Below are 55186 nucleotides of genomic sequence, written 5' to 3'. Positions count from 1 at the left end.
CGGCTTCATCCGAAGCCGCATCCAAAAGGCGTTCCTGAAGAGCCTGCTGCGGCGGCAGGGCTCGATGCTCCTGGGCCGCGCCCTGCCCTTCGGCGTGGGCGCGGTGGTCGGCGGGGCCGGCAACCTCGCCATGGGCAAGGTGGTGGTGGCCAACGCCAAGGAGGCGTTCGGGTCGATGCCGGACACCATCCCCGGAGAGGTAGCGGCGGGATCAGAGGCTTCGCTGGAAGGCGGCACCGGTGGATCTGAACGCTGATCTCGGCGAATCCTTCGGCTCGTGGAACATGGGTGACGATGCCGCCATGTTCCAGCTCGTCACCAGCGCCAATGTGGCGTGCGGCTTCCACGCAGGGGACCCCGTCACCATGTTGGACAGTTGCCGGGCAGCCTTCGAACTAGACGTCACCGTGGGCGCCCACGTCGGCTACCGCGACCTTGCGGGATTTGGGCGGCGCTTCCTCGACATGTCCTTTGACGAGCTGTTCGGCGACGTCCTGTACCAGCTGGGCGCCCTGGACGGAGTAGCGCACGCTGTAGGTGCCTCGGTGGACTACGTGAAACCACACGGTGCGCTCTACAACCGGATTTTCCACGACGCCGAGCAGGCAGCTGCCGTGGTTGCCGCGATCCACGCCTACGACGAGGGCCTGCCGGTTCTCGGCCTGCCGGGCTCCGAGCTGGTGAAACAGGCCGAGGAAGCGGGTCACCCCGTCTTCCGTGAAGCCTTCGTTGACCGGGCCTATCTGCCGGACGGCACATTGGTGCCGCGCTCCCGGGAAGGAGCCGTCCTGCACGACGTCGGTCCCATCGTTGAGCGCGCCGTCCGCCTGGCACTGAAAGGCGAGGTAGTGGCCGTGGACGGCACAGTGGTCCGGGTTGAACCGGACTCGCTGTGCATTCACGGCGACACCGCTGGCGCGGTGGGCATGGCTGCCGCCGTCCGCGCCGGCCTTGAGGAGGCCGGCGTGGAGCTTCAGCCCTTCGCTTGACCGGCGGGAACAAGCCCCGGTAGAGGGCCTGGTCCCGCTGCCCTGGACTAGCCCTGCTACCGGGGCTTGAGCCCGGACTCCAGCCGCTGCTCGAGCAGCCGGGCCACCTCCGGGACCCCTGCCTGCTGCGGAAGGTCCTGGCGCTCCACCGGGCCGATGGCGCCCGGCTTTGAGGGCGTGTACAGCCAGCTGGTAAAGAAGGCCGTTAGGTCCTGGCCCGACAACCGCTCGGAAAGTTCGATGAAGTCGGCGGTAGACACATTGCCTCCCGCATTGGACCCTGTCCATTCCCTGATGGTCGCGAAAAAGACCTCGTCCCCTACGAGCGTGCGAAGCGCGTGCAGCGTCATGGCGCCGCGCACGTAGACGGCGATGTCGAAGAGGGCGCCGGCTCCCGGGTCCCCGATGGTTACTTTCCAGAAAGGGTCCCCAGCGGGAATGACATTGGCGTAGAAGTCGAAGATCTGCTGCGGTGTTTCCCGCCCTTCATGCTCGTTCCACAGCCACTCCATGTACACCGCGAAGCCCTCATTCAGCCAGATGTCGCGCCAGCGTTCCACTGCAAGGTCGTCTCCGACCCACTGGTGTGCCAGTTCATGGACCACGACCGAGTCGCCGGCCTGCTCGTCAACAAAGAAGTACTTTGAGTAAATGGGCCGGGTCTGGTTCTCGAGCGCGAATCCGAGGTTTGCGAGGTCATCCACAATCCCGCCGGCAGCCTTGAACGGATACGGTCCGAAGTATCCCGCGAGGAAGTCGATAATTTCCGGCTGCCTCTCGAAGGAGGCCTCGACCCGGTCGCCAAGTGACGGAGGACCGTCCACACCGGCAGTCCATCCCGCTTGGCTTGGCGGGCTCCCTTCAGGTGGCCCCGAAGCATGCCAGCCATCAAGGGTGTTTCCGTCCTCTTCGAAGGATGTGCTGCCTTCCCCGGTGGAGACCGTGATGTCATCGACGGATACGCCGTCGAAGCGCCCCACGCCGTCACTCACGTAAGTTATGGCAATCTCCACGTCCTTCCCCGCGAAGCGGCTGAGATTCACGCCCCACGATTCCCAGCCGGCACTCGGCCCGGTGGCGGCCCACCAGTGTCCGGTGCTGCCGGTTGGCCTGCACGTCCCGTTGCCCGCGTCAGTCAGGTAATGCGCCAGGAAGGGGTGTACCCCCAGCAGGTCAGTGCAGGCAGGCCCCGGATTGCCGCTGGTGTGCCCCGTATCGTCCTTCAGGGTTGTCCAGCTGCCCGAGCCTGCGGGGCGTGCTTCCACGAAGGTGAAGTCGAAGTTGGTCTCGATGTTCCGTTGGAGCCAGAAGGAAAGGGCGGCACCTTCCTTCGGGACGCTGATTGTCCTCTCGAGCCGGGTGTAGGAGTTCAGGCTGTTGTGGGACCAGGCGAAGTTCTTACCTGATTTTGCCTGCACCACCGGGGTAAAGAGGTCGGGGTCGAGAGCGTCGACGTAGCTGATCCCATTCTTTTTGTACTTGTTCAGTTCGAACTGGCCCACACTCGCCGTGGCCAGATAGGTGGCCATCGGTTCGTCTGCCCGCCACGTCCAGGTGGCCTTCCCGTCCTCTGAGCCGTGTTTCACGAGCACCCCGTTCGCAAGGACCTCGAGGCCCTCCGGCACGGTGATCCGGAACGTGAATGCAGCCTTGTCCAGCGGGTGGTCATTCGCGGGGAACCAGGTGGCGGCGACGTGCGGCTGCCCGATCACCAGCGAGCCGTCGTCTGTATGGAAGAAGCCCGACGGCCCGAATTGGTCGCTCAGAAGGCGTGGCACGCCGTCGTACTTCACCTTCGTCTCGAAGTCCGCTCCATTTCTGATGCCGTCCTCCGGCGTTACCGTGAGCTCCTTGCCACTGCGGATGTAGGAAGCCTCCTCGCCGTCGACGGTGACGGAACGTACGTTCAGGCCGTCCAGGTCCAGGTTGAAGGACGAAAGATTGTGGGTTGCCCGGGCACGGATGGTGGCAGTGCCGGCCAGGACATCGGTTGCCGGGTCATAACTGAGGTCCAGCAGGTAGCGCGCCACGTTGTAGCCGCCGTTGCCGTCGAGCGGATAGTACGGATCGCCCAGGCCCGGGGCGCCGGGCTGGTAGTTATCTCCTGCCGCGGCCGAATTCACGGGGCTGGCGGTCGTGGCAGGAGCAGAGAGGGCGGCAACCGCAAGCAGGCAGACAAGCAAAAGGCCGGTGCGTGGGATCGCCCGGCCCAGGCGGACCTGCCGGCCCGCCGCAGAGGTGAAGGGTAAGGAATCCATAGCTCCTCATTCGGGAACTTCTCGCAGGACATACGGTGCCGGCACCGGACGTGCCAGTGCCGGTGATCGCCGGCTCGAGGCCGGGGCGGACGGTAGGCTAAAAATGCGCCTGCCGGCGGGCCCTGTCAAGGGAAAAATACTGCCAAGGGAAAACTACCGGCAGTATTCCGGGGCGGTATTCGAGCGCAACCCGAAGGAGACTACTGCGCAGCCCCGGGTGCCAAATCGGGTATCAGCCGAAAACCAGATGCGCCACAGTGAAGATCGCCAGGCCGGCCATCGACCCCACTACGGTGCCGTTGATCCGGATGAACTGAAGGTCCTTGCCCACCTGCAGTTCGATCTTCCGGGAGGTTTCTTCGGCATCCCAGCGGGCTACGGTGTCGGTGATGACGCCGGCAATATCTGAGCGGTACGTCCGGACGAGATAGCCCGCGGCGTCGCCGATCCAGGTGTTGACCTTGCCCGCCAGCTCTTCGTCGTTGACGAGCCGCGCGCCGAAATCGCGCACGGCTGCCTTGAACCTCACGGTCAGTTCGCTGTTGGGGTCGTCGACGGCTGTCAGCAGCGCATTCTTGATGGTCGCCCAGGTCCGCGAGGCGAGTTCGCGGACTTCGGGGTCGCCCAGGACCTGGGCCTTGATGCCTTCTGCGCGGGCAATCATCGCGGGATCGTACTGCAGATCGTGGGCAAGGTCTGTGAGGTACTTGTCGATCGACTGGCGCACCTGGTGGTTCGGATCTGCCTGGACTGCCCTCGTGAACCTGAGGATTTCCAGGTAGACCTTGTCTCCTACGAGGCCGTCCACGATTCTGGGCACCCACTGCGGAGAGCGGTCCGTAACCAGCCGGCTGACCGTCTCATGATTGGCCGCCACCCAGTCGGCGGCGCGGTCCACCAGAAGGTCAACGAGCTTGTGGTGGTGGCCTTCGGCGAAGATACGTTCGGCCATCCGGCCCACGGGCGGTCCCCACGGGGGAGCCAGCAGATGCCGGCGGACCATGCCCTCGATCACCGCCTGGACGTCGTCGTCATTGAGGACCTTGAAGGCGCCGCGGATGGCGGCCCCGCCCTCCTTCGCCACGCGCTCGGCGCCGCCCGGGGCGGACAGCCACTGGCCCACCTTGCCGGAGATGTTGATGCTGGCCAGCTTGTCCTGCACCACCTGCTCGGAGAGGAAGTTGGTCTCAACGAACTCTCCGAGGGACGCCCCGATCTGGTCCTTGCGGCGGGGAATGATGGCGGTGTGCGGGATTTTCACGCCCATGGGGTACTTGAACAGGGCTGTCACTGCGAACCAGTCAGCAAGTGCACCTACCATCCCGCCTTCTGCCGCAGCCCGGACGTATTCCATCCAGGGGTACTGCCTTTGCAGGGCAAAGGCGATGGTGAACACAACAGCCATGGCGATCAGCAGGGAGAGCGCCAGGAGCTTCATTTTCCGCAGCGCAGCGGCCTTCTCAGCGTCACCGTCGCTGAGCTGGTTTGGTGCGGCGGCTGGCCGCGTCTGGCGGGGCGGGCCGGCTTGGGGAGCGGCGGGCTTGGTGGTTGTCTCAGAGTTCACCTGCATGTGCCCAGCCTAGTCCCGCTTTCACCGGTGCCGTCGGCTAACGTGTCAGCATGACCTCCGACGAGTCCGCTGCAGCCCGCCCCTTGGTGTATGCCCACCGGGGCGCCAGCGCGGATTTCGCGGAGCACACCAGGGCGGCCTATCTTCGGGCGCTAGCCGACGGGGCTGACGGTGTGGAGTGCGATGTGCAGCTGAGCCGGGACCAGCATGTAGTGCTGCTGCACGACGCCAACCTCGACCGCACCTCCGACGGTACAGGTCCCGTGGCCGAGCGGACCCTCAAGGAGTTGCGCCAGCTCGATTTCTCGTCATGGAAGGGCGTCCGGATTCCGGAAGCCTACGGGCCGCGCTCCGACCAGTTTCTGACCCTGCCCGATCTGCTGAATCTGCTCCGCGGCGCAGGACGGGACATCGGCTTGGCCATCGAACTGAAACACCCCAGCCCCTACCAGCTCAAACTCGAAGACCGGGTGCTGGATGTCCTCCGGGCGGAGGGATGGAACCCGCGGACGTCCCGGCTGGACAACATCAGTGTCACTTTCATGAGCTTCAGCCCCGACGCCGTGCGGCACCTGCGTAAATTCGTCCCCGGTGAGTTCATCTGTCAGCTTGTGGACGACATCAATGTGGTGGGAATCCGCCGGGAACTCGGCCTTGGTCCGCTGACCGGCGGGGCGGTGGCCAACGTCATGAAGGCTGCCCAGCTTGAGGGCGAGCGGATCCTCAACGCCTGCGAAGTGGGCATGGCGGGGCCCGGCATCACCTATCTGAGAGAACACGCCGGCACAGTCAGCCGCTGGCTGGGTTCCGGCCGCAGGTTCAGGGTGTGGACGGTGGACACGGCGGAGGACGTGGCGTTGTGCCTGGGGCTGGGAATCCAGGAAATCACCACCAACCGGCCGGCGCAGGTGTTGGCCCAGCTGCAGCCTGTATAGCCTCCGCGAACAGCTGTGGTTGAGTGGTGCCATGCCCCTCACGTTTCCTTCCCACCTCCTGCAGTTCCCGGCGGTGCGGGTGGGCCTGTCCATCAGCGTGGCCACCGGACTGTACGGCGTTTCCTTTGGCGCCCTCGCCGTGACATCCGGCCTGGACTTTTGGCAGACCATGGCACTGAGCCTGCTGCTTTTCAGCGGCGGCTCGCAGTTCGCCTTCATCGGCGTGATCGCAGGAGGAGGATCGGGACTTGCCGCGATGGGGGCCGCGACTCTGCTGGGGATGCGCAACGGAATCTACGGCATGCAGCTGAATGTGCTGCTGCATCCGAAAGGCTGGCGGAAGTACGCCGCCGCACAGTTGACCATTGACGAATCCACCGCGACGAGCACGGGGCAGTCGGACCCTGCGGAACAGCAGCGCGGATTCTGGACCGCGGGGCTCGGCATCTTTATCCTGTGGAACGTTTTTACGGCGGTGGGAGCGCTGGCGGGAAGCGCCCTGGGCGATCCTAAGCAGTGGGGCCTCGACGGCGCGGCCGTGGCAGCGTTCCTGGCCCTGCTGTGGCCAAGGCTCAAGGGCAAAGAGCCGGTGGCCATTGCCATTGTGTGCGCCCTTGCCACCGTACTGGCGGTACCGTTCGTTCCGGCGGGTGTGCCGATCCTCGTCGCTGCGGCTGTTGCGGCTCTCATCGGCTGGTTCAGCCACGGGCCCAGGGATGAAGGGCTGGAGCCTGACATCGATCCGTACGATGAGCGCAGGCAGCACGGCTCCCATCCGGGCGGCGGAAGTTCAGCAGGTGATGCCGTATGAGTCTCTGGATGTGGTTGCTGCTGTCCTGCCTGCTTGCCTACGCGTGGAAGCTCGTGGGCTACCTCGTACCGGCCACGCTGCTGAAAAACCCAAGGACATCACGCATAGCCGGAACAATGACCATCGGACTGCTTGCCTCCCTGACAGTTGTCAACGCCGCAGCGTCGGGCCAGGCGCTCCTTCTGGATGCCCGACTCGGAGCGCTCGCGGCGGCCGCCGTCGCCCTGCTGTTCCGTGCTCCCTTCCTGGTGGTTGTCCTGGCGGGCGCTGGAACCGCGGCCCTGCTCCGGCTGGCGGGCTGGAACTGACCCCGCATTGACGTGCGGCGCAGGGTGTGAATGAGTAGAACGTGAGATGGCTCGCCACCGCCGATCGGACTTGCTGCCGCTGATCGAGCTTGTAGAGATCAAGGTGCGGTCTTGTTGAACGCGGTGTTGTCGGAAAACAGAGAGGGTGCACTCGAAGTGAATGACAAACCAGCCGCGGAGGAATCAGGACCGCCCAAAAAGTCTTCAAGGGATACAGCTTCACGCGATGCCGCGACAGGGGAGACCCAAGAGAGAACAGGAACTCCCTACATTGAGGGCGGCGGATCGCAAGCCACGAGGGAGCTTCGCGACACATCCCGCCGCCGCCGGGAAGCCGAGGAGAAGCTGCAGCAGCACCTCATGGAAGCGAAGGAGCACGCCCAGGAAGCAGAGCATGCCCACGACTCGAAGCATTCGGCACACGCGGAGGAAGAGTCCGGCAAGGCAAAGGGACGCTCTGGCAAGGCGAAGGAGCATTCTGAAAAAACGGAGACCGAGGAATAGAGACCGAGAGCGGCAGGGCCGCAGCCGCGCGGTGTATCAGCGGCATCCGGCGTTCAACGCATCCGGCGGTCAGGCCGCCCCATAGGCGTCCGGCGAGGACGGTGCCGTGCGCCTGGCCAGTTCCTCGGTGGCGAGGTCATACCAGTCCTGGGCTCCGAACACAGGCTTGGGAGTATCCAGGTTTCGGTAGAGCGCGTCCACGATAATTCCCAGCTCATCCGTTGTGGCCGCAGTGAGGGTCTCTTCCGGATCACCGGAACTTTTCATGAAGTGTGCGAGCTGGGAGCGGTTCATGCTAACCCAACCGGCCGGACTTATTCACACGTGAAAGTGCCATGGTTCGCTCCGTGCAATGGAAATTTACCCGAGGCTGGCTGCCTAACCACTGGTCTGCCCAGCTTACTGTGGAGTTCAGTTCAGCGGAATATCCCGCGCTGGCACGAACTTTGCTGGTCGAACTGCATTCCTGGCATCGGCACCTGCGGCGGCAGCGACCGCTCCGGCCGCTCGGAACGGATGGCGTCCTCAACGAGAGCAGCCGGCCGGCGCCAGGCATCGGAGCCCGGCTCCATCGTGTCCACCACCCCAATCAGCATGGCAAGCAGCCGCACCATATCCGTCAGTGAGATATCTGTGCGCAGCGTGCCCTGCCCTTGGCCCCGGCCAAGGAGGATGCCTACGGATTCGATCAGGCTGCCGGTGATCCCGGTCAGGAGATCACGGCGTCCGGCCACGGCGCCAAGGAGGTTGGCATTATCGCTCGCCGCCGCCATCACGGAATCGATCACGCGGAAAAGGCCGTCGGCGGCGTCCTGGCTGGCCAGGGCGATGTCGATGACCGGGTCGACGGTCAGTCGGAGCTGGCGGTTCAGCGCAGCCAGAACCAGCTGCTCCTTGTCCGAGAAGTTGCGGAAAAGCGTTGCGGGGCCCACTCCTGCAGTGGCGGCAATGGTCTGCAGGGGAACATCCGGGCCATATTCCCTGAAGCACTCGCGGGCGGCATTGATGATCTTGTCCACGTTGCGCGCAGCGTCGGCACGAAGGGGCTTGCGCTCTACTGCGAGGTTCATGCCTACAGGTTAGCAACGCACTGTTCTGCCTTCTTCGTTACCGATTGGTAGCTCAAGAATATGACGCAGCACACGTTCGGCTGCCTTTTCCTGTCGTGCCAGACTGAACCCACAGTGCTTGCATCTTCAGGCGGCCCCCGGGCAGTTCTGTCGATGCGGGCCACGCCCGTGAGCATGAATAAATGCCCAAAGAGTAATAGGAGTTTCCAGTGATCGTAGCGTTTTCAGTAGCTCCCTCCGGTACGGTCGGCGACTCGGTCCACGACGCCGTGGCGGCCGCCGTCAAGGTCGTGAGGGAGTCCGGTCTGCCGAACCGGACCAGCTCCATGTTTACCGAGGTGGAAGGCGACTGGGACGAGGTGATGGAGGTCGTCAAACGGGCAACAGAGGCCGTGAGCGAGTACGGGCCCCGCGTGTCCCTCGTGCTGAAGGCAGACATCCGGCCCGGCCATGAGCGTGAGCTGACGGGGAAGGTCGAGCGCCTGGAGCGGGCGCTCGAAGGAGCGGGAGTCAGGCTGGACGAGGAGGCATGAGCAGGCCATGATCGAGCACAAGTCCCGGCCAGAGTGGGTGGCCGTAGAACAGTATCTGGACGACGCCGTCGTGCATCAGGAGCCCGCCCTGCGGCGGGCCGTGCAGTCCGCCGCCGACGCCGGAATGCCGGCCATCGAGGTGACTCCCAACGCGGGAAAGCTGCTGAAGCTGCTGGTCATGACATCCCGCGCCAAACGCGTGCTGGAGATCGGTACACTGGCCGGATTCAGCACCATTTGGATGGCCCAGGGGCTTCCCGACGACGGCCGCCTCGTAACGTGCGAATACCTCACCAAGCATGCCGAGGTTGCGCGGAAGAATGTGGACGCCGCCGGAGTCGGCCACAAAGTGGACATCCGGGTGGGCGCAGCACTCGACACGCTGCCCGCAATGGAAAATGAGGACCAAGATCCCTTCGACTTTGTCTTCATTGATGCGGACAAGGAGAACGATCCGCAATACCTGGAGTGGGCCATTCGCCTGGGCCGGCCGGGTACCACCATCGTGATGGACAACGTGGTGTGGGAGGGGGCGGTGCTGGACCCTGCCCTTGACGAGGTCAACGCGCCGGGGATTATCAGTGCCCTGAAGATGATGGGGGAGGACAGCCGGCTGGACGCCACCGTTATCCAGACGGTGGGGTCAAAGGGGTGGGACGGCTTCGCGCTGGCTGTGGTCCGCTAGCCTCGTTCGCAGCCCGGTCAGACCAAGAAGCACCGCCCGCGTACTGGATGTACGCGGGCGGTGCTTTGCTGATCAGGCTGTAAGCCTTGTGGTGTGCGCTAGCTGATGGAGTTCATGGTGTTCCAGCCGGTGCCGATCTGGAGCTTGCCGAGGAAGCTTCCGGTTCCGCTGCCGCGGTAGATGAAGAGCCGTCCGCTGGTATCCCGGGCCATCAGGTCGGCCTTGCGGTCGCCGTTGAAGTCACCGGGGGCCATGATGCTGTTCATGGAGCTCCATCCGTTGCCGATCTGGACCTTTCCGAGGAATGAGCCACCTCCGTCGCCGCGGTAGAGGAAGAGGTTTCCGGCCGCGTCGCGGGCCACGAGGTCGGCTTTGGCGTCACCGTTGAAGTCGCCTGGGGCGACGATGGTGTTCATACCGCCCCAGCCATTGCCGATCAGGGCGTTGCCAAGGAAGCCGCCCCGTCCGTTGCCGAAGTAGAGGAACAGGTTCCCTGCGGCGTTGCGGGCTGCCAGGTCGATCCGGCCGTCGTTGTTGAAGTCGCCGGGGCCGAAGATGGCATTCAAGGTGTTCCAGCCGTTGCCGATCTGGGTCTTTGTTCCGAATCCTCCTGCTCCGTTGCCGCTGTAGAGCCAGAGCCGTCCGCTGGAGTCGCGGGCTACGATGTCGGCCCTGCCGTCACCGCTGAAGTCGCCCGGGCTCACGATGGACGTCATGGAGTTCCAGCCGCTGCCGACGAGGGACTTTCCGAGGAAGCCACCGGTGCCGTTGCCGCGGTAGAGCCAGAGCTGTCCGCTGGTGTCGCGGGAGACGACGTCGGCCTTGCGGTCGGAGTTGAAGTCCTGCAGCTTGGCCTTTGCCGCTGTCACGCTTTGACCGATGTGCAGGGTCCGGGTCGCAGTGGTGCTGACGTTGCCGGCAGGATCCGTGGCGCGGACGTTGAAGATGTGCGCGCCATTGGCCTGTGCGTCCCAGGTCTTGGGTGAGGCGCAGGTGGGATCCCATGTTGCGTTCGCCGGCAGGAGCTGGCATTCGAAACGTGCCTGGGTGTCAGCACTGCTGAAGTTCAGCGTGGGTGTGTTGTCCAGGCTGGGCGTGGACGGGAGTGGAGTCGTCAGGGCGACCGCCGGGGCCACGGTATCCACCGTGAAGTTCAGCGTTCCGGAGGTCTCGGCGCCGGCACTGGCCTGTGCGCTGTGGGGGCCGTGAGCGAGCGCGGCCAGCGTAACCGAGTACGTGGAACCGGTTACTGTAGCTGCCTGCGCTGGGCCGCCGTCGACAGACACCGCCACCGGTCCCGTCGTGCCTGCCGGCAGCGTGCCGGTCAGTGTCGGGGTGGTCACTCTGGTGACGTTGTCTGCCGAGGAGCGGCCGCTGTCGCTGGCTGCGGCCAGGTCCGGTGTCGAAGGACCGGCCTCGGTACCCTCGGCGATCAGGCCCTGGACCGTGAACAGGTTCGTCGTGGCCGTGTTGATGCCGGGTCCGCCGGCGTTCGGGCCGACGATCTGGACGAAGTTGTTGCCCGACGGGGCTCCCGTTACGGTCCGCGCGGTTTCAATGTCACCGAGGGTGCCGGCAGCCGCGCCGTTCTGCTTGAGGAAAGTGGCTGTGGAGCCGGTCGTGTAGTCTCCGAGGAAGGCTGCGCCGACGGCTTGCCAGTCGCAGGCAGCAGTCGCGGTCGGTTCGCAGCCCTCGTCCAGGGTTACGTTGATCACGCCGGTGCCATCGGCCTCGAAGGTGTGGATACCGTACGGGTGGGTGATGGTGTAGGACGCGCCGGCCTGCAGCCCGTCAAACCGGAACCGCAGCCGGCCGAAGCCCATTTGATCGCCGTCAATGACTGCTTCGTTGGCGTGCGCTGCTTCGAGAGCGGCTTCGTAGGAGCCGGTGCCGACGTCGGCCGCCGCCGCGAACCAGAACGCTTCATCAGGGAAGTTGTCGGGGTAGGAAGCGGGCGCCTCCGGGTTGGGCGGCTCGGACAGGCAGCCCTTTCCTGCTTCGTAGCAAAGCTGCAGGCGGACCGTGCCGTCCGAATACCAGGTGGGAAAACCGTTCGCCTCATCCACTGGCCCAACGCCGGCGGTTGCAGCGCTGCCCGGAAGGGCAGCCAGCGGCGCCAGCGCGGCGGCCAGCAGTGCGCCGGAGACGACGGCGGCAAGGCGGCGGGATGTGGTCGTCATCGGCTGGCGGGCTGCACGACGGGCGCGGCGCGCTCCGTCTGGCATCTCGGGCCGGTCAACAGACTTGGAAAACATGGGTGACTCCTCAGATGGACACTCGATTAGTGGCCCCCAGTACCTTCAAGGCCAGGCCGGGAAGTGGATTCCCTGCCACCGCCAATTTGTCGAACCGACCTTGGATAAACATCGGACGAAATGGCTTATTGCCGCTGCTTTCCGGGTGCGGACTACCGGTTGTGGGCTGAAGAGGCTGCTTATTGGTTCAAAAACGTGCTCAGGAGTCCCCTGCAACCCGGTGATAGGCCTGTGACCAGAGTTTCTGTTGTTTACAAAAGTGCCGGAATCACGGCCTGCCGCCCGGTTAAGCCATCGATTTGTGGGGGCCCATATGGGGGTGATGCCCGGTCTGTCCCCCCAGAAGGCTTGTCCGCTCCAGAATTTCCCAAGAACACGCGGACATGCTCGTGGCATCCCTTCGAAAGGAGATCCGGTCGTGTCCGTTTTCCGGCGGCAAGTCCTCCTGCCAGGAGGGCCAACCAAACCAGCTCATGCGGGCGGCGCATTCCTGACGCGACGGGAAGCGCGCGCAGCAGCGGTTGAACGCCCTGCGGGAGATTCACGGCCGGGCTTCTGGAACAGGAAAACAACGACGGCGGCAGTGCTGGCCGGCGGTTTGCTCGCCACCCGCCTGTGGGTCCTTGAACCCATGACGGTAAGTTCCGACAGCATGGAACCTGCTGTCCCGCAGGGCAGCACCGTCCTGCTGTACAAGCCCGGCCCGCAGCTGGGCGGCCTCGGAGCGGGGGAACTGGTAGTGTTCAGCAGCCCTGAAGACGGCCGCCCCACGCTGAAGCGCGCTGTGGCCTTCGAGGGACAGACCGTTGCCATCGAAGACTCCATCCTTGTGGTGGACGGAGAACCGCAGCCGGAGCCCGGCATTGACCACAGCCGCATCGACGGGACCTATTTTGGTCCGGTCACCGTGCCAGCCGGCCACGTCTTCGTACTGGGCGATAACCGTTCGGGCTCCATCGATTCCCGCAGCTACGGCAGCGTCCCCTTGGAGAACGTGCATGCCACTGTGGCGTGGCCGGCCGGAAGCTAGCGTGTGTTCCCGCACTCGGCCTGAGGAGTCTCCCTCCGGGCCCACGTCCACAAAGGACATCGTCACGCTCATCCCGGCCCAAGGTTTGGACGGCAGAACCAGCAGGAGGCGGGGGCCGCTTCCTAGTCTTTGCCTTTGCCCTTGCCCTTCTCTTCTTCGGCTTTGCCCTTGCCGCTTTCCCGGTCCTTCTCCTTCTCTTTGTCCCGGTCTTTCGGCTCGTCTATCTTGTCGTCCTGCTGCGATGGCGCCGGCGCTGGACCGGGTGTTTCGGCCGGTGCAGGGGCCGGAGCGGCGGGCTCTGGAGGAATGGCGGCCTGTGCATCGCCCCGGATGCGGGCAATAGCCTGGAGGATGCGGGTCTTCCGTTCTGCGCTGATCTTGCCTTCCGCTGCTGCCCGTTCGACGTCGGCGGCAAGCGTGTCCAGCGTCGCCAGGGCAGCAGCGTGGTCGCCGCCGGCCAGGGCTGAGCGGACGGCTGCAACCTGCTCTTGCAACGCGGCGCCTGTACCGCTGTCCAGGCCCCCGTTGGCCGCGCATCCTGGGACCACGAGGGCGGCGGCAAGGATCAGGATGCGGACGGGCCGCAGGCAAGCCGGTTTTAAGGTAGGGCCAAGGGTCATGGCCGCACGCTTTCTTCAAGTTCCCTCATATGGTCCTCGACCTGGCCGGTCAGTGCGGGAGAGGGGGTGGGCGCCGGGCGGCCTGAAGCCAGGAGTCCGGTCGAGAGCAGGACGGCCAGGACAATGCCGGCCGCGGCGGCCGTTACGGCGGCCGGGATCCAGGGACGCCGCGGGGCCTTCGTTCCTGGTCGCTTCTCCTGGATGCCGGTCGTTCGGGGTACCGGTTGAGGAGCGACGGCTGTTCGGGGAGCCCTGGGCGGGGGAGCGGGGAGGCGGGACAGCGTGGAGTTTGTCTGTTGGCCAGGCGGGGGTTTCGGCAGGATTCCCCTGCCGGAATGGCGTTCTGCCGGGATGCCGGCCGCCCTTGCAGCGTCCGACGCCCCTACGGAGGGCAGGCGGAGCGTGGGGTTTGGAGGCTGGCCGGTGAGCGCAGCGGCGACCTCGGCTGCCGCGGGCCGTGCCTGCGGTTCGCGGCTCGTCTCCGGGCGAGCAGGCCGCACCAGAAGGGGCCGAGGTGCTCCGGGATGGCGGGGTCTCTGGAGAGGCGGGCGGCTGCTGATGCGAAGGGAGAACCGGGGTATTCCTGGGTTCCTGTGAGGCATTCGAGGAGGACCAGCCCGAGTGCATAGATGTCTGCAGCCGGTTGTCCTTCATGTCCTGTTGCCTGTTCCGGGCTCAGGTAGGCGGCTGTGCCGATGGTTGTGTCTGAAAGGGTGAGGCGGTCGCTGTCCGAGGCGCGCGCGATCCCAAAATCCGCCAGCTTCGAGGTTGCACGCCCTTCTGCCCAGCCTTCGGGCAAAAGGATGTTGGCCGGCTTCACGTCACGGTGCACCACGCCGTGGGAATGAATGAAATCCAGCGCCGCGGCAGTCTCGGCTCCCAAACGGCGCGCGTCTCTATCTGCCAGGGGTTCGGCGAGAAGCCGCCGGTGCAGGTCGGTGCCGGGGACATACTCCATGACCAGGTACTCAAGCGTCCCGGGGTCGCCGGCGCTGTCGAACCCGGCGTCATGAAGCGCGACGAGGCCGGGGTGGCTGAGCCCTGCAAGCAGGCGCATTTCTGTCCGCCGCCGCTGCAGGTCCGCGGGATCCGGTACATCGCCGCGGAAGAGTTTCACGGCCACGTCCCGGCCCAGCACTTCGTCACGCGCGCGGTAAACAGTGGACATGCCGCCGCTGCCCAGGAATTCAAGCAGTCTGTACCTGCCTGCCAGGGTCTCTGCGAGTCGTCTGTCTGGATTCATGTGCTGTGCGTGGCCGCCGGGGCGGGGAAGCCGCTCCGGCTTGAGGGCGGTTAGCGGTGGGCGTAGGTGAGGCAGTCTGCCACGTGCGCTGTCATGGGAGATTCCTCCTGGTCCCGGCCGCCCGGACGGGCAGCGCCTTGCGTCCACGGTATGCCGGTCCGGACCGATCAAAAAGACCCAGTTGTATGTTCTAATTTCGCCCGGCCACCCGCTGTTCATTGATGCCGGTGCATCAGCCCGGGAATGGGCCTGAGGCACCAAAAAGCCCCGCGTCATGTGAAGGCGACGCGGGGCTCCCGGGGGCGCTCCGTCATCTGGGGGAAACGCGGCGCGCCCGCATTGAAGTTACTGCAGGGTAGTTTTGTCGTTCAACTTTAGAATCCAGGGCGGCAAGCGATCTGCCGGTGGCCCGGTCCGGGAGCCTGGGGCGGCAGGCTCACCCGCCGGAGCTATATACAGGGAGGTGCAGGGCGGGGTAGGTTCAGAGCAGGGAATTCTGTCAACGCTTGTTAGCAGGAGACCGCTCCAGGGACTTGTGCGCTCCCTCGAGATATCGCCGCTGTAGCCTCATGGTGGCCATCATGCACTCCGAGGAAAGAGCCACCATGGCCCCCTCCCATTTCCGACAATTCCTTTCCGACGCCACCGCGCCTGCTCCTGATACCGATAGTCCGCTGGGGCCTGACTGCCTCTACGGCCTGTACACCAGTTGGTGCCTGCTCCAGGGGATGAAGCCCAAGCCCGACACGTCCTTCCGGAAGGGCATGCGGATGTGCCGTATCAATATCCATAGCGGCAGGCTGAGAATGAAAGGCCGTGCGGCAGCAGACTACATACTCACCAGCTACCCCCACGCCGCCTGATCATGTCACTCGGTTTCCACGGTTTCCGTCACGACGGCGCCGGTCGACGCCCTGTCCTGCCGGTGATGTGCGGCAACTGCGGCACAGACCACCATCTCACCATCAGATCCGTCACCGATCTCCCGGGCGGGCCGCCCGACGTCGTGATGGTTTCCTACACATGCAGCCGGTGCGGGACGTTCAGCGAGCACCCGGCCCAGGTTGCCGACCTGTCGCTGGTTCTGGCCCGTCCGGAACAGGCGGGGGACCTGCTGATATTCGGCAGCCACTACATGCACTGCGGGCAGCCGATGAAGAAAGCCGGCTCGGAACTTCGCAGGCTCTCTGCGCCGCTGTCCACCGAAGATGAAGTCGAGGACGCCCTGGGTGTCTACCTGTCTACCCGGGTTCTGAGATGCGACTGCGGCTTCCAGATGGAACTGCCCGAGTAGCCGGCACCTGATAGGCAAGAGGACGACGGCGGGAAGTCCCCGCCGTCGTCCTCTTTTGTTTTCGGTGTCGTTGCGCCTTATCAGTTCACCGGGTTGCCCAGGTCGCGCAGATGGGTCCTGCTGGTCTCGCGGGCCCAGAGTGCGCCGGCGACGGCAAGAACGGAGGAGGCGGCAACGATCCAGGCGGCGGGTCCCCAGTTGGCCTTGTCGGTTCCGACGAGAGCGGTGCCGAGCAGCGGGGTGAATCCGGCGCAGAGGATGCCGATCTGCAGGCCAATGGCCATGCCGGAGTAGCGGACCTTGACGTTGAAGAGCTCCGAGAACCAAGCCGGGTAGATTGCGTTGGACATCGCGTAAGTACCGGCGGTGATGAGGGTGCTGGTGAGGAAGATCATCGGGACGTTCCCGGTGGAGATGACAGAGAAGTACACGAAGATCATGACCCCGGAGCCCAGGACGCCGGCGATGAAGACGGGCCGCCGTCCAAGGCTGTCGGACAGTCTTGCCATGAGCGGCTGGGTGGCGATGGCCAGGACGTTGCCGGCGATGCTGACCCAGAGCATGGTGGATGCGGGCACCCCGACCGTGACGGCGTACGCGAGGCCGAAGGACTGCATGAACGTGTTGGTGACGGTTTCGAAGGACATAAGGGCTACCTGGAAGAACTGTGCCGGGTGGGTCTTGAACATTTTCGCGAAGGGGAGTTTCACGAGTTCGCCGTGGTCGTGCTTTTCCTCGAAGACTTCCGGCTCGTCAAGGGAGCGGCGGACCAGGTAGGCGACGATGAGCACGATGACGGAGAGCCAGAACGGGATGCGCCAGCCCCAGGCGAGGCGGTCGGCTTCGCTCATGGCGGCCACGGGAAGGAAGGCCAGGGAGGCCAGGACGATGCCGGCGGAGATGCCGCTCATGGCGAAGCTGGCGAAGAAACCGCGCCGGCCTTCGGGCGCTTCCTCGGTGGACAGCGCGGAGGCGCCCGCCGTCTCGGCGCCGGCGGAGAGGCCCTGCATGAGTCGGAGCAGCACCAGCAGGGCGGGGGCCCAGTAGCCGGCGGTGTTGAAGTCCGGCAGGACACCGATGAGGAAGGTTGCGGCCCCCATGAGGACCAGGGTCAGCACCAGGGTGTTCTTGCGGCCGATCTTGTCGCCCAGGTGGCCGAATACGACGGCGCCGAAGGGCCGGGCGACGTAGGCTACGCCGAAGGTCGCGAAGGAAGCGAGCAGGGCGACAGTTGAGTCACCGGCGGGAAAGAAGATCTTGGAGAAGATCAGGGACGCTGCTGTGGCGTAGATGAAGAAGTCGTAGTACTCGAGGGCCCCGCCAAGGAAAGCGGCCAGGGCCGCCTTCTTGGCGCGCTTGAGCTGCCGTTCCGCCTCGGCCGGTGACTGGGCCTGTGGCCCCGCTGCGATGTTCGTCATTGTGTAGGTCCTTCCACGCTGAAGGCGATGGGTCGACTTTTCCAGTTTGTGCGCAGACCGAACAGATGTGCGGAATGCGATTTCTATAAGCGTACTGGACGGTGAGGCCTATCACAACGGCTGCGGCTGGAAAGCCTGGGAGAGGGGCGGGGGCAATCCCTATATGATCGAAACAGGGCCGGGGCCGGGTGTGTCGGCTGGGTAGGTACGCGTGGTCAACGAGGGCGGGAAGTTCATGGAGGAGCAGCCAGCCTACTTTGTGAAGTCGGTTGAAAAGGCATTTGACGTGCTGCTCGCTTTCACCCCCGACAGCCCGAAGCTCACTGTTTCCCAAGTCGCAGCCCGGGCTGACATGACCAGGGCTTCCGCGAGGCGCTTCCTTATGACTCTGGCTGATTTGGGCTATGTCCATGCGGAAGGCCCGAACTTTGAACTGACTGCCCGTTCGCTGGACATCGGGCGGTCGTTCCTGGCGAACCTGTCGCTGCCGGGGGTGGCCGAACCCCACCTGAAGTCGCTGGCTGCCAAGCTCAACGAAACAACATCATTGTGCATCCTCGACGGCGCCGACGTGGTGTACATCGTGTGTGTGCCGTCGCCGAGGCTGCTCAGCGTGTCGATCCGCGTGGGTACGAGATTCCCGGCCTGGGCAACGTCCATGGGGCGCGTCCTCCTGGCCGCCTTGCCTGAGCCGGAGCTGCAGTCCTACCTTGGGTCGGTTGAACTGCGCCGTTTCACCGAGCATTCGATCGGCAGCCCCGATCGGCTCCGCGCTGAACTCGAGGCCACAAGGGCAAAGGGCTGGTCCATGGTCTCGGAGGAGCTTGAGGAGGGTCTGCGCGGCGTCGCCGTCCCGGTGCGGCGGGGGAACGAAGTGGTTGCCGCTGTCAATGTATCGCTGCAAACCCACCGGGCTTCCGCGGATGACCTGGAGAAGACCGTGATTCCCCGCCTGCAAGAAACTGCGCGACAGATAGCTCTCGACTACAGCGGGCGCGACGAGGCTGCTGCGGCGCGCTGAATGAAGGGCGAGCCAGGGCTCTGTCGTACTGGCTTTGGATCTGGGCGGCGAGACGTGCCCTTGTCGATTAACCAGCCCCTCGAGCAAATGGCCGCGGGCCGCCCGGAAATCCGGGCGGCCCGCGGTTTTCGCGTCACTTCCTGTCTGTGTTTACTTCCTGTCCGGGCGGTCCTGTTCCCTCTGTCCTGCCTTGTGCGCACCGTTCTGGGCACTGGCGCGCTGCTCGCCGTTCTGTTGGCCATTGTCACCAGAGTGCTGCTCGCGCAGTTCGCGGCCGTGGCGGACGTCTTCCTCCTCCTGGGCCTGCAGCTTCTCGCTCTTCTTAGTGTCCCGCGGCGGCAGCTGGATGGTTTCCTCAGCCTCGATGCCGGCCTGCAGTTGGCGGCCGCGCTCCATTTCGGCGTCGAACTCCGCACCGAACAGCAGGGACATGTTCAGGATCCACAGCCACAGCAGCATGATGATTACGCCGCCGATCGCGCCGTAAGTCTTGTTGTAGTTGCCGAAGTTGGCCACGTAAAAGCCAAAGCCCAGCGATGCCAGGACGAAAACCATCAGCGCAATGAAGGAGCCGAGGCTCATCCAGCGGAATTTCGGCTGCTTGACGTTGGGCGTGGCGTAGTAGAGGATCGCAATGATCGCGATGACCAGCAGGACGATGACCGGCCATTTGGCGATGTTCCACACGGTCAGGAAAACCCCGCCGAGTCCGATGGCACCGCCCACGGCTTCCGCCACGGGGCCGCTGAGCACCAGCATCGCGGCCAGCAGCGCCACGATGACCACAGAAAGCAACGTCACGCCAAACATCGTGCCGCGAAGCTTGACGAAACCGCGGCCTTCGTCGACCTCATAAACCCGGTTCATGGCCCGGCCAAACCCGGTTACATAACCGGAAGCGGACCAGAGCGCCGTTGCAAGACCGATGACGAGGGTTAAACCTGCTGCCGGTGAAGCAGTGAGTTCCTCGATGGGGCCCCTGATGGTGTCCAAGGCCGCACCGGGGGCGATGCCTTGCGCGATCTGGAGGAGTGCCGCCGTCGTGCTTTGTGCATCACCGAAGATGCCGATAAGGGAAACCAAGGCCAGCAATGCCGGGAAAAGCGAGAGGACGGCGTAATACGTCAGCCCCGCGGCGAGGTCGGGGCACTGGTCCTGCGTGAACTCGCGGAGCGTCTTTTTGAAGATGTACTTCCACGCAGGCTTAGTGACATCCGTAGGGCTGTCGGGCTTGCGTTCGTCATCAGGGGCGGGCGCCGAGGACGCCTTGGCCTTGCTGGTTTCTGGAGCTTCATTCGTGGCCATTGGACCATCCTTTCGGGCACTTGCAGGTCGGCAGGATCAGCGGTGGGAAAGCTGCCTCCCCGCAGTCAATTGGGTCAGGCTTTGTGGACGGTGTCCTTGGCTTTTGCGGTCTACCGCATCAGGACCGGCCCGGTCTAACCGAGGCCGGGGTTCCGTCTGTCGCGCGTGAGCGGGTCGCTCCCCATCGGGTCATCGGCCAGATCTTTCCCCGCCAGGGGGTCGTCCGCGATGTGTGCCGGGGACTGCGCATCCTCGGCCAGTTGGGGGGAAGCCAGCGGACCGCGAGGGCCGGCCGGGGACGGGGCTGCACCGCCGAAGCCGGCGGTGGTGGCGTTAGGGCCGGGAAGGCCGACTGGAGGCGGGGGTACGGGGGCGCCGGCCGGTGGAACGTAGCTTCCCGAAGCCGTCTCGGCGCCGGGCAGATCCACTTGGGGCGGCGGCACAGCGGAACCGGCTGCCGCGTCGAACCCCGTTTCGAACCCCGGGGGAGTGGGGGCGCGGTGGCGGCCGCCTTCCTGCCGGCCCGCCCCGGCATTCAGCCCCCGGGTGAGACTCCCGGTCAGGATGCCCGCACCGGCGGCCAGCAGGAGAAAGGCACCAGGACGCCTCCGGGCGAAGGAGGCCACGTCGTCCAGGAGGGAGGCTGGATCGCCCCTGTCGAGCCAGGCCGCCGCAGTCCCTGACTGTTCCGCGGCCTGCCGGACCAAATTGGCGGCGACCCCCGGCTGGTCGGATGCCTGCGACATCGCCTGCAGCTGGTCCGAGATGGAGCGGAGGCCCAATGCTGCCTTTTGTTGCTGGCTGGAAACCTGGCCGGTGAGTTGCGACTTTGCTTCGCTGAGCAGGTTTACAGCCTCTGATCTGGCTACGGCTGTGACGCCGGCAGCCTCGGATTTTGCTGTCCGGGCGACAGCGCGGGCGGAGTCAGAGGCCTGCTGCGCCGTGTCCAGCGCCCCCTCCCTGGCAGCCTCCTTCTTGGAAGTAGTTGCTCCGGCCACGGGGTAATTCGTGTGCTGCGGCCATTCGTTCTCTGTCATCGTCGCTCTCTTTCCAGGAAGTTGGCTGCTGATCACAATCGGCTTAACTCGCTGTAAAATAGTAAGCATGATTACTATCAGATAGAAAGTACCGCGATTGCCGTTCGTTCAACCGGCCGCGGGCTGAAGCCTGCATCAGGCTCCCTGCCCGTACCGCCGGACCCTGCTGGATATGGAAAGAGGTGGAGCCTCGGTGGATACAGCTACCTGGGTATGGATCGTTGTTGCAATTGTTGTTATCGCGCTGATTATTTTGCTGCTGGTGACCGGCCGCAAACGCAAGGAGGCTTTTAAGCGGAAGCGGGATGAATCCAACCGCCAGCATGCCGCTGAGATCCGCAGGAAGGCGGAGGACGCCGAGCTTGAGGCCCGGGAGAACGAAGCGCAGGCACTCCGCGCCAAGGCCGACGCCGAAAAGGCCCAGGTTGAGGCTGCCCGGTTGAGCCAGGAAGCTGAGCAGCGGCAGTCCGAGGCGCAGGGCTTCAGGACTGATTCGGAAAAGCACCTCCACAAAGCGAACGCGCTCGATCCGGACGTCGACGAGAAGCGCGAGCAGCCGAGGGGGGCCATGGTCGACCCCGACCAGCGGTCGGATACCACCCGCCTGAACAATCCGCGGGAGTAGCGCCGGAGCCGGTCTCGGCGGGAATTCGCCCGCCGGGACGGCTATCCCCGTTTCCGCCGGATCAGTGCCGCCACGGAAGACCCCAGCGGGCGCCGCGGTTTGAGAGGCGGCGACGGCGCGAGCCCGGAACCTGCTGCCATGCCCTCGATGACTTCCTGAATGGCATCCAGGGACGATGTCCGGGGCTCCCACCCGAGTTCTGTGCGGGCGCGTGCCGTGTCCATGATGGGCGCGCCGGCTGCCATGTCCACCCAGCCTGAGTCTGTCTGCTGCAGCCTCAGCCGCCAGGTCGCGCCCACGAAGGCGTGCAGGAGCCGGACCGGAACCGGAAGCACCCGGCGGGCGGAGAAGAGCCGGGCGAGGTTTTGCGGCGTAACAACCGGTTCTGCTGCGACGTTAAAGGCCCCGGACGCCTTGTTCCGCACGACCCGCCAATAGGCATCAGCCACGTCATCCGCGTGCAGTGCCTGAAAGACGAATTCGTTTGGGATAGGCAGGATTGGCAAGGCCGGGCGGCGGGGCACAAACCTGGGGTGCACCATGCCGAGGAAGTACCGGCCGATCTCGCTGCCGGCGTCGCCCTGGAAAATGAGTCCCGGCCGCAGCCTTGCCACCGCGATGGAGGGATTTTCGGCGGCGAACCTGTCCAGTACGGCCTCCTGGTCGGCCTTGTCCCGGCTGTAGTGGGACCCTGCCATGCCCAGGGTGGGCCAGCCCTCGTCCACGCGGCGGTCCTTGGGGCCGCGGCTGTAGGCGCCGACTGACGAAGCGCACACCACGTGCCCGACTCCCGCATCCTTCGCGGCGGCCAGCACATTCTCTGTCCCGGTGACGTTGGTGCGGTGCAGCAGGGCAAGGTCCCGGTTCGGTTGGATTTGCCACGCCAGGTGCACCACCGCGTCCGCCCCGGCAAAGGCGGCCCGTAGACCGCCCCGGCTTGCGCTCAGGCCGACGTCCAGAGCGTGCCATTCCACTCCTTCGTAAGGACCCTGCGAAGTATCCGGCATCCGGCGGCTGATGCCGACCAGTTCCAGGCCGCCCGGCTCGTCTGCGGCGGCCTGGTTGAGCCTGCGCAGCAGCGCCGTGCCGGCGTTCCCGCTGGCTCCCGTAATGGCAATGCGCATTGTCATATCCTCCGTGGCTGCGTTGGATCTGTACGGCGGTGCCGAAGGATTTCCCAGGCGCCGCAGAAGGTGCTGCTGGGAAGAGCCTACCCTCCGGGGCGATTGTGTAATAAGTACACTTATGGTTTCCTTCTTCTAAGTCTTGCCGCAGGCTTTCCAAAGATCTAGGTCGAAGGAATCCCCCGACATGCCAGAAAATATTGTCTTCACAGCTGTCAATGAATCAGCCGAATGCGACGGGGAATCTTCCGTAGAGTCCGCCCGGCCCGAATGGGCTGAGCGGTCCTCCAGCCGTGCAATCCATCAGCCCGGGCGGCTCCATGAGGCGTTCCAGAACCAGTTGGTACTGAACTATCTGGACCTGGCCGAGTCCCTTGCTGCGCGCTATGCCGCCAGGGGCAGGGACCGCGCCGACCTGGTGCAGGTGGCCTACCTGGGGCTGGTCAAGGCTGCGAGGGGGTTTGACGAGAAAAAAGGCGAGAGCTTCCCGGCGTACGCTGCCCCGACGATCAGCGGCGAGCTGAAGCGGTTCCTCAGGGACCGGTGCTGGACCGTGCGGCCACCGCGCAGGGTCCAGGATGTCCGCACCCAGATGCTCCGCACGGCCCCGGATCTGGCCCAGTCCCTGGGGCGCGTTCCCACCGAACACGAGTTGGCCGCTGAAATGGCTGTCCCGGTAGAGGAAGTCAGGGAGGCGCAGGCCGCGGGCAGCAGCATGCATCCCGATTCCCTCGACAACGCGGACCCATGGGGCGGCCCGCCGATGGCCGAAACACTGATGTCACCGGATACACCCATCGAGCATCTTGAAGAACTGGTGTGCCTGAACGAGGCAATCCAGGAGCTGGATCCGGATGACCGCGAGATGCTGTACCGCCGGTACTACCGGGAGGAGACTCAGTCCGAACTCGGCCAGCGGTTCGGCATCTCGCAGATGCAGGTGTCACGGCGGCTGTCACGCATTCTTGTCTGCCTCCAGCACCGCCTGCTGGCTGAGGATCACGAGAGCGCGAGCCCGCGGACGGCGGCCAGCACGTCCTCGGCCGAAACGGCCAGCAGGGCCGGGTCAGGCGTGGCAGCGAAAGTGTCGCCGCGCCGCAGCTGAGCCTGGGTCAGCACCACGTGCGGCCCGGGCGGGGGGCCCCACACTTCAGCGGGTGCAGGGCCGAAAAGGACAACGGACGGCCGCGCATAGGCTGACGCGAGATGGGCCGCGCCTGTGTCGGCCGAGACCACCAGCCGCGCGTCGGCCACGGTCGCCGCGAACGCCGACAGCCCGAGCGTCCCGGCCAGGACGTGGTTCTCGGCCAGTCCCGCGGCACTCGCCACGTCCAGGGCACGCGGCCGTTCCCCGGAACTCCCGGTAAAGACCACTTGGTGCCCCTGCTCGGATAGCTCCCGGGCCACGCGGGCGAACCTCTCCACAGGCCACAGCCGGCTGCCGTACGCAGCACCTACGTGCAGCACCGTGGCACCCGGGCAGGGGCTTGCCACGGAGGGTTGAAGCAGCCGGAAATCTTCGGGCTCGGCCTCGATGCCATGCCACTCCAGCAACCGCGTCCACCGGGTCCGTTCGTGAATGTCGTGGACCCACTCGGGGCCGTTCCTGGTAGCACTGCGGTGGCCGATTATTGTCCGGGGCCTGATGTCCGCCAGCCGGTCGTCGCTTTCCGGGCCGCTGCCGTGGAGGTTGACGGCCACATCCACGGTGCCGGCTTCAATCGGAATCGGAACGTCAAGCCCGTGGGTGGGGAGCAGTTCGTACCCGCCCACGAGTTCGAGCGCCTCGGCGAGCCATCCCTGGGCCGCGTAGAGCAGGCGGTGATGCGGATATGCCCTGCGCAGTGCACGCAGCGCCGGAACGGCGACCAGCATGTCGCCAAGCTTCAGTGCCCGCAGGACCAAAAGGACGGGCTGTTCGCGTCCGCCATCAGGTTGTTCCATTGCCTGTCCTCCTCCGGTCGGTGCAGCCTGTGCCGACTGCCTGACGAGGAGTCTAATCCGAAGAAGTAGGAGGACGGTTGTTTAGTCCTGTGCCGGAGGGGGAACGGAGGGTGTATGGCTAGCAACGCTTCTCAGCTCAAAGCTGTGCTGTTCGACCGGGACGGCACGCTCGTCATCGACGTGCCTTACAACGGCGACCCCTCGAAGGTCAAGCCCTTCCCGGGTGCCCGCAAGGTCCTAGATGAGCTGCGCGGCCTGGGTCTCGCCACCGGTGTGTTGAGCAACCAGTCGGGCGTGGCCCGGGGCATACTGACGCTGGACCAGGTCAACAGCGTGAACAACCGCGTGGAGGAACTGTTGGGACCCTTCGATGTGTGGGAAGTGTGCCCGCATTCAGCCGAGGACTCCTGCAGGTGCCGCAAACCCGCTCCCGGCATGATCCACAGCGCGTGCGACCGGCTGGGCATCCATGCGTCGGAGGCAGCCTTCATCGGTGACATCGGCAGCGACGTGGAGGCCGCGCGGGCCGCAGGGGCCCGGGGCGTGCTGGTTCCCACACCGGTGACACGCGAGGAGGAGGTGGCCGCGGCCCCGGAGGTCGCGGCTGACCTGGAGCAGGCAGTGGCACTGCTCCTCAAGGGACCGGCATGAGCAAGGTGCTGGTGGCCCGGCTCGACAGCGTGGGCGACGTGCTGCTGGCCGGTCCCGCCGTCAGGGCTGTGGCCAACGGGAGGCGGGCCGACGGCGGCGCCCCCAATGACGTCGTCGTCCTTTGCGGACCGCAGGGACAGTCCGCCGCATCGCTGCTGCCAGCTGTTTCCGACGTTTTCGCCTGGGACAGCCCGTGGATCACCAATCCCGCCCCAGCGGTGACGGGACCGCATCTGGATGCGCTCGTGGACTTCGTCCACAATTCCCGGATCACCGAAGCAGTCATCCTCACTTCCTTCCACCAGTCACCCCTGCCGCTGGCGATGCTCCTGCGGCTGGCCGGGGTTTCACGGATCACGGGCGCGTCAACGGACTACGCAGGGTCGCTGCTGGACGTCCGGTTGCGGCCCGGCGAGGACTTTCCCGAAGACCAGCCGGAGGCAGTGCGGGCGCTGGGTATTGCCAGGGCTGCAGGCTTCCGGCTGAGGGACGGCGACGACGGGAAGCTGATGGTCAAGGATCCCCCGGACGTCCGGAACCTCGTCGGGGAGGAGCCCTACGTCGTGGTCCATCCCGGTGCAACCGTCCCTGCCCGGGCATGGCCTCCGCTCCACCACGCTGCGGCGGTGGAGCTGCTGGAGGGATCAGGCCACCGCGTGGTGGTCACCGGCGGGCCGGGGGAAACGGATCTGACGGCAACGGTGGCCGGCCCGTCCGCCCTGGACCTCGGCGGGCAGACAGACCTCCGGACGCTCTCGGGCGTCCTGGCAAAGGCTCAGGTGGTGGTTACAGGCAACACGGGTCCCGCCCACTTGGCGGCCGCCGTCGGAACCCCGGTGGTGAGCCTGTTCTCGCCCGTCGTGCCGGCGGTCCGGTGGGCGCCGTACGGGGTGCCGCTGGAACTGCTCGGCGACCAGAACGCAAGGTGCAAAGGGAGCCGGGCGCGGATCTGCCCGGTTCCGGGCCACCCCTGCCTCAGCTCTGTATCGCCGGAGCAGGTGGTGGAGGCAGTTGAACGGCTGATGCGCGGGATTTCCTCCCTCAGCACTCGAAGAAAGGTGCGCAGGTAATGAGAATTCTCCTCTGGCATGTACACGGGTCCTGGACGGATGCCTTCGTCCGCGGACGGCACGAGTATCTCCTGCCGGTCCTGCCTGAAGGTGGCGCGTGGGGCCTGGGCCGGGCCGGCAGGGACTGGCCGGCGTCCGTGCAGGAGGTGTCTCTGGCGACGCTCGACGCGGACAGCATCGACGCGGTCGTCCTCCAGCGTCCCGAGGAGGCCGCAGAGGTGACCCGCGCACTGGGGCGGCGTCCCGGCGTCGACCTTCCCGCCGTGTTCGTTGAACACAACACGCCCAAGGGTGATGTCCCCTTCAGCCGGCACCCGCTGGCGGACCAGCACAACATTCCGGTGGTGCACGTAACCCACTTCAACGAGCTCTTTTGGGACAACGGCCAGGCGCCCACCACCGTGATCGAACACGGGATCCACGACCCCGGTTACCTCTACACCGGCGAACTGCCCGAACTGGGCGTGGTGGTGAACGAGCCGGTGCGCCGCGGACGCGTGACAGGAACGGATTTGCTGCCCCGCTTCGCCGAGGCCGCACCGCTGCAGGTTTTCGGGATGGGCGGCGGCGAGCTTCATGCCGCAACGGGGATTGAGCCCGCAAGACTGAAGGTCCGCGGGGACCTGAAGACCGCAGAGCTTCACCGCGAACTGGCCCGCTGCCGGGTCTATCTGCACCCCCTGCGCTGGACGTCCCTGGGACTCGCGCTGCTGGAGGCGATGCATCTGGGCATGCCCGTCCTCGCCCTCGACACCACTGAAGCAGCGCGGGCCGTACCGGCCGAGGCGGGAGCTGTTTCCACGAACGTGAGTGAGCTGCTCCGGACGGCACGGCAGCTCATCAACGACCCCGAGGAGTCGCGGCGACGGGGTAAGGCAGCGCGGGAGGCGGTCTTGGAGCGTTACGGCCTTGACCGCTTCCTGGCTGATTGGGATACGGTCCTGGCGGATCTCAAGTCCGGGCCAGGCCACCGTATTTTGATGGGGCCCGGAACCGGGCCCTCTATCCCGGCGCGAGAAAGGACCACCCATTGAAGATCTCAATGATTTCGGAACACGCCAGTCCGTTGGCAGCGCTCGGCGGCGTGGACGCGGGCGGCCAGAATGTGCACGTGGCTGCGCTTTCCACCGCGCTGGCCCGCCGCGGCCACTTCGTCACGGTATACACCAGGCGTGACGCCCCGGATCTGCCCGCAAAGGTGCGGGTGCAGCCGAGGCTCGAGGTGGTGCATGTCGACGCCGGTCCGGCCGCCCACGTCCCCAAGGACGAGCTGCTGCCGTTCATGGAGGCGCTCGCTGACGGGGTGGTCCGGGACTGGGGCCGCACGCCTCCGGACATCGTCCATGGACACTTCTGGATGTCCGGCATTGCCGCGCTCAATGCCGCGCGCCGTGATCCTTCCGGCTTCCGCGTGCCCGTGGTGCAGACATTCCACGCACTCGGCACGGTCAAGCGCCGGCACCAGGGCGCCGATGACACGAGTCCGGCCGAGCGCCGCTTCCTGGAACCGTCTGTGGGACGGTCGGTGGACCGCATCATCGCCACCTGCTCCGATGAGGTGTTCGAACTAAAGGCGATGGGCATCGACTCGGGAAAAGTCTCCATCGCGCCCTGCGGCGTGGACCTGGACCTGTTTTCCGGCACGGGACCGGTCGATTCCCGGCCCCGCCGGCATCGCATCCTGTCCGTGGGCCGGCTGGTGCCACGGAAAGGGGTGGACCTGGTGATCCGCGCACTGGCTCACCTGAAGGAGGCGGGGTTCGACGACGTCGAGCTCCTCATCGTCGGCGGCGGCGAAGCCGCAGGAAACCAGGATCCTGAAGCGCGGAGGCTCCTCGACCTGGCCCGGAATTTGGGCGTGGCGGACCAGGTGGAACTGCGCGGCCAGGTCTCGCGCGAGGAGATGCCGGCGATTTTCCGCAGCGCCGATGCAGTGGCCTGCACTCCCTGGTATGAGCCATTTGGCATCGTGCCTCTTGAAGCGATGGCGTGCGGCGTGCCGGTGGTCGCCGCTGCGGTTGGCGGCCTGACGGATTCTGTGGTGAATCACGGAACCGGTCTGCACGTGCCTCCACGGGATCCGGAAGCGATTGCCGACGCCCTGGCGGCGCTGCTGGCCAGCCCGGAACTCCGGGACAAGCTGGGCCGGGCCGGCGAAAGGCGTGCAAAGGCGCGGTTCTCCTGGAGCCGGATCGCGGCGGAAACCGAAAAGTCGTACCAGCTGGCGATCGCGGAAACGGCAACGGCAACGGCCACCAGCCTCCCAATGGAAGGAGCGGCACTGTGACAACGGAATGGTCCCTGCAGGAGGCCGAGCTTCCGGCCCTGCCGCCGGTCACCGGCCGCACGGTTTTTGAACGGCCCCTTGAACAAAACCCTGAACAGCCCCTTGCGTGCCCGGAAGCCGGGCACGTTCCTGAGGCTTCCAGGGATGCCGTCCGGATCCACCTTGAGAATGTCCTCCCGGCGCTGCGTTCGCTCGAGAGCCAGTCTGACCTGCTGGCGGCGTGGGGCGTCGAACTGGCGAAGCGGCTGCTGGGCGGGCAGCGGCTGCTGGCAGCGGGCAACGGAGGATCCGCTGCCGAGGCCCAGCATCTGACCGCTGAGCTTGTGGGCAGGTTCGACGGTGAACGCGTGCCCTTCTCGGCGATCGCGCTGCACGCCGAGAGCTCGGCCGTGACCGCCATTGCCAACGACTACGGCTACGACGAGCTGTTCGCCAGGCAGGTGCGGGCCCACGGGCGCTCCGGCGACATCCTCCTGCTGCTCTCCACCAGCGGAAAGAGCCCCAACCTGCTGCGTGCCGCCGAAGCAGCCGCCCGCCTGAACGTGACCACCTGGGCGCTCACGGGCCCGGCGCCGAATCCACTGGCGGAGAGCTGCGATGAGGTGGTGGCCATCGACGCCCTTTCAGCGAACGCGCAGGAGGGCCACCTCATTGCCCTGCACGCCCTGTGCCGCTCATTCGAAGCCGAGATTGCCCGCAAGGGCAAGACTGCTGCCGGGCAGGAGGTTGATCGCGGATGAGGATCACTGTGGTTGGAGATGTGCTGCTGGACGTGGACCTGGCCGGCGAAGCCACCCGGCTGTGTCCGGACGCGCCGGTCCCGGTGGTGGATATCGCGGAAGTCCGACGGCGGGCCGGCGGCGCCGGGCTTGTCGCGCGGATGCTCGCCCAGGACGGACACCGGGTCACCCTTGTGACGGTGCTGTCCGATGATGACGCCTCCCTGGAGCTCGAAGGGGCCCTCGCCGGCATACGCGTGGTAGCTGGCCACTCCGGCGTCCGGACCCCGGTGAAAACCCGGGTGCGGGCGGGCCGCCAGCCCGTTGTCCGGGTGGATGAGGACTGCGCCAGACCTGCCGTTCCGGCCGCCACGGCTGCGATGCTGAAAGCCATGGAACAGGCTGAGGCCATCGTCGTTGCCGACTATGGCCGCGGCGTTGCGGCCAATCCTGAGATCCGGTCCCTCCTCACAGCCCTGGCTGACAACATCCCGATCGTCTGGGATCCGCATCCGGCAGGGGCTAACCCGGTCCCCGGCGTTACAGTGGCCACTCCCAATCTCGCCGAGGCAACCAAAGCAGCGGGCAGGGCGGCGGAGACGCCGGACGAAGTCGCAGCGGTGGGCAACGCGCTGCTGGACCGCTGGCACGGCAACGCGGTGCTCGTGACCATGGGGGCGAGCGGCGGGATGCTGCTGGGACAGGACGACCGCCAGCCGCGGGCCATTCCCGCTCCCTCCACCGACGTGACTGACCCGTGCGGCGCCGGGGACAGGCTGGCCGCCAGTCTTGCCGTGCACCTGGCCGAAGGCCGGGGCCTCGACGACGCCGCGGAACTCGCCATCCGCGCGGCGGCGGACTTCCTGGGCGCCGGAGGAGTTGCCTCCCTGCCTGACCGCCACCGCCCGGTCTGGCGGCACCGGCGCGACGAGGACGCCATGGCCCTGGCCCGGCGGGTCCGCGCGAACGGCGGAACTGTAGTGGCAACGGGCGGCTGCTTTGACCTGCTGCACGCGGGCCATGCACGAACACTCGCAGCAGCCCGGGACCTTGGCGACTGCCTGATCGTGTGCCTGAATTCGGACGCTTCCGTGCACCGGATCAAGGGTGAACAGCGCCCCATCGTCAGCGAACAGGACAGGGCGGAACTTCTCCTGGCTCTCGCGTGCGTGGACGCCGTGATGATCTTCGAAGAGGACACCCCTGAGGCGTGCCTCGACGAACTGCGTCCGGACATCTGGGTGAAGGGCGGCGACTACCAGGCATCACAGCTGCCCGAAGCCGGCCTGGTGGAAAGCTGGGGCGGGCGCTGCATGACCGTGCCCTTCCACCCGGCGAGGTCCACATCCATCCTGGCCGATGCGCTGGCCAAGGTCAGTTGAGCCCAGCGGCTGTTGTGCCTTATCAGGCGCACCAGAAACCAGACATAGACCCGAACGAAAGGAACACCATGAATGAATCGACCTTCCGCCCCGGCCGGGTGCTGGTCACCGGCGGAGCCTCAGGCCTGGGGGCCGCCGTCGTAGAAGCTGTCCTGAAGGCGGGCGGGACGCCCGTGGTGCTGGACCGCGATATCCGGAACGTCGCTGCTGCGAAGGCTTTCGAGGTCGACGTTTCGGACCGTGCCGCGGTGAGCGAGGCTGTCCGGCAGGCGGCTGAGACGCTGGATGGCCTGGACGCAGTGGTGACGGCAGCCGGAATTGACCGCTGCGGCAAGCTGGAGGATGTGGACGCGGATGAGTGGGAGCGCGTCATTGGGGTCAACCTGATGGGGACGGTGTCGGTGGTCCGTGCCGCCCTGCCGTACCTGAAGAAATCCCGCGGCCGCGTGGTGACGATTGCCTCCACGCTGGGCAAGCGTGCCCTTCCGGAGGCGACGGCCTACTGCGCCTCCAAGTTCGGCGTGGTCGGCTTCAGCCACTCCCTCGCCGCTGAAACGGGAGGCGAGATCGGCGTGACCACCATGATCCCGGGCGGCATGAAGACGCACTTCTTCGACGACCGGGCGGAGCAGTACAAGCCCCAGGATGACTCCCGGCTCAACGATCCCGCCAACGTGGCCCAGGCCATCCTGTTCGTGCTGTCACAGCCCGCAGGGTGCGAGGTGCGTGAAATGCTCATCTGCCACGAGGAGGAAGGCTCATGGCCGTAAGCTGCAGGACGTCTTCGTAGACTGCCTCGGGGGCGACTGCCTCCACCGTGGACTCGTCGTGGGGGCACCGCGGCGCCGTCCAGCCCACCTGGGTCATGTCCACGCCGCAGACACCGCAGCGCGTGGTCCAGCCGAGGTGGATCCGGTGGAGGCTTCGCCCCAGTGGTCCGGCATTGATGGCGTTGCCGGTCCAAAAAACGCCCACTGTGGGTGCGCCCAGCGCCTGGGCCAGATGGCGCGGCCCGCTGTCATTCGCCACCACGACGCTGCAGTCAGCCAGGAGAGCCGCGAGCTCGCCGAGTCCGAGCTGGCCGGCCAGCGACTCCACCTGCGGCCTGGTCTGCGGTGGGTTGCCGGCGGCGCCGCTTCCGACGGCGTGCTCCACCACTGCCTCGGCCAGCTCCTTTTCGCTGTGGTCACCGATCACCAACACCCGGAAGCCGTCGTCGGCCGCCATCCTGGCCACCGCCCCGAACCGTTCCGCCGGCCACCGGCGGCGCGGGTCCGTGGCGCCCGGATGGATCACCACCCTGCCGCGCTCCGGCGAGGACTGCAGCCTCTCCAGCCGGGCTGTGAGGCGCTGCCGGAATTCCGGCATGGTCCGCATCCGGGCCTCCAGTTCCACCGGTGCCGCGCCGGCGAATCCGGCCACTTCAAGCGCCCTCATCGGCTCGTGCTGGTAATACAGGTAGGGCACGGTCCGTTCAAGGCGGGCAGCGTCCGGCGTCCGGGTGCCCACGGTGTGCCGCGCCCCGAGCCGCAGCAGGAACGGATTTGAATAGCGCCCGCCCCCGTGCAGCTGCACGGCGAGGTCGAACCTCCGCTCGCGCATCCTGCCAAAGAAGTTCTCCAGCTCGTCCTTGTCCTCGGCTCCGGGCCGGACGCCTTGGGAAAACGGCAGGATGACGGTTTCGTCCACAGGCCCCTCGGTCTGCGAGAGCAGTTCGGCGTGCATGGGAGTGCCCAGCAGCGTTAGCGAGGCCTCGGGGTAGGCGGCCTTCAGCGCCGACATCGCCGGCAGCGCGAACATCAGATCACCCAGACCGCCGCCGCGGAGTACGGCGATCCGCGAGACGTTGCTGAACTTCTCCAGGACGGGACCCACTCCCTGGCTGATGATGCGTGCTCCGCCGAAGTCGGCGTTGGAGTCTTCCATGGCGTGAGCCTTTCGTTCGGGGAGCAACAGGTTACCCGTTTGCTTCTGGGAGCTTCAGTCAGCTCCGGTCTGCTTCCGTGGTGCCCACCATACGGCCCAGCCATGGCCGGATGCCAGCACCGAAACTCCTTCCAACTCCGGCGTGTAAACCACCGAACACGGGGTACGGATGAGGCAGTAGATGGCACGAAGTAGACGGCACAACCAGAAAGCGGCACGCCGGTTGACACCCGGACAGGAGCCGCGCAGCGAGGAGCCACATGCATACCGCAACCGAGACTTTCCAGGCCACGGCAGAGGACCTGCTAACCATCAGGGATCCGCGCACCGGCGAGGTCGTGGGTCGGTTCTCATCCGCCCGGCCCGAGGATGTTGCCCGGGCAGTTGAGACGTCCCGTGCCGCACAACCCGCTTGGGCTGCCAGGCCCCCCGCGGAGCGGGGCAAGCTGCTACGCGCCGCGGGCGCGGCCCTGAACGAAGCCGCGGCGGAGCTGGCGGAGATCAACGCACGGGAAACCGGCCGCCCGGTGGAGGAAGCACTGGCGGGGGTGGCCGCCGGTGTTTCCACCCTGGAGCAGTACGCGGAGCTCGGCCCGGTACACCGGGGCCACAGCCTGCGCGGAAACGCGCTCGCCGCGGACTACACGGTTGCCGAGCCCCGCGGCGTGGCCGTCCTGCTGACGCCGTGGAACGATCCCGTCGCCGTGGCCTGCGGCCTGATCGGCGCCGCGCTGGTCACCGGAAACACCGTCATCCACAAGCCCAGCGAGCGCTGCCCGGGGGTCGGGGAACGCCTGGGCGAGGTACTGGCGCCGGTTTTCCCGCCGGATGTGCTGCAGACCCTCACAGGAGGGCCCGACGTCGGAACTGTCCTTACGCAGCAAATGTCTGTCGACGTTTTCGCGCACGTAGGGTCCAGCGACACAGGTGCCCGCATCGCCCGGGCCGCCGTGCTGACGGGCGCACACGTGCTCCGGGAAAACGGCGGCAACGACCCGCTCCTGGTGGACGAGGACGTTGATCCGGAGTGGGCCGCAGAGCAGGCTGCCATCGGCGCCTTCAGCAACAGCGGCCAGATCTGCACCTCTGTGGAGCGCATCTACGTCCACAAGGCCGTGGCGGAACGGTTCTGCGAGGCACTCGCGGCCGAAGCCCGGAACCGCAACCGGAACGGGATCGCGCCGCTGGTGGACACGCGCCTGCGGGAGACGGTCCACAGGCACGTCTCTGAGGCGCTTCAGCTCGGCGCACGCGCGGCGGAAGGCGGGGAACTTCCGGACGGTCCAGGCGCCTTTTACCCCGCCACGGTACTGCTCGACTGCGCGGACAACATGGACGTCATGGCCGAGGAGACCTTCGGCCCCGTGGCGCCGGTGCGTGTTGTGGACAGCTTCGAGCAGGGGCTGCAGCTGGCCGCGGCCGGGCGCTACGGGCTGGCGGCCACGGTGCTGACGGGAAGCATCGCCAACGCCCAGCAGGCAGTTGCGGCCCTCCCGGTCGGCACCGTCAAGGTCAACGAAGTGTTCGGCGGAGCCCCGGGTGGTTCGGCCCAGCCCCGCGGTGAAAGCGGCCACGGGTTCGGCTACGGCCCGGAACTGCTGGACGAATTCACGCGGGTCAAGGTGGTGCACATCGCAGCGGCTCCACGAGGCGGGGCTGCCGGCAGCTCTGGATCAGCAGCGGAAGGCACCGGCCTGGAAGGCGGCGGCTCGGAAGGTGCGGGAGCATGAGCGGCGAGGAGATGGGCCGGGAGGCGGCAGCCGGCCAGCCGTTCAGGCATCAGCCAAACCTGCCGGATCAGCCGGACCTTTCGGAGCAGCGCGGGCTGGCGGCCTGGCTGCCACGGCGGCTTGCGGAGGCGAACCCCTCGATCCTGGTGGTGGGGGACCTGATTCTTGATGGCTGGTGGAGCGGGCCGAGCGATAGGATGTGCCGCGAAGCCCCGGCCCCCGTGGTGGACATCAACCGCCGCGAGTTCTCGCCGGGCGGTGCCGCGAACACTGCCATGAACCTGGCCTCCCTGGGCGCCCGGGTGAGCGTCGCCGGTCTCATCGGAACGGACGACGCCGGCACGGAGCTCATGCGCCAGTTGCTGGCGGCGGGCGTTGACACCCGTTTTCTGACACAGGATTCGGAGATGGTCACCACCACGAAAATCCGCATCAGCAGCGGCGGGCAGGTGCTGCTTCGCTTCGATGACGCTGCCGCCACGATCCCGGAATCCGCTTCGGCTGTGCTCGCAGCCGCGGTGACGGCCGCCGTCGAAGCTCCGGACGCCGTCGTTATCTGCGACTACGGCACAGGGGCACTGGACGAGCCGGTCCGCAGCCGTCTCATTGAAGCGCTCTCGCGGCGGGGCCCGGACCAGCTGGTCGTGGTGGACGCGCACGACCCGCGTCCCTGGGCAGCGCTGCACCCGGACCTCGTTACGCCCAATGCACAGGAGGCGGCCAGGCTGCTGGACCGGCGCCTGGCTGGAGGCGCCGAGCGCGCGGCGCTGGTCTCCGAGCACGGGCAGCAGCTGCTCGAGGCCACAGGCGCAGGGGCGGTGGTGGTCACCCTCGACCGCGACGGCACAGTCCTGATTCCGGCCAACGGCAATCCCCACCGGACCTGGGCTCGGCCGGCAACGGAGAAGCAGGCTTCCGGCGCGGGGGACACGTTCGTGGCCGCGCTGACCCTCGCCCGGGCAGCGTCCCTTCCGCTGACCGCCAGCCTTGACTTTGCGCAGGCCGCTGCCGACGTCGTCGTCCATCACCCGGGGACCTCCGTGTGCGGCACGTCCGAGCTGGAACGGTACCTCGAAAGCTTCGCTGATACCGCCCTGACCGCGGACGAACTGGAACGGCACATCCGCGCGCACCGAAGCGACGGCCATCGCGTTGTCCTGACCAACGGCTGCTTCGACGTGCTGCACCGTGGTCATACCCGCTACCTCAACCAGGCGAAGCAGCTGGGCGACATCCTGGTGGTCGCCCTCAACAGCGATGACTCGGTGCGCGCGCTGAAGGGACCGGACCGTCCCATCAACAGCGTGGCAGACCGCGCTGCCGTGATTGCCGCGCTGAGCTGCGTGGACTACGTGACGGTCTTCGACACGCCCACGCCCATTCCGCTGCTTGAGCAGCTGCGCCCGGAGATCTACGCCAAAGGTGGTGACTACACACCGGAGATGCTCGCCGAAACCGCGACCGTAGAGGCGTACGGTGGCCGGGTCTGCATTCTGGACTATGTGGCGGAACGTTCCACCACGGCCATGGTCCAGCGCATCCGCGACGGAAAAGGCGCGGCAGTCTCGGAGGCATAGCGACTCCCCGCTGATCGAGGTTGCCCCCTCCGCTGATCGGGCCTGCCACGCCCGTTGATCGAGCCTGTCGGGATCCAGGGTCCTCGGGGCACCGGCAGGGGGCACCCGCAAGAGGCAACTAGGCTTAGAAGCATGACGGAAGCGGCGGAAATCTGATGGCGCGGCGCGGCAAACAAGGCGGTAAGACAGGCGGGAAGGCCGGCAGCAAGACGGGCGGGGCCGGCGGACGGGGCGTGATGGAGCTCCCCAAGGGCGGGCGTCCGGAGGGGCCTGTTGAGGGTGTCTACTACATCGATACCGGGGACTGCGAGCTCATCGCGGACCAGGACAATTCCACGGGCTGGCTGCTGCGCATCAACGGAGTCATGAGCTCGCACATCGACCTCGCCGACCCGCTGTTCCTTGACTTCGAATATATGCGCTGGATGGCTGCCCTCCTTGAATCACGCTGGCCGCCGGAGTCCCATCCCAAGCTCCGCGGACTTCACTTGGGCGGCGGCGCCTGCTCGCTTGCCCGCTACTTTTCCGCCGCCTATCCGGACGCCCGGCAAGTCGTCGTGGAGCTGGACGGAAAGCTGGCAGAGTACGTCCGCGGCTGGTTCGACCTCCCCAAGGCGCCGCTGCTGCGCATCCGCGTGGGCGAAGCCCGGGCCGTCACCGAAACTCTGACGCCAGACACGCGCGACTTCATCATCAGGGACGTCTTCGCGGGCGCCCTTACCCCGCGGCCCCTGACCACCAGCGAGTTCAACGACCATGTGCAACGGGTGCTGGCCCCGGGCGGAGTTTATGTCGTGAACTCGGGGGACGGGCCGGATCTGAAGAATGCTAGGGAGGACGCCGCCACAATCGCGGCTTCCTTCAAGCACACCGTGATCATCGCTGATCCGGCCATGCTCAAAGGACGCCGCTACGGCAACATGGTGATGGCAGGGAGCGACCTGCCCTTCGACGACGATCCCCGGCTGGCCCGGAGGCTCCTGGGCGGGGCCGTGCCCGCCCACATCTGGGACGATGCCAAGGTGCGGGCCTTCGCAGCCGGCGCGCCGGTCCGCCACGACCCGGCCGCTCCGGATCCCGCCGCTTCAGACCCCGAAGCGCCGGTTCCCGAACCTCCGACCACCGAACCGCCAACCCCCGAACCGTCAACCCCCGTGACGTTCTTGGCTCCCGTAACCCCCGGAACCTCCAACCCCAATCCTCCATCGGTCGCTCCGTAACTGCTGTTTTGAGGCTCCACAACGGCAGTTACTCAGCAACGGATGGGGTTCCGCCACGCCCCAGCAGCATGGCACGGCGGGCCGCCACCTCGTCCCGGACCGCCTGCACCACCGCCGCGACGGCTGGGCGGCGCATGGAGTCCGGCCGCAGCACCATCCAGTAGGGGAGCCGTTCCGCGAAATGCCCGGGCAGCAGGCGCACGAGGTCCTCGTGCCGGTCACCCATGAAGCAGGGCAGGAAGCCTATGCCGGCCCCCGCCCGTGTCGCTTCAACATGGACGAACACGTTGGTTGAGCTCACTCCGTCCCGCATGGCAGGCACCAGCCGCCGCGGCGCGTCGAGGTCATCCACCTGCAGCATGGAGTCCACGAAATACACGAGAGGGTGTGCCGCCAGGGCCTCTACCGAGTCCGGGGTTCCGTTTTCCGCGAGGTAGGAGCGTGAGGCATACATGCCCAGCACGTATTCGCCGAGCCGGAATGCTTCCGCCCGGTGCACCTGCGGCTCACCCACCACCACCTCAATGTCGAGCCCGGAGCGCTGCTGCAGCGCCCGCCTCGTCACCGTCACTATCTCCACGCTGAGGCCGGGATGGTCCCGCCGCAGCTTCGCCACAGCCGGGGCGGCGATATACGCGCTGAAACCGTCAGTCGCCGTCATGCGCACGACGCCGGTGACCGGGTCAGGCGGGCGGCCTGACGGTCCGAGGGCGCGCACCGCGGCCTCCACCTGCTCGGCGACCACGACCGCCTGCGCCCCGAGTTCGGTCAGCTCCCAGCCGCCCGCCGCCCGTGAAAGGACCCTGCCACCGAGGGCTTTCTCAAGGGCCGCAATCCTGCGTGAGACCGTGGTGTGGTTGAGTCCCAAAACCTGGGCCGCCGTCGTGAATTTCGCCGAGCGGGATACCGCGAGCAGCACCAGCAGATCATCGGGATTGGCTTCCATATCTGCAATTTTGCACGAAATACGTGCCGGATTAGCTATTGAGCAGAGAACTCTCTGCAGCAATACTCAGGGAAAGCCAAAGTGCCGCGAACTGCGGCACGTGTCAGCGTGGACACCCCGAGGAGCAGGATATGAGTGCAAAGAACCTGAATGGCCGTAAAGCGGTGGTGACCGGCGGCGCCAGCGGCATCGGAGCGGCGTGCGCCCGCGAGCTAGCGGCCCGGGGGGCCAAGGTAGTGCTGGCTGACGTGGACGAGGCCGGCGCCGCGGCGCTGGCGGACGAGCTGGGCGGCACGGCCTGGGCCGTGGATCTCCTCGACGTCGATTCCCTCGCCGGGCTGAGCCTGGACTGCGACATCCTGGTCAACAACGCCGGGATCCAGCACATCAGCCCCATCGAGGACTTTGATCCGCAGGCCTTCCGCCGCATCCTGACGCTCATGCTCGAGGCGCCGTTCCTGCTGGTGAGGGCGGCGCTGCCCCACATGTATGCCAACAACTTCGGCCGCATCATCAACATCTCGTCCGTCCATGGGATCCGCGCCTCACCGTTCAAGAGCGCCTACGTCTCCGCGAAACACGGCATGGAGGGGCTGAGCAAGGTGACGGCGCTGGAGGGCGGCGCGCACGGAGTGACGTCCAACTGCGTCAATCCCGGCTACGTCCGCACGCCGCTCGTGGAAAAGCAGATCGCAGACCAGGCTCGGGTCCACGGCATCCCGGAATCCGAAGTCCTGGCCAAGGTCATGCTGACGGAGTCGGCAGTGAAGCGGCTGGTGGAGCCGGAGGAAGTTGCCTCCCTGGTGGCCTGGCTGGTGTCCGACGCCGCCGGGATGGTCACCGGCGCGAGCTACACCATGGACGGCGGATGGTCGGCGCGGTAACAGCGGAGCGGTTAGTCGGCGCGTAACTGTGCCGTGCCCCTCGCCGCAATGATTATCCAGCGCGGATGATGAGCCTTGCGAGCAGCCAGTACGGCTAGTCGGCAGGACTGCCGGCCTGCCTGATGTACTCCTCAACGGCCGATTCCGGGATCCGGTAGGACTTCCCGAAGCGGACCGATGCCAGGGCGTGGGACTTGACCAGCCGGTACACGGTCATTTTGGACACCCGCAGCGCCGCCGCGACTTCGGCGATGGTCAAATAGGCCGTGGGCAGGTTTGCAATGGACATGGAAATGCACTCCTTTGTGGGGGCCAGGGCGGCGAGCGCCCGGTTACTCCGGCCGTCTCAGCTGCCGGAAGTCGTAGTAAAAGACGCGCCCCGCGGACCGGAGGCCAACGGATGTGCCGTTGCGGGATTCCACGATGCCTTCCCGGCGGCCGTTAAAAGGATCATCCCCCACGACGGCTTCGCCGATCTTGTAGGGAATGGCGGCCGTCCGTGCACGGCTCAGGGTCTTGCTCAGCAGCCCGGCCAGGCGTCCGGTGCGGATCGGGGCTTCAGCGGTGAATTGGATCATCTGGACCACTCCTCTACAGTGTGACCTGTCGTGGATTCACTGGCGCGGATCCGGTTGCTGTGGTCGGAGGAAGTTCCGATCCGGAGTGCACCGTGCGGACAACACTAGACACTGACACCATCAGTCACACGAGTAGCAACTACCTCAATTCCCCCGGCGGCGCCTCTTGGAAAAAGCAGGTACTACCTGTTTTCGGCGAGCACGCCGGTCTACGCGCGGAGCGATTCGGACGCGCCGGTCTTCAGAACGGCCGGCTGCGGCTGCCGCACTCCGCGAGCAGTTGTCTGGCATGCCGGACAAAGGAGGCACCGAACGCTATCCCATGAGCCCGTGTGGGAGGCAGGATTAAGTACGGTATTCCGGACCGGGCTTAATCCCGGGCCCGACGACGGAGGAATGACATGCCCTATGCCGTGCCCGCTGGGCAGGAAGCACCGGCACCGGTGAAAGCCGCGAAGACGGCTGCGAAGGTGACGTCGAAAGTTCCGGCAGCGGAAAATACCCTTCGCATCCTCAAGCTGCTGGCCTCCAAACGGGGTCCGATGGCGGCGTCGAGCATTGCAACCGCGCTGGGACTGCCGCGTTCAAGCGTCTACCACCTCCTGGGGGTGATGGAATCCAACGGCTTCGTCCTGCACCTGCACGAGGAACAGCGTTACGGCCTCGGCATCAGTGCCTTCGAGCTCAGCTCGGCCTATTCCCGGCAGGAACCGCTGTCCCGCCTTGGCCGCCCCGTGCTGGCATCGCTCGTGGATGCGATCGGGGAAAGTGCGCACCTTGCCGTCCTGCACGGGCGCGACGTGCTGTACATCGTTGAGGAACGCGCCAAGAACCGGCCGTCCCTCGTGACCGACGTCGGCGTCCGGCTGCCGAGCCACCTCACCGCAAGCGGGCGGGCCATTCTTGCAGCGCTGCCCAAGTCTCAGGTCCGGGCGCTGTACCCCAACGCGGCCGCCTTCACTGCCAGGCACGAGGTGGAAGGCGCCATCATGAAGTACTCGACGCTGTCCTCACACCTGGACCAGGTCCGCCAGCGCGGCTACGCCACGGAACACGGCGAGGTGACGCCGGGCTTCGGCTCGATCGCCGCCGCTGTCACCGATCACCTGGGGTGGCCGACGGCGGCAGTCGCCGTGACGTTCCTCGAGGACAAACTGCCGGCGGACCAGTGGCCGGCCCTGGCGGCGCGCGTGCAGAAGGTGGCAAACGAGCTGTCCGGCCGCATCCACGGGCGCCCGGCGCAGTAGCCTGCACCGGGCGCCAAGGTCACTCTTCCTACTTGTCGCGGTTCCCGCCCAGTCGCTGTACCTACCTGGTCACCGTTCCTGCAGCCGGTGATTGTGGAGGTCCGCCGGGGCGGTCTTCACAACGGGCAGCGAGGCCGTCTCATCCACGAGCTCGGCGCGGACCCTGCCCGCGCCCCCGACCTTGAATTGGTAGGCCAGCAGCAGCACGGCCAGCCACGCCGCGCCGACGTAGAGGGCCACGCGGGTCTCCTCAAAGACTCCCAGAACCGCGATGACCAGGGCCATGAAGGCGATGGTCAGGATGGAAGCGGCCGGCCACCACGGGGACGGGAACTCGGAGGCAGGGAGGCCGGTCCGTGCAATTTCGCGCTTCATGGCCACGTGCGAGGCAAGGATCATTACCCAGACCCATACGGTGGCGAAGGTGGCGATCGATGCGATCAGCACAAAGACGCCCTTCGGGATCAGCGCGTTCAGGACCACACCCGCAAGCAATATTCCTGCCATCATGACCACCGTCATCCAGGGAACGCCGTGGCGGGACACCTTCCCGAAGCTCTGCGGAGCATGACCTTGGCGGGCGAGGCCGAACAGGATGCGGCCGGCGCCGAAGATGTCGCTGTTGATGGCGGACAGGGCCGCAGTGATGACCACGGCATTCAGGATGTGGGGCGCCGCCGGAATCCCGAGCCCGCTGAAAATCTGCACGAACGGGCTGCCGTTGCTGCCGATTTCATTCCACGGGAACAGGCTCATCAGCACGCCAAGGGTCAGTACGTAAAACAGCAGCACCCGGACCGGGACCGTGTTGACGGCCTTGGGGAGCACCTTCTTGGGGTCTGCAGCCTCACCCGCCGTAATGCCGATTGTTTCGATCCCGCCGAAGGCGAACATCACCACGGCGAACGAGGCCAGGAGCCCTTCAAAGCCATTGGGGAAGAAGCCCCCGTGCTCGACGAGGTTGCCCAGCCCGGGAGCGGCCGCGGATCCTCCGGACTGGAAGCCGAAGACGATGAGGGCTGCGCCGCCGGCGATCATGGCGATGATGGCCGCCACTTTGATGAGGGAGAACCAGAACTCGAGTTCGCCGAAGACTTTGACGCTGAGCAGGTTGAGTGCTGCCAAGAAGAAGATGATGGCGAGGATCCAGATCCAGCGCTCAACGTTGGGGAACCAAAAGCCCATGTAGATGCTGAACGCCGTGACGTCGGCGATCGCGACAATGGCCATTTCGAAGACGTAGGTCCAGCCCGTGACGAAGCCGGCCCGAGGCCCAAGGTAGCGGCTGGCGTATTGGCCGAAGGAGCCGGAAACCGGATGGCGCACTGCCATCTCGCCCAGTGCCCGCATCACCATGAATACGGCCGCGCCGCCAATGATGTAGGCCAGCAGTACCGCCGGACCGGCTTTCTGGATTGCGGACGCCGAGCCGTAGAAGAGGCCTGTTCCAATCGCCGACCCCAGGGCCATGAAGCGGATGTGGCGTACGTTGAGACCGCGGTTCAGGATGGCTTCCGTGGTTTTTTCCACGGCACCGATGGCACCTGAGGCTGTCTTGCTGTCTGTGGAGGCCGTGCTGCCTGTGCGGATCTTGTTGTCAAAGGGGGCTTGCTGCATGCGCATACCTTCTCGTCATTGGGAGGGGGACCGCTATCCAGCAGACCACGGCAGCAGGAGCTGTGATGGGGCTCACGGGGCTTTGCTGTCTTTGATTCCAGACTGGACGGGCGGCCGGAAACCGCCCGTTTCCGGCCGCATGCCCCATGTCTGAAATCCCGGACAGGGGCCTTCGGAAACCCCTGTCTACCGCACCGCGGAGGCTGTTTAGTTGATAACACAGAGACCAACCAGCAACATGAAGGAGCCCCCATGGCACCCGCCGATTTCACCACCGGTGCCCGCCCGGTCAAAGCAGCCCGCGGCACCGAGCTCACGGCCAAATCCTGGCAGACGGAAGCCCCGCTGCGCATGCTCATGAACAACCTGGACCCCGAGGTCGCCGAGCGCCCGGACGACCTGGTGGTCTACGGCGGCACCGGCCGGGCGGTCCGAAGCTGGTCCGCGTTTGATGCCATCACCCGCACCCTCGAGACCATGGACAAGGACGAGACCCTGCTGGTCCAGTCCGGCAAGCCCGTGGGCGTCTTCCGCACCAACGAATGGGCGCCGCGCGTCCTGCTGGCCAACTCCAACCTGGTAGGAGACTGGGCAACGTGGCCCGAGTTCCGCCGGCTCGAGGCCGAGGGCCTGATGATGTACGGGCAGATGACCGCAGGATCTTGGATCTACATCGGCACCCAGGGCATCCTGCAGGGCACCTTCGAGACCTTCGCTGCGATCGCCCGTAAGCTCACGGGTGACGAGAACGGCACCCTCGCCGGCACGCTGACCCTCACCGGCGGCTGCGGCGGCATGGGCGGAGCCCAGCCACTCGCCGTCACCCTGAATGAGGGCGCCTGCCTTATTGTCGACGTCGACGGGACCCGCCTGCGCCGCCGCGCCGGCAAGCGCTACCTCGACGAGGTGGAAACGGACCTGGACGCTGCCATCGCCAAGGTTCTCAAGGCCAAGAATGAACGCCGTGGCTGGTCGGTAGGCTACGTGGGCAACGCCGCCGAAGTGTTCCCGGAAATCCTGCGGCGGCACCGTGCCGGGGAGCTCACCGTGGACATCGTCACGGACCAAACCTCAGCCCACGACCCCCTTTCCTACCTGCCGGAGGGAATCTCCGTGGAGGAATGGCGCCGCGAAGCCGAGGCCGATCCGGAAGGTTTCACCAAGAAGGCCCAGGCATCCATGGCCAAGCATGTCCAGGCGATGGTGGAGTTCCAGGACGCCGGTGCCGAGGTGTTTGACTACGGCAACTCCATCCGCGATGAAGCCCGCAAGGGCGGCTACAGCCGAGCGTTCGAGTTCCCTGGCTTCGTCCCGGCCTATATCCGGCCACTGTTCTGCGAAGGCCTGGGCCCGTTCCGGTGGGTGGCCCTGTCCGGTGACCCGGAAGACATCCGCGTCACTGACGAGGCCATCAAGGAACTGTTCCCGGAGAACAAGCACCTGCACCGCTGGATCGACGCCGCCGGCGAGCGGGTGGAGTTCGAGGGACTGCCGGCCCGTATCTGCTGGCTGGGCTACGGCGAACGCGCCAAGGCCGGCCTGTTGTTCAACCGGCTCGTCAAGGAGGGCAAGGTCAAGGCGCCGATCGTCATCGGCCGCGACCACCTCGACTCCGGCTCCGTCGCCTCCCCGTACCGCGAAACCGAGGCGATGGCCGACGGTTCTGACGCGATCGCCGACTGGCCGCTGCTGAACGCCCTGCTGAACACCTCCTCCGGCGCCACCTGGGTTTCGATCCACCATGGCGGGGGAGTGGGCATCGGCCGCTCCATCCACGCCGGCCAGGTCTCCGTCGCCGACGGCACCGACCTCGCGGCCCAGAAGCTAGAGCGGCTCCTGACCAACGACCCGGGCATGGGCGTCATCCGCCACGTCGACGCCGGCTACGACCGCGCCGTCGAAGTCGCCAAAGAGCGCGGCGTCCGTATCCCCATGATCCCCACGAGCCCCCTAACCTCGCAAGCTCGGTCAGGGAACCCTGCTCGCGTGGCCCCAGAAGGAAAGTAACAATGACACTCACAACCCACGCACCGCTGACCGTCACCCTCGGCTCCAGCGGCACTACCCCGGAGGACGTCGTCGCCGTCGCGCGCCATGACGCCAGGGTGACCGTTTCCGCGGAAGCCCTGGACGCCGTGGCCAAGGTCCGCGCGCACATCGACAGCCTTGCCTCCAGCGACGTTCCCGCCTACGGCATCTCCACGGGCTTCGGCGCACTCGCCAACAGGCACATCCCCAGTGAGCTGCGCACACAGCTGCAGAAGTCGCTCATCCGCAGCCACGCCGCCGGCATGGGTCCGGCAGTGGAGCGTGAGGTGGTCCGCGCCATCATGTTCCTGCGCGCAAAGACCCTCGCCTCGGGCCGCACGGGCGTTCGGCCTGTCGTCCTCCAGACCATGGTGGACGTGCTCAACGCCGGCATCACGCCGGTGGTCCGGGAGTTCGGGTCGCTGGGCTGCTCCGGCGACCTCGCGCCCCTCTCCCACTGCGCCCTGGTGCTCATGGGCGAAGGTGAGGCCACCGGCCCTGACGGAGAGCTCTATGGCGGCAAGGACGGACGACCGGTTGCCCAGCTCCTCGCCGCGCACGGCATTGAACCTGTGGTTCTCGCGGAGAAGGAGGGCCTGGCGCTGGTCAACGGCACCGAGGGCATGCTGGGAATGCTGCTCATGGCCATCGCAGACATCCGGCAACTGCTGACGACGGCGGACATCACCGCAGCGCTCAGCGTCGAGGCGCTCCTCGGCACCGACCAGGTGTTCCTGCCCGAACTGCACGCGGCGCTGCGCCCGCACCCGGGACAGGCTGCCAGCGCGGAGAACATGCTGCGCGTCCTGTCGAACTCCCCGATCGTGGCCTCGCACCGCGTCGGCGATTCCAAGGTGCAGGACGCCTACTCGCTGCGCTGCGCTCCCCAGGTGGCCGGAGCCGTCCGCGACACCGTAGACCACGCAGCCCTTGTGGGGTCCCGGGAACTGGCAGCCGCGATCGACAATCCTGTGGTCCTTCCAGACGGCCGGGTCTCCTCGAACGGCAACTTCCACGGAGCCCCCGTGGCGTATGTGCTGGACTTCCTGGCGATTGCCGTCGCGGATCTCAGCTCCATAGCTGAGCGGCGCACCGACCGCATGCTCGACCCCGCCCGCTCGCACGGACTGCCGGCGTTCCTGGCGGGCGATCCCGGTGTGGACTCGGGGCTGATGATCGCCCAGTACACGCAGGCCGGGCTGGTCTCGGACAACAAGAGGCTTGCCGTTCCCGCCTCGGTGGACTCCATCCCCAGCTCCGCCATGCAGGAGGACCACGTGTCCATGGGCTGGCATGCTGCGCGCAAGCTCCGGAAGGCCGTGGAGAACCTCCGCCGTGTCCTGGCAGTGGAACTCGTGACATCGGCCCGAGCCATCGACATGCGTACGCAGCTCTCCGGCGGCGTCCTGACCCCGGGCCCTGCGGGCGCCGCGGTCATCGCCGCGCTGCGCGCCGTCGTCGACGGTCCCGGGACGGACAGGTTCCTGTCACCGGAACTGGAGGCGGCTGACCGGCTGGTGGCGTCGGGGGAAGTGCGGGCGGCTGCCGAATCAGCAATTGGCGTTCTCGCCTAAACCTGAAGAATATGCGGCGCCGGGAAACAATTCCCGGCGCCGCTGAAATAGTCTGCAACGCAGCGGGCATGGTGCCGCCGAGTGTAGTAGAACTGAAGATGTAGTGAAAGTCACATCGAAGATGCTGTGGCGCAAGAACATATACAAAGGGGTAGAAGTTCAAATGAAAGCACGCGGGGCAGTCCTGTCCAGGCGCATCGCACACGCGGCTACGGTTTCCGACTGGGGACTGTTGCATCCGGGCGAGCGTGTCGAGATCCTCAAGCATGCGCATGTCATTGCGTCCGGCGAGGTGGAGGAAATCTCACGGAGCGGAAACGTCCTCTGGCTTGTGGGCGGCGGACATTCCGAGTCGCAGCCCTTCATGAAGTCCGACGGCGTGCAGGTCCGGCGGGCCTAGTCCGCTTGGCCGTCTGACAGCAGTCAGGCAGCAGTCAGGCAGCAGTCCAGACGCCGATTAGGCACAAGAGCCCCCGACCCTGGCATTGTCCGGCTCCATTCAGTAGCACCTTTTGGTGGCACTGTTCGGTGGCGGAGGAGGCCAGAGCCGGGGGCTTTTTGCGTACTAGGCTGCGAGGTCCTCGTGCGTCTCGCCGAAGGGAACAGACTCGTCGAGGGCGACGGTGTAGCGGCCCGGCTCAAGGCGGGTAACCCTGATGCCGCAAGTGCCTTCCTGGGCAGCTGTCTGAATCAGTGCTTCAACTGCGGTGTCCAGGCCTTCGTGGACCTGGTCTGCGCTGGTGAACGCCAGCTGGATGGACCGGGAATCCGAGGAGCCAAACGCGGGTGACGAAGCGGTTGGGCGCTCCATGGTTGCTGTGCTCATGTACCGAACTTTCTGTGTTTCTCTGCCGAGCCAAGAGACCATCCTACCCCTGAGTACGCCAAAGGTCAGATGACTGGTGTTTGACCAAGGTCTTTGACAAGGATTGTCAGCTCCCCTTTCTTTCTTCCGCACACGGGACGCGGGGCAGCCATTCGCGGCTAGTGTTGGTCAGACCCACCCGCTCCCCGGACCAGGAGGCCCCATGTTTGAAGCCGCGAGCATCCTTTTCGCCGCAGCCGGTGCCGCCGTCTTTGTCGCCGCCGTCCTGCCCAAACTGCTGCGCAACATGCCGTTGTCCATGCCGATGGTGTTTCTGGCGTCCGGGTTCGCTGTCTTCTCGCTGCTGGGCGACCTCCCTGACCCGGACCCGATTGCTCACTCAGACTTCACGCTGCACCTGACGGAAGTCTGCGTCATCATCTCGCTGATGGGCGCCGGGCTGGCTCTTGACCGTCCCCTCGGGCGCCTCCGCTGGGCGACCACCTGGCGGATGCTGGGGATAGCGATGCCGGTGTGCATCCTCCTGCTGACGCTGCTGGGACTGTGGGTACTCGGACTGGGTCTGGCTGCCGCCGTCCTGATCGCGGCCACACTGGCGCCCACGGACCCGGTTCTCGCGTCCGAGGTCCAGGTGGGTGAGCCGGCCGACGAGGAAGAGGAAACCGACAAGGAGGACGAGGTCAGGTTCGGGCTGACCTCCGAAGCCGGGCTGAATGACGGCCTCGCCTTCCCCTTCGTGTACCTTGCCATCGCCATGAGCCTGGCGGGGACGTCACCCTCCGGCTGGTTCCCGGAGTGGTTCGCCGTGGACGTGCTGTGGCGCATCGGCATGGGTCTGCTGCTGGGATTCGGGACGGGCAAGCTGCTGGCCCGGCTCTTCTTCTCCGCCCGGCATGACAGCATCCGGCTGTCCAACCACTCCGAGGGGTTCGTGGCGCTGGCCGCCACCTTCCTGGCCTACGGAGTGACCGAGATGATCGAGGGCTACGGCTTCATCGCAGTGTTCGTGTGCGCGGTGACCATCCGGGCCGCGGAGCACACCCACGGCTACCACAAGGTCCTGCACTCATATGTGGAGCAGCTGGAGCGCCTCATGACGGTGGTGATCCTGGTCCTGCTCGGCGGCGCCATAGCCAGGGGACTGCTGGCCGGCGTCGGCTGGGCCGAAGTGGCCGTTGCCCTGGCTTTCCTGCTGCTGGTACGCCCTCTGTCCGGCTGGCTCGCCCTCGCACGGGGCAAGACTGGTCCCCGCGAACGGATCGCAATTTCCTTCTTCGGCATCCGCGGCATCGGTTCGCTTTACTATCTGGCCTACGCGCTTGGCAAGGGTCAGTTCGCTGACCAGGCGGACTACCTGTGGGCGGTCGTGGGGCTCGTGGTGGCAGCATCCGTTGTCCTGCACGGCGCCACCACAGCACCAGTGATGCGGCGGCTGGACCGGCTCCGTGAGCGCCGGGCAGCCGAAAAATTCGGAGACGAGGGGAAGGCGCCGCAGACCCCTGTCTAAGGCCTCCGGACCGGTACCTGCCACTGTCCTGCCTGCCCTGCGCTGCCCGCCGATGTGCTTTGCCTAACGGCCGGCGCGTATCCTGAATTGGATCCGGAGGCGTGGTGAGCTGAAAGCATGGCAGTGATGAGGTTTTTATCCCGGGCTGGACGGGGTCTGGCGGCGATGTTGGGCTTCCTGCTTGTCAGCGGTATCTGCGGGGTCCTCGTGGCCAGCTTCCTGGTGCCGGCGGCGGCCCTTGCCGGGACCACCGTCAGCCGGTCCATCGACTACTTCAACAGCCTGCCCACTGAGCTTGCCGTCCAACCGCCCGCCCAGACCACGCGCATGGTGACGGCGGACGGAACGCCCATCGCGACGTTCTACGCCGAAAACCGGGTCCGGGTCCCGCTCGCCAAAATGTCGCCGTTCATCAAGAACGCGGTGATCGCCATCGAGGACACCCGCTTCTATGAGCACAGCGGCGTGGACACCCAGGGCGTCCTGCGCGCGCTGACCAGCAACCTCACCCGCGGCGAACGGCAGGGCGCGTCGACGCTGACCCAGCAGTACGTCACCAACATCGTCAACGAAGCCCTGATCTCCACCGGCCGCGAGGAACAGGTGATCCTCAGCGGGCAGAAGAACATGGGGGACAAGCTGCGCGAGATGCGCCTTGCCATGGCGCTGGAGAAGAAATTCACCAAGGACCAGATCCTTGAGGGCTACCTCAACATCGTTTTCTTCAACCGCAGCGCCTACGGCATCGAGGCGGCGTCCCAGTACTTCTTCAGCGTTCCGGCAAGCAAGCTGACACTGCCCCAGGCAGCCCTGCTCGCCGGCCTGGTCAACAGTCCCAGCTTCTACGATCCCGTGGCCAACCCAAAGAACTCCATCCAGCGGCGCAACCAGGTGCTGGATGCGATGCTCAGCGAGCGCATGATCAGCCGCAAGCAGCACACCGCCGCCAAGGCCGCGGGCATCGGGCTTAAGGTCAAGCCCTCCAAGCAGGGCTGCGCCGCCGCCTCGGTGGCACCCTACTTCTGTGATTACGTCACCCGCCTGATCCTCAACGATCCGGCCTACGGCCCGGACACCGAAGCCCGCGAGCAAAAGCTGTACCGCGGCGGACTGACCATCACCACGACGCTCGACACCCGGCTGCAGGCAGCGGCCCAGTCCCAGGTGAACGCGACCGCCGGTCCGAATCCGGGCAAATGGGGAGCGGCGCTGGTCTCGGTCGAGCCGGGGACGGGCAAGATCCTCTCCATGGCCCAAAACACCGTGTACCTGCCCAAGAGCGGAACGTTCGATACCCAGCTGAATTTCAACGTGGACGCCAAGGACCCCAACGGCAACGAGCTCAACGGCGCCGGCGGTTTCCAGCCCGGATCCACCATGAAGCCCCTGACTTTTGCGCAGTGGCTGAACGAGGGCAAGACCATCACCCAAACCTTGGATGCCTCCAAGCGGGAATACCCGCTCGGGTTCCGCTGGCGGTCCTCCTGCGGGAAGGTGGCCGGAGCCTACAGCACGAAGCAGAACCGGGCCGGCCTTGAGGCCGCCGAGGATCTGCAGAATGCCGACGCCGGCTATTACCGGAAGATGCCGGTCAACTACGGGCTGTACAACTCCATCAACACCGCGACTTTCGCCTCCGCCGCGCAGCTGGACTTCTGCGGCATCCAGAAGATGGTCAATGCCGTGGGAATCCACAACGGACTGGACGGCACCCCCGTCAACATGCACCAGCTGGGCAACCTGTTGGGCGGCACCGGGGTGGCACCGCTGACCATGGCAAATGCCTTCGCCACCTTCGCCGCGGACGGCCGCTACTGCTCGCCCGTTGCCATCCTGCGGATCGCCGACCGGGCAGGGAAACCGCTTCCGGTCCAGTCGCCAGGATGCCGCGACGCCGTGGACCGTGACGTTGCCCGCGGCGTGAACGCCGTCCTTCAGGACGTGCTCAAGGTGGGATCAGGAATCCACATCAACCCCAAGGTCTCGCGCGGGCTGCCGGTGGCCGCCAAGACCGGCACGAACAACAACAACGGTGCCAGTTGGGTGGTGGGCTACACCACCGGGCTTTCCACGGCTTCCTTCTTTGGCGATGCCCTGGAAGGCCAGCAACGGCCCGGCCGGAACCTCACGATCAACGGGAAGTTCTATTCGCGGGTGGACGGGTACATGATCGCAGGCCCGCAATGGGCCAACTACACGAACAAGGTGGCCCGGCTGTATCCGGCCGAGTCATTTGCGAAGCCGCCGGCCTCCATGGTGAAGAAGCCGGCCGCCAAGCCCAAGGTTAAGCCCAAGCCGGGCCGCTGAGTTCAGCCGTAAGCCGGGCAGCCGTTAGCGCTGCCCACTGCTCCTGCGCCAGCTGCCAGGTCAACTGCTACGCCAGCAGCGTGCTGATTAGCCGTGCCGCCACCCGCGCGGTCCGGTTGTCGATGTCGAACGCCGGATTTAGTTCTGCCACGTCCACATGCAGCAGCTTGCCGCTGGCAGCCGCCTGGCGGCATACCGCGGTAATCACCGGCAGCGGAACGCCGAATGCCGCCGGCGCGCTCACTCCGGGAGCCACCGCAGCCGGCAGCACATCGAGGTCGATGGTCAGGTACAGGGCGTCGATGTCTGCCAGGAAGTCCGCCACGAAAGCTTGCACGGCGTCAGGGGTGCTCTCCTCGTCCAGCAGGTACTTCACGCCCAGGCGGTCCGCGGCCGTGAAGAGGGTCCGCGTGTTGTTGGGTTCGGAGATGCCGACGACGGCGTACTTCAGTTCGCGGCCTGCCGCAGCTTCCGCCCGGGCCATCTGGAGGAACGGGGTGCCGGAGCTGGGCGCCGCCTCATCGCGGAGGTCGAAGTGGGCGTCCAGGTTAAGCACGCCCCACCGTTTGCCGCGGCTGACAGCCTCCGATCCGGAAACGCCAAGGTAGCTTGCAAAGGCCGTCTCGTGGCCGCCGCCCAAAAGCACGGTCAGATTGCCGGCATCAAGGAGAGTCGAGACAGCCACTCCGGCGCGGGCCTGGCCGGCTTCCAGTTCCCCGTTCCGGACCGCCACATCACCGGCGTCGAGAACCGGCCGGTCAAGGTGGAAGGCCAGTGGGCCGAGGGCGCTGCGGATGGTGGCAGGGGCCTTCGCGGCGCCGGTGCGGCCCTTGTTGCGCCGCACGCCCTCGTCGCTGCAGAAGCCCAGGATCACGGCCGGACGTCCCGCCGGGGAGGAGCCACTGGCCGAGGCCGAAGGGGTGACCCTGACGGGAGGATCGGCACGCAGGGGACTCCGGTCCTGCCGGGCCTCAGCATAAGGGGTCACGGCCTGCCACCAGCGGCGGTGGGCTTCGCCGTCGCCGTCGAAACGGCCCGTCCACGGGTGGGGCTGAACATCGACAGAGAGCGCAGGAAAATCCATGCTTCAAGCTCACCGCACCCGCCGGGCGAAAGCCAGCAGCGCCGGCGCGGCAGTGTCTGAAATACCGGAAACGCCTCCAACGCGAGATGGCACATGGCGGCAGGGTCCGGGAAGAACACTGCCGCCAGGTGCCATCTGGGCGAAGGGGAGAGAAAGGCGGTGGCTACTCCATGCCGAGGGCCTGCTCTATGGGGCCGATGGCAAAGAACAGCACGAACGCCGCCGCCACGGCCCACATCAGCGGGTGCACTTCCTTCGCGCGGCCCTGGAAGGCGCGGATGAGGACGTAGGAGATGAAGCCGGCGCCCAGGCCGTTGGCGATCGAGTAGGTGAAGGGCATCAGCGTAAACGTAAGGAACGCGGGGATGGCGATGCCCCAGTCCTGCCAGTGGATCTTGCCCACCTGGGCCACCATCATGAAGCCGACCACCACGAGGGCGGGGGCCACCGCCTCAAACGGCACCAGGTTGATGAGCGGGGTGAAGAACATGGCCACCAGGAACAGCAGGCCCGTCACGATCGAGGCCAGGCCGGTCCGCGCGCCTTCGCCGATGCCCGCGCCGGATTCGACGTAGATCTGGTTGGAGGACACCGAGGCGCCGCCGCCGACGATCGCACCGAGCGCGTCCACCTGCAGCACGCGGTCCACGTTGGGGATGTTGCCGTCCTTGTCCACCGTTCCGGCCTCGTTGGCCAAGCCCACCATGGTTCCCATTGCATCGAAGAAGATGCTGAGGAGGATCACGAACGCCAGCAGGGTTGCCGCCACAAAGCCCAGGTGCCCGAAGGCGCCGGCAGGGTTCGCCTTGCCGATGAGGGAGAGGTCGGGGGCGGCCCACTCGGTGAACTTGGGGGCCACCAGCGACCAGCCCTGCGGGTTGTAGTTCTCGCCGTCGAAGCTGGGCCCGATGCGGAGGGTGAATTCCAGGATCACCGCGAGGATGGTGGAGGCGATGATGCCGATGAGAATGGCGCCCTTGACGTTGCGGACCAGCAGGGCGATGGTCAGGATCAGGCCGAAGATGAACACAAGCGTGGGCCAGCCGAGGAGCTTGCCGTCAAAGCCGAGCCCGACGGGCACGGTGGTGCCCGCAACGTCCGGTATGCGCCGCACAAAGCCGGCGTTGACCAAACCGATCAGTGCGATGAACAGGCCGATCCCCACAACGATCGCCGTCTTGAGCCCGTCCGGCACCGCCTTGAACACCGCGGTCCGGAAGCCGGTCAGCACCAGGATCAGCATGGTGACGCCGGAGAGGACCACCAGGCCCATCATGTCCGGCCAGGTCAGGCCCGGGTTGGTGGCCACCGTGACCGCCACGAAGGCGTTGACGCCCAGCCCGGTGGCCATCGCGAACGGGTGCTTCGCCCATGCGCCCATCAGGATGGTCAGGATGCCCGCCGCGAACGCGGTGACAGCCGCCACGGCGGGGAAGCCGAGGGTGGCTCCGGTGGAGTCCGGACCGGAAAGGATCAGGGGGTTCAGCACCACGATGTAGCTCATGGCGAAGAAGGTGGCAAAACCGCCGCGGATCTCGCGGGAGACGTTTGACCCCCGTTCAGAGATTTTGAAGTACCGGTCCAGTGCAGAGCCCTGCTTAAGCATTAGTCCTCCGGGAGGTTTTGTGGGGATGCTTGCATCCTATGCGGTCGCTGGGATGGTCCCCGGTAAATTCGCCTAGTCTGTAAGGAAGCCAACACAAGGGGAAATCCGCCATGCCTTCCATCCGCCAGCTGCTGACCGCCGTATTGGGTGCAATCGCCCTCGCCGCGCTGCTTTTCGCCGCCGGTCCGGCCTCAGCCCATGACTCTGCCGAGGGAAGCAGCCCGGCGGACGGCGCCACCGTTGCCACCCCGCCCGCGGAGGTGTCCGTGACGTTCAACCAGAACCCGCTCGGTTTGGGCTCCCAGATGAGGGTCAACGATCCGGCCGGAACCGATTGGGCTGACGGCAAGGTGGAGATCGTGGACAACGTGGCCACGCAGAAGCTCCGCGAGGGTGCCCCGGCGGGTAAATACACGGTGCAGTGGCGCGTGGTCAGTTCGGACTCGCATCCCATTGAGGGCACCTTCACGTTCACAGCTACGGCGGGGGCGGCAGGCTCGACGGCGGCCGCGCCGGTTCCGACGGCCGGCACACCGCAGCCGGGCCTCACCCCGGCACCTGAGAAGGCACCGGAAACCTCGGAACCTTTCCCGTGGAGCCTGGTGGTGTTTGCCGCCGTGGCCGTGGGGCTGCTGGTTGCCCTCGGTGTCCTGGCGCGGCGGAAGCTAGGGGTGGACGACGAGCCTGCCGACGGAACGGGGCAGTAACCCCGTAAGGCTGGCTCGCGTTCTGGTTACAGCGGGGCGGGGAGGGCTGCGAAGCTGCCTGTCAGGACGGACGGGACGCTGTCAGGGTTGACCTTGGCGGAGATTGCCTGGCCTACCGCTTTGGCCTGCCGGAGCACTTCCCTGGGCGTCGGGGTAATAAGTTCCCCCACACCCACCAGGTAAATGCCGATGGCGCGCATGGCGGCCACCAGGTTCTGGCCCACGGAGATACCCAGGTCGGTGAGCATGCGGCGCAGCTGGCTGTTGGCGCAGCGCGTCAGGACGATGTGGTCTGCCAGCAGGACGCCGTCTGGGGTGTGTACTGCCCAGCGGTGGAGGGAAGCGTCGGCGCCCATCTTGTCGAGCAGCACGGCCGAGGTGTCATTGCGGATGTCGAGGTGGTGGCTTGAGGCATAGTTGCGGAGCTGGCGCAGGATCTCGTTGCGCTCCTCGCGCGAGGGTGTGCCGGGGGCGTCGCGCCGTTGCCGGGGTGCCGCCTGGAAGGCGTCGCCGGTGCCGGGGGATTCGAGGCCGCTGACGATGATGGCGTCCACCCCGCGGCGGCAGAGTTCAGTGGCGATGGCCAGGCCGGGAAGCCCTGTACCGATGACCACAGTGGTGGTACGTTCTGCCCCGCTGAGACCAGGCGTGCTTGACACTACAGCTTCCTCCTCGACATTTTCGAGGTGCGGGGCGCCAGTGCCCTGCACCGTCCGCTGCCCCCGCTAGCAGACACAGAAACGTGGTCCGGGATGTGTTCTGAAACACAGTTCTCGGATCAACAGTGCCTCGAAGAATACAGACTTTTTTGGGCTCTGGGTAGCCCGCTCCGGACTTTGACGAAAAGCCCCTTCGGGGTGGCCGGAAGAGGGTTCCTGCCGGCCCGGAGGCCCGTGGGGAAAACGGGCAGGTCAGCGCGGTGCGAGGCACTTCCGGCAAGCTTGCTAACGGCCTCCGGACCGAGAATAGTTATGTAAAAGAGCAGGTATCTTACGATCACGCAAAGATGACCTGCCCGGGTGACGGCGATGGTGCCTCCTTCTGGCAGAATGGCCGCATCATCAGGCAGTACGCGAGGAGGCGGACCCGATAATGGGCGCAGATGAGTTGCATCCGGACCCGGCACGGGAGGGC

53 protein-coding genes (2 of these 53 cut by a window edge) are annotated in these 55186 nt (G+C 66.2%); 32 read left to right on the top strand and 21 right to left on the bottom strand.

All coding sequences use genetic code 11. The annotated features are described in order from the left end of the window. Both ACIP9X_RS01570 and ACIP9X_RS01565 read left to right on the top strand, forming a co-directional pair. Positions 1-256, top strand: partial view of a hypothetical protein gene (locus tag ACIP9X_RS01570; protein WP_400477957.1) — the 3' end only. The gene continues 515 nt to the left of window position 1, outside the view; the window shows 256 of its 771 coding nt (coding positions 516-771); its start codon lies beyond the left edge, outside the window; the stop codon is at positions 254-256. After that, entirely contained in the window at positions 240-989 is a 750-nt protein-coding gene (locus tag ACIP9X_RS01565) for a LamB/YcsF family protein (RefSeq protein WP_400477956.1), read from the top strand. The genes ACIP9X_RS01570 and ACIP9X_RS01565 overlap by 17 nt, the downstream gene beginning before the upstream one ends. Before the next feature lie 56 nt (positions 990-1045). Here ACIP9X_RS01565 and ACIP9X_RS01560 read toward each other — a convergent pair whose 3' ends face one another. Further along, positions 1046-3247 (bottom strand): M1 family aminopeptidase, encoded by a 2202-nt coding sequence (locus tag ACIP9X_RS01560; protein ID WP_400477955.1) that lies wholly within the window; start codon positions 3245-3247, stop codon positions 1046-1048. A 232-nt stretch (positions 3248-3479) separates the two neighbouring features. Then, entirely contained in the window at positions 3480-4817 is a 1338-nt protein-coding gene (locus ACIP9X_RS01555; protein ID WP_400477954.1) for a DUF445 domain-containing protein, read from the bottom strand. 50 nt (positions 4818-4867) lie between these two features. On the opposite strand from ACIP9X_RS01555, the gene ACIP9X_RS01550 reads away from it, so the two are divergent. The 4 genes from ACIP9X_RS01550 to ACIP9X_RS01535 all read left to right on the top strand — a co-directional run bounded on the left by ACIP9X_RS01550 (position 4868) and on the right by ACIP9X_RS01535 (position 7375). Next, positions 4868-5752, top strand: coding sequence for a glycerophosphodiester phosphodiesterase (locus ACIP9X_RS01550; protein WP_400477953.1), 885 nt, complete (start codon positions 4868-4870; stop codon positions 5750-5752). A 31-nt stretch (positions 5753-5783) separates the two neighbouring features. Then, entirely contained in the window at positions 5784-6563 is a 780-nt protein-coding gene (locus ACIP9X_RS01545; RefSeq protein ID WP_400477952.1) for an AzlC family ABC transporter permease, read from the top strand. Beyond that, a complete protein-coding gene (locus tag ACIP9X_RS01540) occupies positions 6560-6871 on the top strand; it encodes an AzlD domain-containing protein (protein WP_400477951.1) in 312 nt (103 codons plus the stop codon). Before ACIP9X_RS01545 ends, ACIP9X_RS01540 begins: the two co-directional genes overlap by 4 nt. 156 nt (positions 6872-7027) lie before the next feature. Continuing rightward, positions 7028-7375, top strand: a complete 348-nt coding sequence (locus ACIP9X_RS01535; protein WP_400477950.1) for a hypothetical protein — start codon at positions 7028-7030, stop codon at positions 7373-7375. Positions 7376-7444: 69 nt separating this feature from the next. On the opposite strand, the gene ACIP9X_RS01530 is transcribed toward ACIP9X_RS01535, so the two are convergent. Both ACIP9X_RS01530 and ACIP9X_RS01525 read right to left on the bottom strand, forming a co-directional pair. After that, positions 7445-7669 carry a hypothetical protein gene (locus ACIP9X_RS01530; RefSeq protein WP_400477949.1) on the bottom strand — a complete coding sequence of 75 codons (225 nt, stop codon included), beginning with the start codon at positions 7667-7669 and terminating at the stop codon, positions 7445-7447. Positions 7670-7791: 122 nt separating this feature from the next. Then, positions 7792-8445 (bottom strand): TetR/AcrR family transcriptional regulator, encoded by a 654-nt coding sequence (locus ACIP9X_RS01525; protein WP_400477948.1) that lies wholly within the window; start codon positions 8443-8445, stop codon positions 7792-7794. Between the two features lie 209 nt (positions 8446-8654). Between ACIP9X_RS01525 and ACIP9X_RS01520 the strand changes: the two genes are divergently transcribed. Both ACIP9X_RS01520 and ACIP9X_RS01515 read left to right on the top strand, forming a co-directional pair. Next, complete coding sequence (locus tag ACIP9X_RS01520; protein ID WP_400477947.1) at positions 8655-8978, top strand: MTH1187 family thiamine-binding protein; 324 nt, start codon at positions 8655-8657, stop codon at positions 8976-8978. Positions 8979-8985: 7 nt separating this feature from the next. Beyond that, complete coding sequence (locus ACIP9X_RS01515) at positions 8986-9663, top strand: O-methyltransferase (RefSeq protein WP_400477946.1); 678 nt, start codon at positions 8986-8988, stop codon at positions 9661-9663. Positions 9664-9761: 98 nt separating this feature from the next. Here ACIP9X_RS01515 and ACIP9X_RS01510 read toward each other — a convergent pair whose 3' ends face one another. Next, a complete protein-coding gene (locus ACIP9X_RS01510; RefSeq protein WP_400477945.1) occupies positions 9762-11918 on the bottom strand; it encodes an FG-GAP-like repeat-containing protein in 2157 nt (718 codons plus the stop codon). Positions 11919-12501: 583 nt separating this feature from the next. Between ACIP9X_RS01510 and lepB the strand changes: the two genes are divergently transcribed. Beyond that, positions 12502-12948 (top strand): signal peptidase I, encoded by a 447-nt coding sequence (gene lepB, locus ACIP9X_RS01505; protein WP_400478520.1) that lies wholly within the window; start codon positions 12502-12504, stop codon positions 12946-12948. Positions 12949-13070: 122 nt separating this feature from the next. On the opposite strand, the gene ACIP9X_RS01500 is transcribed toward lepB, so the two are convergent. Together ACIP9X_RS01500 and ACIP9X_RS01495 are read right to left on the bottom strand one after the other, a co-directional pair. After that, on the bottom strand, positions 13071-13568 hold the full coding sequence (locus ACIP9X_RS01500) for a hypothetical protein (protein WP_400477944.1): 498 nt from the start codon (positions 13566-13568) through the stop codon (positions 13071-13073). 382 nt (positions 13569-13950) lie between these two features. Then, positions 13951-14811 carry a serine/threonine-protein kinase gene (locus ACIP9X_RS01495; RefSeq protein WP_400477943.1) on the bottom strand — a complete coding sequence of 287 codons (861 nt, stop codon included), beginning with the start codon at positions 14809-14811 and terminating at the stop codon, positions 13951-13953. A gap of 865 nt (positions 14812-15676) precedes the next feature. Between ACIP9X_RS01495 and ACIP9X_RS01490 the strand changes: the two genes are divergently transcribed. After that, the gene (locus ACIP9X_RS01490) at positions 15677-16105 is read left to right on the top strand and encodes a hypothetical protein (RefSeq protein ID WP_400477942.1); all 429 of its coding nucleotides are present in this window, start codon (positions 15677-15679) and stop codon (positions 16103-16105) included. A gap of 80 nt (positions 16106-16185) precedes the next feature. Here ACIP9X_RS01490 and ACIP9X_RS01485 read toward each other — a convergent pair whose 3' ends face one another. Then, complete coding sequence (locus ACIP9X_RS01485; protein ID WP_400477941.1) at positions 16186-17523, bottom strand: MFS transporter; 1338 nt, start codon at positions 17521-17523, stop codon at positions 16186-16188. 235 nt (positions 17524-17758) lie between these two features. Here ACIP9X_RS01485 and ACIP9X_RS01480 point away from each other — a divergent pair, with 235 nt between their 5' ends. Then, positions 17759-18544 carry an IclR family transcriptional regulator C-terminal domain-containing protein gene (locus tag ACIP9X_RS01480; protein WP_400477940.1) on the top strand — a complete coding sequence of 262 codons (786 nt, stop codon included), beginning with the start codon at positions 17759-17761 and terminating at the stop codon, positions 18542-18544. A 150-nt stretch (positions 18545-18694) separates the two neighbouring features. Here the strand turns inward: ACIP9X_RS01480 and ACIP9X_RS01475 are convergent, their stop codons facing one another. Both ACIP9X_RS01475 and ACIP9X_RS01470 read right to left on the bottom strand, forming a co-directional pair. Next, a complete protein-coding gene (locus ACIP9X_RS01475; RefSeq protein ID WP_400477939.1) occupies positions 18695-19849 on the bottom strand; it encodes a YihY/virulence factor BrkB family protein in 1155 nt (384 codons plus the stop codon). Between the two features lie 134 nt (positions 19850-19983). Next, positions 19984-20886 carry a hypothetical protein gene (locus ACIP9X_RS01470; RefSeq protein WP_400477938.1) on the bottom strand — a complete coding sequence of 301 codons (903 nt, stop codon included), beginning with the start codon at positions 20884-20886 and terminating at the stop codon, positions 19984-19986. 193 nt (positions 20887-21079) lie between these two features. On the opposite strand from ACIP9X_RS01470, the gene ACIP9X_RS01465 reads away from it, so the two are divergent. Next, on the top strand, positions 21080-21511 hold the full coding sequence (locus ACIP9X_RS01465; RefSeq protein WP_400477937.1) for a hypothetical protein: 432 nt from the start codon (positions 21080-21082) through the stop codon (positions 21509-21511). Positions 21512-21552: 41 nt separating this feature from the next. On the opposite strand, the gene ACIP9X_RS01460 is transcribed toward ACIP9X_RS01465, so the two are convergent. Further along, positions 21553-22635, bottom strand: coding sequence for an NAD-dependent epimerase/dehydratase family protein (locus ACIP9X_RS01460; RefSeq protein WP_400477936.1), 1083 nt, complete (start codon positions 22633-22635; stop codon positions 21553-21555). Positions 22636-22822: 187 nt separating this feature from the next. Here ACIP9X_RS01460 and ACIP9X_RS01455 point away from each other — a divergent pair, with 187 nt between their 5' ends. Next, the gene (locus ACIP9X_RS01455) at positions 22823-23740 is read left to right on the top strand and encodes a sigma-70 family RNA polymerase sigma factor (RefSeq protein WP_400477935.1); all 918 of its coding nucleotides are present in this window, start codon (positions 22823-22825) and stop codon (positions 23738-23740) included. Here the strand turns inward: ACIP9X_RS01455 and ACIP9X_RS01450 are convergent. After that, complete coding sequence (locus ACIP9X_RS01450; RefSeq protein ID WP_400477934.1) at positions 23635-24579, bottom strand: glycosyltransferase family 9 protein; 945 nt, start codon at positions 24577-24579, stop codon at positions 23635-23637. The genes ACIP9X_RS01455 and ACIP9X_RS01450 overlap by 106 nt on opposite strands. A 114-nt stretch (positions 24580-24693) precedes the next feature. Between ACIP9X_RS01450 and ACIP9X_RS01445 the strand changes: the two genes are divergently transcribed. The 7 genes from ACIP9X_RS01445 to ACIP9X_RS01415 all read left to right on the top strand — a co-directional run bounded on the left by ACIP9X_RS01445 (position 24694) and on the right by ACIP9X_RS01415 (position 31458). Next, positions 24694-25230, top strand: a complete 537-nt coding sequence (locus ACIP9X_RS01445) for a D-glycero-alpha-D-manno-heptose-1,7-bisphosphate 7-phosphatase (protein WP_400477933.1) — start codon at positions 24694-24696, stop codon at positions 25228-25230. Further along, positions 25227-26300, top strand: coding sequence for a glycosyltransferase family 9 protein (locus ACIP9X_RS01440; RefSeq protein WP_400477932.1), 1074 nt, complete (start codon positions 25227-25229; stop codon positions 26298-26300). The genes ACIP9X_RS01445 and ACIP9X_RS01440 overlap by 4 nt, the downstream gene beginning before the upstream one ends. Further along, complete coding sequence (locus ACIP9X_RS01435; RefSeq protein ID WP_400477931.1) at positions 26300-27334, top strand: glycosyltransferase; 1035 nt, start codon at positions 26300-26302, stop codon at positions 27332-27334. Before ACIP9X_RS01440 ends, ACIP9X_RS01435 begins: the two co-directional genes overlap by 1 nt. Continuing rightward, complete coding sequence (locus tag ACIP9X_RS01430; protein WP_400477930.1) at positions 27331-28587, top strand: glycosyltransferase; 1257 nt, start codon at positions 27331-27333, stop codon at positions 28585-28587. The genes ACIP9X_RS01435 and ACIP9X_RS01430 overlap by 4 nt, the downstream gene beginning before the upstream one ends. After that, a complete protein-coding gene (locus tag ACIP9X_RS01425) occupies positions 28584-29327 on the top strand; it encodes an SIS domain-containing protein (protein ID WP_400477929.1) in 744 nt (247 codons plus the stop codon). Before ACIP9X_RS01430 ends, ACIP9X_RS01425 begins: the two co-directional genes overlap by 4 nt. Then, positions 29324-30688 carry a D-glycero-beta-D-manno-heptose 1-phosphate adenylyltransferase gene (gene rfaE2, locus ACIP9X_RS01420; protein ID WP_400477928.1) on the top strand — a complete coding sequence of 455 codons (1365 nt, stop codon included), beginning with the start codon at positions 29324-29326 and terminating at the stop codon, positions 30686-30688. Before ACIP9X_RS01425 ends, rfaE2 (ACIP9X_RS01420) begins: the two co-directional genes overlap by 4 nt. Before the next feature lie 68 nt (positions 30689-30756). Then, a complete protein-coding gene (locus tag ACIP9X_RS01415) occupies positions 30757-31458 on the top strand; it encodes an SDR family oxidoreductase (RefSeq protein ID WP_400477927.1) in 702 nt (233 codons plus the stop codon). On the opposite strand, the gene ACIP9X_RS01410 is transcribed toward ACIP9X_RS01415, so the two are convergent. Then, positions 31424-32614: a glycosyltransferase family 9 protein gene (locus ACIP9X_RS01410; RefSeq protein WP_400477926.1), complete on the bottom strand. Its 1191-nt coding sequence runs from the start codon at positions 32612-32614 to the stop codon at positions 31424-31426. The two genes, ACIP9X_RS01415 and ACIP9X_RS01410, sit on opposite strands and share 35 nt — an antisense overlap. 260 nt (positions 32615-32874) lie before the next feature. On the opposite strand from ACIP9X_RS01410, the gene ACIP9X_RS01405 reads away from it, so the two are divergent. From ACIP9X_RS01405 to ACIP9X_RS01395, 3 genes are all read left to right on the top strand, one after another. Then, on the top strand, positions 32875-34344 hold the full coding sequence (locus tag ACIP9X_RS01405; RefSeq protein ID WP_400477925.1) for an aldehyde dehydrogenase family protein: 1470 nt from the start codon (positions 32875-32877) through the stop codon (positions 34342-34344). 11 nt (positions 34345-34355) lie between these two features. Continuing rightward, complete coding sequence (rfaE2, locus tag ACIP9X_RS01400; RefSeq protein WP_400478519.1) at positions 34356-35921, top strand: D-glycero-beta-D-manno-heptose 1-phosphate adenylyltransferase; 1566 nt, start codon at positions 34356-34358, stop codon at positions 35919-35921. Between the two features lie 236 nt (positions 35922-36157). Beyond that, positions 36158-37141 carry a spermidine synthase gene (locus tag ACIP9X_RS01395; RefSeq protein WP_400478518.1) on the top strand — a complete coding sequence of 328 codons (984 nt, stop codon included), beginning with the start codon at positions 36158-36160 and terminating at the stop codon, positions 37139-37141. A gap of 28 nt (positions 37142-37169) precedes the next feature. Here ACIP9X_RS01395 and ACIP9X_RS01390 read toward each other — a convergent pair whose 3' ends face one another. After that, positions 37170-38087 (bottom strand): LysR family transcriptional regulator, encoded by a 918-nt coding sequence (locus ACIP9X_RS01390; protein ID WP_400477924.1) that lies wholly within the window; start codon positions 38085-38087, stop codon positions 37170-37172. 131 nt (positions 38088-38218) lie between these two features. Here ACIP9X_RS01390 and ACIP9X_RS01385 point away from each other — a divergent pair, with 131 nt between their 5' ends. After that, positions 38219-38971, top strand: coding sequence for a 3-hydroxybutyrate dehydrogenase (locus ACIP9X_RS01385; RefSeq protein WP_400477923.1), 753 nt, complete (start codon positions 38219-38221; stop codon positions 38969-38971). Between the two features lie 94 nt (positions 38972-39065). Here ACIP9X_RS01385 and ACIP9X_RS01380 read toward each other — a convergent pair whose 3' ends face one another. Next, entirely contained in the window at positions 39066-39260 is a 195-nt protein-coding gene (locus ACIP9X_RS01380; protein ID WP_400477922.1) for a helix-turn-helix domain-containing protein, read from the bottom strand. 43 nt (positions 39261-39303) lie between these two features. Next, a complete protein-coding gene (locus ACIP9X_RS01375; RefSeq protein ID WP_400477921.1) occupies positions 39304-39549 on the bottom strand; it encodes a hypothetical protein in 246 nt (81 codons plus the stop codon). 401 nt (positions 39550-39950) lie between these two features. Between ACIP9X_RS01375 and ACIP9X_RS01370 the strand changes: the two genes are divergently transcribed. Then, on the top strand, positions 39951-40796 hold the full coding sequence (locus ACIP9X_RS01370; protein ID WP_400477920.1) for an IclR family transcriptional regulator: 846 nt from the start codon (positions 39951-39953) through the stop codon (positions 40794-40796). Positions 40797-40865: 69 nt separating this feature from the next. Here the strand turns inward: ACIP9X_RS01370 and ACIP9X_RS01365 are convergent, their stop codons facing one another. Continuing rightward, entirely contained in the window at positions 40866-42413 is a 1548-nt protein-coding gene (locus tag ACIP9X_RS01365) for an amino acid permease (protein WP_400477919.1), read from the bottom strand. Positions 42414-42665: 252 nt separating this feature from the next. On the opposite strand from ACIP9X_RS01365, the gene ACIP9X_RS01360 reads away from it, so the two are divergent. The 3 genes from ACIP9X_RS01360 to ACIP9X_RS01350 all read left to right on the top strand — a co-directional run bounded on the left by ACIP9X_RS01360 (position 42666) and on the right by ACIP9X_RS01350 (position 46415). Beyond that, positions 42666-44420 (top strand): urocanate hydratase, encoded by a 1755-nt coding sequence (locus ACIP9X_RS01360; RefSeq protein WP_400477918.1) that lies wholly within the window; start codon positions 42666-42668, stop codon positions 44418-44420. 2 nt (positions 44421-44422) lie between these two features. Beyond that, positions 44423-46015 (top strand): histidine ammonia-lyase, encoded by a 1593-nt coding sequence (gene hutH, locus ACIP9X_RS01355; RefSeq protein ID WP_400477917.1) that lies wholly within the window; start codon positions 44423-44425, stop codon positions 46013-46015. Positions 46016-46178: 163 nt separating this feature from the next. Beyond that, complete coding sequence (locus ACIP9X_RS01350; protein ID WP_400477916.1) at positions 46179-46415, top strand: hypothetical protein; 237 nt, start codon at positions 46179-46181, stop codon at positions 46413-46415. A 165-nt stretch (positions 46416-46580) separates the two neighbouring features. Here ACIP9X_RS01350 and ACIP9X_RS01345 read toward each other — a convergent pair whose 3' ends face one another. Next, on the bottom strand, positions 46581-46841 hold the full coding sequence (locus ACIP9X_RS01345) for a hypothetical protein (protein WP_400477915.1): 261 nt from the start codon (positions 46839-46841) through the stop codon (positions 46581-46583). 202 nt (positions 46842-47043) lie between these two features. Here ACIP9X_RS01345 and ACIP9X_RS01340 point away from each other — a divergent pair, with 202 nt between their 5' ends. After that, a complete protein-coding gene (locus tag ACIP9X_RS01340) occupies positions 47044-48348 on the top strand; it encodes a cation:proton antiporter (protein WP_400477914.1) in 1305 nt (434 codons plus the stop codon). A 126-nt stretch (positions 48349-48474) separates the two neighbouring features. After that, the gene (locus tag ACIP9X_RS01335; RefSeq protein ID WP_400477913.1) at positions 48475-50655 is read left to right on the top strand and encodes a transglycosylase domain-containing protein; all 2181 of its coding nucleotides are present in this window, start codon (positions 48475-48477) and stop codon (positions 50653-50655) included. Positions 50656-50722: 67 nt separating this feature from the next. Here ACIP9X_RS01335 and hutG read toward each other — a convergent pair whose 3' ends face one another. Together hutG and ACIP9X_RS01325 are read right to left on the bottom strand one after the other, a co-directional pair. Further along, positions 50723-51739, bottom strand: coding sequence for a formimidoylglutamase (hutG, locus tag ACIP9X_RS01330; RefSeq protein ID WP_400477912.1), 1017 nt, complete (start codon positions 51737-51739; stop codon positions 50723-50725). 163 nt (positions 51740-51902) lie between these two features. Continuing rightward, entirely contained in the window at positions 51903-53345 is a 1443-nt protein-coding gene (locus ACIP9X_RS01325; protein ID WP_400477911.1) for an NCS2 family permease, read from the bottom strand. 110 nt (positions 53346-53455) lie between these two features. Between ACIP9X_RS01325 and ACIP9X_RS01320 the strand changes: the two genes are divergently transcribed. Continuing rightward, on the top strand, positions 53456-54052 hold the full coding sequence (locus ACIP9X_RS01320; RefSeq protein ID WP_400477910.1) for a copper resistance protein CopC: 597 nt from the start codon (positions 53456-53458) through the stop codon (positions 54050-54052). Positions 54053-54078: 26 nt separating this feature from the next. Here the strand turns inward: ACIP9X_RS01320 and ACIP9X_RS01315 are convergent, their stop codons facing one another. Further along, the gene (locus tag ACIP9X_RS01315; RefSeq protein ID WP_400477909.1) at positions 54079-54711 is read right to left on the bottom strand and encodes an FAD-binding protein; all 633 of its coding nucleotides are present in this window, start codon (positions 54709-54711) and stop codon (positions 54079-54081) included. Positions 54712-55144: 433 nt separating this feature from the next. Between ACIP9X_RS01315 and ACIP9X_RS01310 the strand changes: the two genes are divergently transcribed. Continuing rightward, positions 55145-55186, top strand: partial view of a universal stress protein gene (locus ACIP9X_RS01310; protein WP_400477908.1) — the start only. The gene runs 996 nt beyond the window's last position; the window shows 42 of its 1038 coding nt (coding positions 1-42); the start codon lies at positions 55145-55147; its stop codon lies beyond the right edge, outside the window.

The organism is Arthrobacter sp. NPDC093125, from assembly GCF_044754225.1.
GTDB lineage: Bacteria > Actinomycetota > Actinomycetes > Actinomycetales > Micrococcaceae > Arthrobacter.
The sequence above is the reverse complement of the archived record's forward strand: the minus strand, read 5'-3'. Positions and strand labels throughout refer to the sequence as shown.

What these genes read in the sequence shown, in the direction of transcription:
- ACIP9X_RS01560 (WP_400477955.1), bottom strand. Translation starts at nt 3,247, where the DNA reads ATGGATTCCTTACCCTTCACCTCTGCGGCGGGCCGGCAGGTCCGCCTG.
- ACIP9X_RS01555 (WP_400477954.1), bottom strand. Translation starts at nt 4,817, where the DNA reads ATGCAGGTGAACTCTGAGACAACCACCAAGCCCGCCGCTCCCCAAGCC.
- ACIP9X_RS01550 (WP_400477953.1), top strand. Translation starts at nt 4,868, where the DNA reads ATGACCTCCGACGAGTCCGCTGCAGCCCGCCCCTTGGTGTATGCCCAC.
- ACIP9X_RS01545 (WP_400477952.1), top strand. Translation starts at nt 5,784, where the DNA reads ATGCCCCTCACGTTTCCTTCCCACCTCCTGCAGTTCCCGGCGGTGCGG.
- ACIP9X_RS01540 (WP_400477951.1), top strand. Translation starts at nt 6,560, where the DNA reads ATGAGTCTCTGGATGTGGTTGCTGCTGTCCTGCCTGCTTGCCTACGCG.
- ACIP9X_RS01530 (WP_400477949.1), bottom strand. Translation starts at nt 7,669, where the DNA reads ATGAACCGCTCCCAGCTCGCACACTTCATGAAAAGTTCCGGTGATCCG.
- ACIP9X_RS01525 (WP_400477948.1), bottom strand. Translation starts at nt 8,445, where the DNA reads ATGAACCTCGCAGTAGAGCGCAAGCCCCTTCGTGCCGACGCTGCGCGC.
- ACIP9X_RS01515 (WP_400477946.1), top strand. Translation starts at nt 8,986, where the DNA reads ATGATCGAGCACAAGTCCCGGCCAGAGTGGGTGGCCGTAGAACAGTAT.
- ACIP9X_RS01510 (WP_400477945.1), bottom strand. Translation starts at nt 11,918, where the DNA reads ATGTTTTCCAAGTCTGTTGACCGGCCCGAGATGCCAGACGGAGCGCGC.
- ACIP9X_RS01500 (WP_400477944.1), bottom strand. Translation starts at nt 13,568, where the DNA reads ATGACCCTTGGCCCTACCTTAAAACCGGCTTGCCTGCGGCCCGTCCGC.
- ACIP9X_RS01495 (WP_400477943.1), bottom strand. Translation starts at nt 14,811, where the DNA reads ATGAATCCAGACAGACGACTCGCAGAGACCCTGGCAGGCAGGTACAGA.
- ACIP9X_RS01490 (WP_400477942.1), top strand. Translation starts at nt 15,677, where the DNA reads ATGTCACTCGGTTTCCACGGTTTCCGTCACGACGGCGCCGGTCGACGC.
- ACIP9X_RS01485 (WP_400477941.1), bottom strand. Translation starts at nt 17,523, where the DNA reads ATGACGAACATCGCAGCGGGGCCACAGGCCCAGTCACCGGCCGAGGCG.
- ACIP9X_RS01480 (WP_400477940.1), top strand. Translation starts at nt 17,759, where the DNA reads ATGGAGGAGCAGCCAGCCTACTTTGTGAAGTCGGTTGAAAAGGCATTT.
- ACIP9X_RS01475 (WP_400477939.1), bottom strand. Translation starts at nt 19,849, where the DNA reads ATGGCCACGAATGAAGCTCCAGAAACCAGCAAGGCCAAGGCGTCCTCG.
- ACIP9X_RS01470 (WP_400477938.1), bottom strand. Translation starts at nt 20,886, where the DNA reads ATGACAGAGAACGAATGGCCGCAGCACACGAATTACCCCGTGGCCGGA.
- ACIP9X_RS01460 (WP_400477936.1), bottom strand. Translation starts at nt 22,635, where the DNA reads ATGCGCATTGCCATTACGGGAGCCAGCGGGAACGCCGGCACGGCGCTG.
- ACIP9X_RS01455 (WP_400477935.1), top strand. Translation starts at nt 22,823, where the DNA reads ATGCCAGAAAATATTGTCTTCACAGCTGTCAATGAATCAGCCGAATGC.
- ACIP9X_RS01450 (WP_400477934.1), bottom strand. Translation starts at nt 24,579, where the DNA reads ATGGAACAACCTGATGGCGGACGCGAACAGCCCGTCCTTTTGGTCCTG.
- ACIP9X_RS01445 (WP_400477933.1), top strand. Translation starts at nt 24,694, where the DNA reads ATGGCTAGCAACGCTTCTCAGCTCAAAGCTGTGCTGTTCGACCGGGAC.
- ACIP9X_RS01440 (WP_400477932.1), top strand. Translation starts at nt 25,227, where the DNA reads ATGAGCAAGGTGCTGGTGGCCCGGCTCGACAGCGTGGGCGACGTGCTG.
- ACIP9X_RS01435 (WP_400477931.1), top strand. Translation starts at nt 26,300, where the DNA reads ATGAGAATTCTCCTCTGGCATGTACACGGGTCCTGGACGGATGCCTTC.
- rfaE2 (WP_400477928.1), top strand. Translation starts at nt 29,324, where the DNA reads ATGAGGATCACTGTGGTTGGAGATGTGCTGCTGGACGTGGACCTGGCC.
- ACIP9X_RS01415 (WP_400477927.1), top strand. Translation starts at nt 30,757, where the DNA reads ATGAATGAATCGACCTTCCGCCCCGGCCGGGTGCTGGTCACCGGCGGA.
- ACIP9X_RS01410 (WP_400477926.1), bottom strand. Translation starts at nt 32,614, where the DNA reads ATGGAAGACTCCAACGCCGACTTCGGCGGAGCACGCATCATCAGCCAG.
- ACIP9X_RS01405 (WP_400477925.1), top strand. Translation starts at nt 32,875, where the DNA reads ATGCATACCGCAACCGAGACTTTCCAGGCCACGGCAGAGGACCTGCTA.
- rfaE2 (WP_400478519.1), top strand. Translation starts at nt 34,356, where the DNA reads ATGGGCCGGGAGGCGGCAGCCGGCCAGCCGTTCAGGCATCAGCCAAAC.
- ACIP9X_RS01395 (WP_400478518.1), top strand. Translation starts at nt 36,158, where the DNA reads ATGGAGCTCCCCAAGGGCGGGCGTCCGGAGGGGCCTGTTGAGGGTGTC.
- ACIP9X_RS01390 (WP_400477924.1), bottom strand. Translation starts at nt 38,087, where the DNA reads ATGGAAGCCAATCCCGATGATCTGCTGGTGCTGCTCGCGGTATCCCGC.
- ACIP9X_RS01385 (WP_400477923.1), top strand. Translation starts at nt 38,219, where the DNA reads ATGAGTGCAAAGAACCTGAATGGCCGTAAAGCGGTGGTGACCGGCGGC.
- ACIP9X_RS01380 (WP_400477922.1), bottom strand. Translation starts at nt 39,260, where the DNA reads ATGTCCATTGCAAACCTGCCCACGGCCTATTTGACCATCGCCGAAGTC.
- ACIP9X_RS01375 (WP_400477921.1), bottom strand. Translation starts at nt 39,549, where the DNA reads ATGATCCAATTCACCGCTGAAGCCCCGATCCGCACCGGACGCCTGGCC.
- ACIP9X_RS01370 (WP_400477920.1), top strand. Translation starts at nt 39,951, where the DNA reads ATGCCCTATGCCGTGCCCGCTGGGCAGGAAGCACCGGCACCGGTGAAA.
- ACIP9X_RS01365 (WP_400477919.1), bottom strand. Translation starts at nt 42,413, where the DNA reads ATGCAGCAAGCCCCCTTTGACAACAAGATCCGCACAGGCAGCACGGCC.
- ACIP9X_RS01360 (WP_400477918.1), top strand. Translation starts at nt 42,666, where the DNA reads ATGGCACCCGCCGATTTCACCACCGGTGCCCGCCCGGTCAAAGCAGCC.
- hutH (WP_400477917.1), top strand. Translation starts at nt 44,423, where the DNA reads ATGACACTCACAACCCACGCACCGCTGACCGTCACCCTCGGCTCCAGC.
- ACIP9X_RS01350 (WP_400477916.1), top strand. Translation starts at nt 46,179, where the DNA reads ATGAAAGCACGCGGGGCAGTCCTGTCCAGGCGCATCGCACACGCGGCT.
- ACIP9X_RS01345 (WP_400477915.1), bottom strand. Translation starts at nt 46,841, where the DNA reads ATGAGCACAGCAACCATGGAGCGCCCAACCGCTTCGTCACCCGCGTTT.
- ACIP9X_RS01340 (WP_400477914.1), top strand. Translation starts at nt 47,044, where the DNA reads ATGTTTGAAGCCGCGAGCATCCTTTTCGCCGCAGCCGGTGCCGCCGTC.
- ACIP9X_RS01335 (WP_400477913.1), top strand. Translation starts at nt 48,475, where the DNA reads ATGAGGTTTTTATCCCGGGCTGGACGGGGTCTGGCGGCGATGTTGGGC.
- hutG (WP_400477912.1), bottom strand. Translation starts at nt 51,739, where the DNA reads ATGGATTTTCCTGCGCTCTCTGTCGATGTTCAGCCCCACCCGTGGACG.
- ACIP9X_RS01325 (WP_400477911.1), bottom strand. Translation starts at nt 53,345, where the DNA reads ATGCTTAAGCAGGGCTCTGCACTGGACCGGTACTTCAAAATCTCTGAA.
- ACIP9X_RS01320 (WP_400477910.1), top strand. Translation starts at nt 53,456, where the DNA reads ATGCCTTCCATCCGCCAGCTGCTGACCGCCGTATTGGGTGCAATCGCC.